Source organism: Streptomyces sp. NBC_01264 (assembly GCF_026340675.1).
Lineage (GTDB): Bacteria > Actinomycetota > Actinomycetes > Streptomycetales > Streptomycetaceae > Streptomyces.
The window spans coordinates 283,900-340,572 of the sequence record NZ_JAPEOX010000003.1; the positions used below are offsets into that span (position 1 = coordinate 283,900).

General features: G+C 70.6%; 53 protein-coding genes and 4 pseudogenes (1 of these 57 only partly in view). 20 read left to right on the forward strand and 37 right to left on the reverse strand.

Annotated elements, in window-relative coordinates:
• The 16 genes from aroB to OG435_RS45190 all read right to left on the reverse strand — a co-directional run.
• On the reverse strand, positions 1–341 hold the 5' end (the start) of the coding sequence (aroB, locus tag OG435_RS45115) for a 3-dehydroquinate synthase (RefSeq protein ID WP_266887044.1). It extends 766 nt beyond the left edge of the window; the window shows 341 of its 1,107 coding nt (coding positions 1–341); it begins with the start codon at positions 339–341; the stop codon falls past the left edge of the window.
• Positions 338–1,525, reverse strand: coding sequence for a chorismate synthase (aroC, locus tag OG435_RS45120; RefSeq protein WP_266887046.1), 1,188 nt, complete (start codon positions 1,523–1,525; stop codon positions 338–340). The genes aroB and aroC overlap by 4 nt, the downstream gene beginning before the upstream one ends.
• 144 nt (positions 1,526–1,669) lie before the next feature.
• Positions 1,670–2,794, reverse strand: a complete 1,125-nt coding sequence (locus OG435_RS45125) for a prephenate dehydrogenase (protein ID WP_430625860.1) — start codon at positions 2,792–2,794, stop codon at positions 1,670–1,672.
• Complete coding sequence (gene aroH / locus OG435_RS45130) at positions 2,794–3,171, reverse strand: chorismate mutase (RefSeq protein ID WP_266887050.1); 378 nt, start codon at positions 3,169–3,171, stop codon at positions 2,794–2,796. Before aroH ends, OG435_RS45125 begins: the two co-directional genes overlap by 1 nt.
• Before the next feature lie 60 nt (positions 3,172–3,231).
• Positions 3,232–4,623 (reverse strand): class II 3-deoxy-7-phosphoheptulonate synthase, encoded by a 1,392-nt coding sequence (locus tag OG435_RS45135; RefSeq protein WP_266887051.1) that lies wholly within the window; start codon positions 4,621–4,623, stop codon positions 3,232–3,234.
• Positions 4,624–4,781: 158 nt separating this feature from the next.
• Complete coding sequence (locus OG435_RS45140; RefSeq protein ID WP_266887052.1) at positions 4,782–6,050, reverse strand: multidrug effflux MFS transporter; 1,269 nt, start codon at positions 6,048–6,050, stop codon at positions 4,782–4,784.
• A 29-nt stretch (positions 6,051–6,079) separates the two neighbouring features.
• Entirely contained in the window at positions 6,080–6,724 is a 645-nt protein-coding gene (locus tag OG435_RS45145) for an NAD(P)-dependent oxidoreductase (RefSeq protein WP_266887054.1), read from the reverse strand.
• Between the two features lie 65 nt (positions 6,725–6,789).
• Positions 6,790–7,602 carry a class II aldolase/adducin family protein gene (locus tag OG435_RS45150; RefSeq protein WP_266887056.1) on the reverse strand — a complete coding sequence of 271 codons (813 nt, stop codon included), beginning with the start codon at positions 7,600–7,602 and terminating at the stop codon, positions 6,790–6,792.
• Between the two features lie 114 nt (positions 7,603–7,716).
• On the reverse strand, positions 7,717–9,261 hold the full coding sequence (locus OG435_RS45155; protein WP_266887058.1) for an FAD/NAD(P)-binding protein: 1,545 nt from the start codon (positions 9,259–9,261) through the stop codon (positions 7,717–7,719).
• Positions 9,262–9,434: 173 nt separating this feature from the next.
• A complete protein-coding gene (locus tag OG435_RS45160) occupies positions 9,435–10,478 on the reverse strand; it encodes a hypothetical protein (RefSeq protein WP_266887060.1) in 1,044 nt (347 codons plus the stop codon).
• A gap of 1 nt (position 10,479) precedes the next feature.
• Positions 10,480–10,977, reverse strand: coding sequence for a flavin reductase family protein (locus OG435_RS45165; protein ID WP_266887062.1), 498 nt, complete (start codon positions 10,975–10,977; stop codon positions 10,480–10,482).
• Positions 10,978–11,057: 80 nt separating this feature from the next.
• Positions 11,058–12,596 carry a 4-hydroxyphenylacetate 3-hydroxylase family protein gene (locus OG435_RS45170; protein ID WP_266887064.1) on the reverse strand — a complete coding sequence of 513 codons (1,539 nt, stop codon included), beginning with the start codon at positions 12,594–12,596 and terminating at the stop codon, positions 11,058–11,060.
• 337 nt (positions 12,597–12,933) lie between these two features.
• Positions 12,934–13,167 (reverse strand): LysR family transcriptional regulator, encoded by a 234-nt coding sequence (locus OG435_RS45175; protein ID WP_430625857.1) that lies wholly within the window; start codon positions 13,165–13,167, stop codon positions 12,934–12,936.
• Positions 13,168–13,408: 241 nt separating this feature from the next.
• Positions 13,409–13,792 carry a hypothetical protein gene (locus OG435_RS45180; RefSeq protein ID WP_266887068.1) on the reverse strand — a complete coding sequence of 128 codons (384 nt, stop codon included), beginning with the start codon at positions 13,790–13,792 and terminating at the stop codon, positions 13,409–13,411.
• Positions 13,789–15,408 carry a class I adenylate-forming enzyme family protein gene (locus OG435_RS45185; protein ID WP_266887070.1) on the reverse strand — a complete coding sequence of 540 codons (1,620 nt, stop codon included), beginning with the start codon at positions 15,406–15,408 and terminating at the stop codon, positions 13,789–13,791. Before OG435_RS45185 ends, OG435_RS45180 begins: the two co-directional genes overlap by 4 nt.
• Positions 15,409–15,640: 232 nt before the next feature.
• Positions 15,641–16,336 (reverse strand): ScbR family autoregulator-binding transcription factor, encoded by a 696-nt coding sequence (locus OG435_RS45190; RefSeq protein ID WP_266887072.1) that lies wholly within the window; start codon positions 16,334–16,336, stop codon positions 15,641–15,643.
• A 167-nt stretch (positions 16,337–16,503) separates the two neighbouring features.
• Between OG435_RS45190 and OG435_RS45195 the strand changes: the two genes are divergently transcribed.
• The 4 genes from OG435_RS45195 to OG435_RS45210 all read left to right on the forward strand — a co-directional run bounded on the left by OG435_RS45195 (position 16,504) and on the right by OG435_RS45210 (position 20,803).
• A complete protein-coding gene (locus tag OG435_RS45195; RefSeq protein ID WP_266887074.1) occupies positions 16,504–17,448 on the forward strand; it encodes a ScbA/BarX family gamma-butyrolactone biosynthesis protein in 945 nt (314 codons plus the stop codon).
• Between the two features lie 149 nt (positions 17,449–17,597).
• Complete coding sequence (locus tag OG435_RS45200; protein WP_266887076.1) at positions 17,598–18,860, forward strand: cytochrome P450 family protein; 1,263 nt, start codon at positions 17,598–17,600, stop codon at positions 18,858–18,860.
• Positions 18,861–18,917: 57 nt separating this feature from the next.
• The gene (locus OG435_RS45205) at positions 18,918–19,682 is read left to right on the forward strand and encodes an SDR family NAD(P)-dependent oxidoreductase (protein ID WP_266887078.1); all 765 of its coding nucleotides are present in this window, start codon (positions 18,918–18,920) and stop codon (positions 19,680–19,682) included.
• Between the two features lie 173 nt (positions 19,683–19,855).
• Complete coding sequence (locus OG435_RS45210) at positions 19,856–20,803, forward strand: NAD-dependent epimerase/dehydratase family protein (RefSeq protein WP_266887080.1); 948 nt, start codon at positions 19,856–19,858, stop codon at positions 20,801–20,803.
• Between the two features lie 24 nt (positions 20,804–20,827).
• Here the strand turns inward: OG435_RS45210 and OG435_RS45215 are convergent, their stop codons facing one another.
• Positions 20,828–21,910 (reverse strand): ABC transporter substrate-binding protein, encoded by a 1,083-nt coding sequence (locus OG435_RS45215; protein ID WP_266887155.1) that lies wholly within the window; start codon positions 21,908–21,910, stop codon positions 20,828–20,830.
• A gap of 568 nt (positions 21,911–22,478) precedes the next feature.
• Between OG435_RS45215 and OG435_RS45220 the strand changes: the two genes are divergently transcribed.
• The 4 genes and pseudogenes from OG435_RS45220 (at position 22,479) to OG435_RS45235 (ending at position 25,411) form a co-directional block, all read left to right on the forward strand.
• A complete protein-coding gene (locus OG435_RS45220; RefSeq protein WP_266887082.1) occupies positions 22,479–23,669 on the forward strand; it encodes an endonuclease/exonuclease/phosphatase family protein in 1,191 nt (396 codons plus the stop codon).
• A gap of 9 nt (positions 23,670–23,678) precedes the next feature.
• Positions 23,679–24,425: pseudogene (locus OG435_RS45225) on the forward strand (alpha/beta fold hydrolase); the annotation flags it as partial.
• A gap of 39 nt (positions 24,426–24,464) precedes the next feature.
• The gene (locus OG435_RS45230; RefSeq protein ID WP_266887157.1) at positions 24,465–24,887 is read left to right on the forward strand and encodes a GNAT family N-acetyltransferase; all 423 of its coding nucleotides are present in this window, start codon (positions 24,465–24,467) and stop codon (positions 24,885–24,887) included.
• Positions 24,884–25,411 carry a GNAT family N-acetyltransferase gene (locus tag OG435_RS45235; RefSeq protein ID WP_266887084.1) on the forward strand — a complete coding sequence of 176 codons (528 nt, stop codon included), beginning with the start codon at positions 24,884–24,886 and terminating at the stop codon, positions 25,409–25,411. The genes OG435_RS45230 and OG435_RS45235 overlap by 4 nt, the downstream gene beginning before the upstream one ends.
• A 32-nt stretch (positions 25,412–25,443) precedes the next feature.
• On the opposite strand, the gene OG435_RS45240 is transcribed toward OG435_RS45235, so the two are convergent.
• Together OG435_RS45240 and OG435_RS45245 are read right to left on the reverse strand one after the other, a co-directional pair.
• Positions 25,444–26,340, reverse strand: coding sequence for a DMT family transporter (locus tag OG435_RS45240; RefSeq protein ID WP_266887086.1), 897 nt, complete (start codon positions 26,338–26,340; stop codon positions 25,444–25,446).
• Between the two features lie 53 nt (positions 26,341–26,393).
• Positions 26,394–27,200 carry an alpha/beta fold hydrolase gene (locus OG435_RS45245; RefSeq protein WP_266887088.1) on the reverse strand — a complete coding sequence of 269 codons (807 nt, stop codon included), beginning with the start codon at positions 27,198–27,200 and terminating at the stop codon, positions 26,394–26,396.
• Between the two features lie 186 nt (positions 27,201–27,386).
• On the opposite strand from OG435_RS45245, the gene OG435_RS45250 reads away from it, so the two are divergent.
• Both OG435_RS45250 and OG435_RS45255 read left to right on the forward strand, forming a co-directional pair.
• A complete protein-coding gene (locus OG435_RS45250) occupies positions 27,387–27,803 on the forward strand; it encodes a MarR family transcriptional regulator (protein WP_266887159.1) in 417 nt (138 codons plus the stop codon).
• A 137-nt stretch (positions 27,804–27,940) separates the two neighbouring features.
• Positions 27,941–29,416: an NF041680 family putative transposase gene (locus OG435_RS45255; RefSeq protein WP_323188038.1), complete on the forward strand. Its 1,476-nt coding sequence runs from the start codon at positions 27,941–27,943 to the stop codon at positions 29,414–29,416.
• A gap of 21 nt (positions 29,417–29,437) precedes the next feature.
• Here OG435_RS45255 and OG435_RS45260 read toward each other — a convergent pair whose 3' ends face one another.
• From OG435_RS45260 to gdhA, 7 genes and pseudogenes are all read right to left on the reverse strand, one after another.
• A complete protein-coding gene (locus OG435_RS45260; protein ID WP_266881490.1) occupies positions 29,438–30,913 on the reverse strand; it encodes an NF041680 family putative transposase in 1,476 nt (491 codons plus the stop codon).
• A 335-nt stretch (positions 30,914–31,248) separates the two neighbouring features.
• A complete protein-coding gene (locus tag OG435_RS45265) occupies positions 31,249–31,740 on the reverse strand; it encodes a hypothetical protein (protein WP_266887089.1) in 492 nt (163 codons plus the stop codon).
• Between the two features lie 355 nt (positions 31,741–32,095).
• Positions 32,096–32,943, reverse strand: a pseudogene (locus OG435_RS45270) (IS5 family transposase).
• A gap of 30 nt (positions 32,944–32,973) precedes the next feature.
• Positions 32,974–33,402 carry a hypothetical protein gene (locus OG435_RS45275; protein ID WP_266887091.1) on the reverse strand — a complete coding sequence of 143 codons (429 nt, stop codon included), beginning with the start codon at positions 33,400–33,402 and terminating at the stop codon, positions 32,974–32,976.
• Between the two features lies 1 nt (position 33,403).
• Positions 33,404–34,405, reverse strand: a complete 1,002-nt coding sequence (locus OG435_RS45280; protein ID WP_266887093.1) for a DUF6192 family protein — start codon at positions 34,403–34,405, stop codon at positions 33,404–33,406.
• Between the two features lie 592 nt (positions 34,406–34,997).
• A complete protein-coding gene (locus OG435_RS45285) occupies positions 34,998–36,344 on the reverse strand; it encodes an AMP-binding protein (RefSeq protein ID WP_430625861.1) in 1,347 nt (448 codons plus the stop codon).
• Between the two features lie 233 nt (positions 36,345–36,577).
• Positions 36,578–37,942, reverse strand: coding sequence for an NADP-specific glutamate dehydrogenase (gdhA, locus tag OG435_RS45290; RefSeq protein WP_266887099.1), 1,365 nt, complete (start codon positions 37,940–37,942; stop codon positions 36,578–36,580).
• A gap of 242 nt (positions 37,943–38,184) precedes the next feature.
• Here gdhA and OG435_RS45295 point away from each other — a divergent pair, with 242 nt between their 5' ends.
• Positions 38,185–38,673, forward strand: coding sequence for a DUF1772 domain-containing protein (locus OG435_RS45295; protein ID WP_266887102.1), 489 nt, complete (start codon positions 38,185–38,187; stop codon positions 38,671–38,673).
• On the opposite strand, the gene OG435_RS45300 is transcribed toward OG435_RS45295, so the two are convergent.
• The 4 genes from OG435_RS45300 to OG435_RS45315 form a co-directional block, all read right to left on the reverse strand.
• Positions 38,670–39,245, reverse strand: a complete 576-nt coding sequence (locus OG435_RS45300; RefSeq protein ID WP_266887104.1) for an anthrone oxygenase family protein — start codon at positions 39,243–39,245, stop codon at positions 38,670–38,672. The genes OG435_RS45295 and OG435_RS45300 overlap by 4 nt on opposite strands.
• 160 nt (positions 39,246–39,405) lie before the next feature.
• Entirely contained in the window at positions 39,406–40,320 is a 915-nt protein-coding gene (locus OG435_RS45305) for an AraC family transcriptional regulator (protein ID WP_266887106.1), read from the reverse strand.
• A 106-nt stretch (positions 40,321–40,426) separates the two neighbouring features.
• Positions 40,427–41,272 carry an NAD(P)H-binding protein gene (locus OG435_RS45310; RefSeq protein WP_266887108.1) on the reverse strand — a complete coding sequence of 282 codons (846 nt, stop codon included), beginning with the start codon at positions 41,270–41,272 and terminating at the stop codon, positions 40,427–40,429.
• A gap of 136 nt (positions 41,273–41,408) precedes the next feature.
• Positions 41,409–41,609 (reverse strand): DUF4287 domain-containing protein, encoded by a 201-nt coding sequence (locus OG435_RS45315; RefSeq protein WP_266887110.1) that lies wholly within the window; start codon positions 41,607–41,609, stop codon positions 41,409–41,411.
• A 106-nt stretch (positions 41,610–41,715) separates the two neighbouring features.
• On the opposite strand from OG435_RS45315, the gene OG435_RS45320 reads away from it, so the two are divergent.
• The 3 genes from OG435_RS45320 to OG435_RS45330 all read left to right on the forward strand — a co-directional run bounded on the left by OG435_RS45320 (position 41,716) and on the right by OG435_RS45330 (position 43,293).
• The gene (locus OG435_RS45320; protein WP_266887112.1) at positions 41,716–42,561 is read left to right on the forward strand and encodes an alpha/beta fold hydrolase; all 846 of its coding nucleotides are present in this window, start codon (positions 41,716–41,718) and stop codon (positions 42,559–42,561) included.
• Positions 42,562–42,635: 74 nt separating this feature from the next.
• Entirely contained in the window at positions 42,636–42,875 is a 240-nt protein-coding gene (locus tag OG435_RS45325) for a hypothetical protein (protein ID WP_266887114.1), read from the forward strand.
• 280 nt (positions 42,876–43,155) lie between these two features.
• Positions 43,156–43,293: a hypothetical protein gene (locus tag OG435_RS45330; protein ID WP_266887116.1), complete on the forward strand. Its 138-nt coding sequence runs from the start codon at positions 43,156–43,158 to the stop codon at positions 43,291–43,293.
• On the opposite strand, the gene OG435_RS50865 is transcribed toward OG435_RS45330, so the two are convergent.
• Positions 43,285–44,363 (reverse strand): IS630 family transposase gene (locus tag OG435_RS50865; protein ID WP_430625547.1). Its coding sequence is split into 2 segments (ribosomal slippage): positions 43,285–43,862 and positions 43,862–44,363, totalling 1,080 coding nucleotides; the frame shifts between segments, so codons are not numbered across the junction. The two genes, OG435_RS45330 and OG435_RS50865, sit on opposite strands and share 9 nt — an antisense overlap.
• Positions 44,364–44,438: 75 nt before the next feature.
• On the opposite strand from OG435_RS50865, the pseudogene OG435_RS45345 reads away from it, so the two are divergent.
• Positions 44,439–45,527, forward strand: a pseudogene (locus OG435_RS45345) (IS110 family transposase); the annotation flags it as partial.
• Positions 45,528–45,699: 172 nt separating this feature from the next.
• On the forward strand, positions 45,700–46,248 hold the full coding sequence (locus tag OG435_RS45350) for a flavoprotein (RefSeq protein ID WP_266887118.1): 549 nt from the start codon (positions 45,700–45,702) through the stop codon (positions 46,246–46,248).
• A 15-nt stretch (positions 46,249–46,263) separates the two neighbouring features.
• On the opposite strand, the pseudogene OG435_RS45355 reads toward OG435_RS45350, so the two are convergent.
• From OG435_RS45355 to OG435_RS45370, 4 genes and pseudogenes are all read right to left on the reverse strand, one after another.
• A pseudogene (locus OG435_RS45355) lies at positions 46,264–47,096 on the reverse strand (IS5 family transposase).
• Positions 47,097–47,164: 68 nt separating this feature from the next.
• A complete protein-coding gene (locus OG435_RS45360; RefSeq protein WP_266887120.1) occupies positions 47,165–47,671 on the reverse strand; it encodes a DinB family protein in 507 nt (168 codons plus the stop codon).
• A gap of 306 nt (positions 47,672–47,977) precedes the next feature.
• Positions 47,978–48,904: an NAD-dependent epimerase/dehydratase family protein gene (locus OG435_RS45365; protein ID WP_266887123.1), complete on the reverse strand. Its 927-nt coding sequence runs from the start codon at positions 48,902–48,904 to the stop codon at positions 47,978–47,980.
• A 616-nt stretch (positions 48,905–49,520) separates the two neighbouring features.
• Positions 49,521–49,649, reverse strand: a complete 129-nt coding sequence (locus OG435_RS45370) for a hypothetical protein (RefSeq protein ID WP_266887125.1) — start codon at positions 49,647–49,649, stop codon at positions 49,521–49,523.
• 68 nt (positions 49,650–49,717) lie between these two features.
• Here OG435_RS45370 and OG435_RS45375 point away from each other — a divergent pair, with 68 nt between their 5' ends.
• From OG435_RS45375 to tpg, 4 genes are all read left to right on the forward strand, one after another.
• Positions 49,718–51,007, forward strand: a complete 1,290-nt coding sequence (locus OG435_RS45375; RefSeq protein ID WP_266887128.1) for a ParA family protein — start codon at positions 49,718–49,720, stop codon at positions 51,005–51,007.
• Complete coding sequence (locus OG435_RS45380) at positions 51,004–51,909, forward strand: ParB/RepB/Spo0J family partition protein (protein ID WP_266887130.1); 906 nt, start codon at positions 51,004–51,006, stop codon at positions 51,907–51,909. Before OG435_RS45375 ends, OG435_RS45380 begins: the two co-directional genes overlap by 4 nt.
• A gap of 123 nt (positions 51,910–52,032) precedes the next feature.
• Positions 52,033–54,438: a telomere-associated protein Tap gene (gene tap / locus OG435_RS45385; RefSeq protein ID WP_266887132.1), complete on the forward strand. Its 2,406-nt coding sequence runs from the start codon at positions 52,033–52,035 to the stop codon at positions 54,436–54,438.
• 9 nt (positions 54,439–54,447) lie between these two features.
• Entirely contained in the window at positions 54,448–55,002 is a 555-nt protein-coding gene (gene tpg, locus OG435_RS45390; protein WP_266887134.1) for a telomere-protecting terminal protein Tpg, read from the forward strand.
• Positions 55,003–55,473: 471 nt separating this feature from the next.
• On the opposite strand, the gene OG435_RS45395 is transcribed toward tpg, so the two are convergent.
• Both OG435_RS45395 and OG435_RS45400 read right to left on the reverse strand, forming a co-directional pair.
• Positions 55,474–55,947: a MarR family transcriptional regulator gene (locus tag OG435_RS45395; RefSeq protein WP_250744360.1), complete on the reverse strand. Its 474-nt coding sequence runs from the start codon at positions 55,945–55,947 to the stop codon at positions 55,474–55,476.
• Positions 55,944–56,582, reverse strand: coding sequence for a hypothetical protein (locus tag OG435_RS45400; RefSeq protein ID WP_239516702.1), 639 nt, complete (start codon positions 56,580–56,582; stop codon positions 55,944–55,946). Before OG435_RS45400 ends, OG435_RS45395 begins: the two co-directional genes overlap by 4 nt.
• Between the last annotated feature and the right edge of the window lie 91 nt (positions 56,583–56,673).

Genomic DNA, 56,673 nt, shown 5'->3' on the forward strand with positions numbered 1-56,673 from the left:
ACGGCGTCGGAGCGGGTGAACCCTGCGTCGGCGAGGGCCCGCCACAGACCGGTCACGACGGTCATGTCCTTGGCGGCTTCGCCCTCGGGCACCTCGAGGGAAAACACGATGCGTCCCTCATGGTCAAGCTCCCGGGCGATCCGCCGGGCGGTGGCCAGCAGGGTCCGGGAGTGGACCACGGCCACCCGCAGCGGCTCGGCACCCAGGACCCGACCGGTCTCGCCGGTCAGCCCGTGGCCCACGACGACCTCGTACGGCCGCTCCCCGCCGACCGGGATCCGGGTGCTCCCCGCCGACGTCGGCATGTTCAGCGTCTGCGTGTTCAGCGTCGGCGCGCTCATCGGACGGCCAGGTGCTCGAGGTAGCCCCGGTGGTTGCGGACGGTCTCGGCGAGGGAGTCCCCGCCGAACTTCTCCAGCGCGGCGTGCGCGAGGACCAGCGCCGTCATCGCCTCGGCCACGACGGCCGCGGCGGGCACCGCGCAGACGTCGGAGCGCTGGTGGTGGGCGACGGCGGGCTCGCCGGTGGCGACGTCGATGGTGGCCAGGGCCCGGGGCACGGTGGCGATGGGCTTCATGGCGGCCCGCACCCGCAGCGGTTCACCGGTGGTCATCCCGCCCTCGACCCCGCCGGAGCGGGCGGTGCGGCGGCGGACGGCCCCCTGCCCGTCCCGCTCGATCTCGTCGTGCGCGAGGGAGCCGGGGACCTTGGCGAGGCCGAAGCCGTCGCCGAACTCGACGCCCTTGATGGCCTGGATGCCCATGAGGGCGGCCGCGAGCCGGGAGTCGATGCGCCGGTCGCCGTGGACGTAGCTGCCCAGGCCCGGCGGAAGTCCGTACGCGAGCACCTCGACGACCCCGCCGAGGGTGTCGCCGTTCTCGTGGGCCCGGTCGACCTCGGCGACCATCGCGGCGGAGGCCTCCGGGTCCAGGCAGCGCACCGGGTCGGCGTCCACGCGCTCGGTGTCGTACGGCTCCGGCACCAGGCCCTCGGGGGCGGCGGCCGCGCCGAGGGAGACGACGTGGCTGACGATCGTGATCCCGTACGCCTGCTTGAGGAAGGCCCGGGCGACCTCGCCGACGGCGACGCGGGCCACGGTCTCGCGGGCGCTGGCCCGCTCCAGGACCGGGCGGGCGTCGTCGAATCCGTACTTCTGCATCCCGGCGAGGTCGGCGTGGCCGGGGCGGGGACGGGACAGCGGGGCGTTGCGCGCCCGGCCTGCCAGCACCTCCGGGTCCACGCCGTCGGCGGCCATCACCGTCTCCCACTTGGGCCATTCGGTGTTGCCGATCTGGATCGACACCGGCCCGCCCTGGGTGAGGCCGTGCCGGACGCCGCCGAGGAAGGTCACCTCGTCCTGCTCGAAGGCCATCCGGGCGCCCCGGCCGTGGCCGAGGCGGCGTCGGGCGAGGGAGCCGGCGACCGCCTTGGTGGAGATCTCCACACCGGCGGGCAGGCCTTCGAGGACGGCGGTGAGGGCGGGGCCGTGCGATTCGCCCGCGGTGAGCCATCGCAAAGTACTCAAGGGTGATCCTCTGTCATGCGGGGTGGTGGGCCGACGGGGTGGGCGGTCGGACCCGGCCGGTGGGGCGGCCGGGTCCCCGTGGAGGGGGAGGAGGGCGGAAGGGCCGTACGGGGATCCGCGGACGCGGGGTCGGACGACCCGGGTTCAGACCCCGACGGCCACCGGCGGAGCCTCGATCGGCCCCATCCGCTGGACCCGCCAGCCGGCGCCCATCAGGCCCTGGGCCATGGTGACCGCGGTCCCGCGGGCGACCATCAGCTCGACCAGGCCGCTCTCGTCGCCGGGCGAGTGGTCGATGGTCATGTCCTCGATGTTCACGCCGAGTTCGGCGGCGGTCGCGAGGAGCCGGGCGAGTTCGCCGGGCTGGTCCCCGATCAGGACGCGGACCGGAGCGCAGGCGGGCACCGGGTGCCCGTGCTTGCCGGGGATGCGGTCGCGGCCGCTGATGCCGCGGCCCAGCAGGTCGGCCAGGAGCGTGGTGCCCTGGGCGCGTTCGTCGGCGTCGTCGGTGGCGAGGCCCCGCAGGGCGGCCACGGTGACCTGGAGGTCCTCGGCGAGCTCGGTCAGCACGTCGGCGACCGCGGTGGCGTTGGACTCCAGGATGTCGCTCCACAGCCGGGGGTCGCCCCCGGCGATCCGGGTCACGTCGCGCAGCCCCTGCCCGGCCAGCCGGCAGGCGTCCTCCGGGAGGTGCTGGAGGCGGGCGGCCATCAGCGAGGCCACCACGTGCGGGGTGTGGGAGACGCGGGCCACGGCCCGGTCGTGGACGTCGCTGTCCATCACCACGGGCACCGCCCCGCACAGGGAGACCATCATGAGCGCCATGTTGAGCGCGTCGCGGCTGGTGTGGGCCGTGGGGGTCAGCACCCAGGAACGGCCCTCGAAGAGGGTGGCGCAGGCGGCGAGCGGGCCGGAGCGCTCCCGGCCGGCCATGGGGTGTCCGCCGATGAAGCTGACGGGGTCGGCGCCGGCGGCGAGCACCCCGATCTCCGGCTCGGTCTTGACGCTGGCGACGTCGGTGTACGAGCGGGCCAGGCCCAGCTTCTGCTGGGCGGCGAGGACGGCGCCGACCTGGGCCGGCGGGACGGCCAGTACGGCCAGGTCCACGGAGGTCTTGGGGGCGCCGACGGTGCCGGCGCCGAGCGAGGCGGCGGTGCGGGCGGCCGAATCGTTCTCGTCCATGAGGTGGACGGCCACCCCGCGACGGGACAGGGCCAGTGCGATGGAGGTTCCGATGAGGCCCGTCCCCACCACCGCGGCGGAGCGGATCATCTGGGATCCCCGGCGGTGGCGAGATCTCGGCGCAGGGCGGCCGCGCCGCCCAGGTAGACGTGCTTGATCTCGCGCTTGGACAGCTCCGTCTCGGCGTACGCGAGGATCCGCACGACCCGGGGCAGGGCCCCGGCGATGTCCAGTTCCTGCGCGCACATCATCGGCACGTCGGTCACGCCCAGTTCGCGGGCCGCGACCGCCGGGAACTCGCTGACCAGGTCGGGGGTCGCCGTGAAGAACAGACTGACCAGCTCCTCCTGGTCGAGCCCGTTGGCGGCGAGCATCTCCTGGAAGAGCGTTCGGACCCCGTCCAGCAGGTGGCCCCGCTCGTCGACTTCCAGCTGGATGGCACCGCGCAGGGCACGCACGGACATGGGCTTCTCCCTTTGCTTCAGGACGGTACGTCGATCGGTCGCTCGATCGGTCGCTCGGGATCAGGCGGCGGCCGGTACGGCTTCGCGGCGGGCCGCGCCGACCGTCGCGCGACCGCGGTACAGCTCGGCGACCCGGAAGGCCAGGTCGAGCGACTGCTTGCGGTTCAGGCGCGGGTCGCACGCGGACTCGTAGCGCTGTCCGAGGTCGGTGAGCCGGACCTCGGCGCCGCCCCCGACGCATTCGGTGACGTCGTCGCCGGTCAGCTCGATGTGGATGCCGCCGGGGTGGGTGCCGAGCGCGCGGTGGACCTCGAAGAAGCCGGTGACCTCGTCGAGCACGTCGTCGAAGTGCCGGGTCTTGTGGCCGCTGGGCGCCTCGAAGGTGTTGCCGTGCATCGGGTCGCAGATCCACGCGGGGCGGGCGCCCTCGGCGGTGACCTTGCCGATCAGCTCGGGGAGGATCTCGCGGATGTTGCGGGCGCCCATCCGGGTGATGAAGGTGAGGCGGCCGGGCTCGCGCTCCGGGTCCAGCTTGTCGATGAGGCGCAGGGCCTCGTCGCCGGTGGTCGTGGGGCCGAGCTTGACTCCGATGGGGTTCTGCACCATAGAGGCGAACTCGACGTGGGCGCCGTCCAGTTGACGGGTGCGCTCGCCGATCCAGATCATGTGGCCGGAGACGTCGTACAGTCGGCCGGTACGGGCGTCGACGCGGGTGAGCGCGGCCTCGTAGTCCAGGAGCAGGGCCTCGTGGCTGGCGAAGATCTCGGAGGAGTGGACGGCGGCCGGGTCGGCGCCGCAGGCGGCGAGGAAGGTCAGCGCATCGTCGATGTCCCCGGCGAGGCGCTCGTAGCGCTCACCGACCGGGGAGGCGGCGACGAAGTCGCGGTTCCACTCGTGGACCTGGCGCAGGTCGGCGTAACCGCCGGTGGTGAAGGCCCGTACGAGGTTCAGGGTGGCGGCCGAGGAGTGGTACATCCGCTTGAGCCGCTCCGGGTCCGGGGTGCGGGACTCGGGCGTGAAGGCGAGGCCGTTGACGGAGTCACCGCGGTAGACGGGCAGTTCGACACCGTCGCGGATCTCGGTGGGCTTCGAGCGGGGCTTGGAGTACTGCCCGGCGATCCGGCCGATCTTCACCACGGGCACGGAGCTCGCGTAGGTGAGGACGGCGGCCATCTGGAGCAGGGTCCGCACCTTGTCGCGGACCTGGTCGGAGCTGACGGCGTCGAAGGTCTCGGCGCAGTCCCCGCCCTGCAGGACGAAGGCCTCGCCCCGGGCGACGGCGGCGAGCCGGTCGCGCAGCCGGTCGCACTCACCGGCGAAGACCAAGGGCGGGTAGGAGGCGAGGTCGTCGAGCGCGGAGCGCAGGGCGACGGGATCGGGGTAGGACGGCTGCTGGGCGGCGGGCAGCAGCCGCCAGGAGTCGACGGCCGTGGCATGCGTGGCGAGGGTCATGGTGGCTGTGCCTCGATCGGTTTCGGTGGGAAAGGGAAGAGGTGTGGGCCTGTCGCCGCCCGGGATGGCGGCCCCGGGTGCCGGGGGTCCGTACGGTGGTGCGGCCGTACGGACCCCCGGTGGGCAAATCCGTTGCGGGAGCCTGTCTCGCCAGGGGCCTAGACGGGCTCGTGGACCCCGGAGGGAACGGCCTCGGGTGCCCGGCCTTCGGACGCCGCTTCCTCACCGGCGGCCTTGTGGCCCTTGGTGAGGCCGAAGAAGAGCAGACCGCCGACGCCGAGGACGGCGATGACGATGCCCATCGGGACCGCGCTGTCCTCACCGGCGAGGCCGACGAGCGGGACCACGGCCGCGCCGATCAGGTGCTGGGACAGACCGAGCAGCGCGGCGGCCGAGCCGGCCACGTCGCCGTGATCCTGGAGGGCCAGGGCGAAGGAGTTCGGCAGGACGAGGCCGACGCTGGAGACGACCAGGAAGAGCGCGACGAGCAGCGGGGCCAGACCGGCGTCGGTGAGGACGACGGCGAGCAGCCCGAGTCCGCCGACCGCGGAGACGGCCAGACCGGTGGCGAGCAGGGCGCGCGGCCCGGTCCTGTGCACGATGCGGCCGCTGACCTGCGCGGCGATGACCAGGCCGAGGGCGTTGACGCCGAAGACGACGCTGTAGGCCTGCGGGGACATCCCGTGGATGGACTGGAGCACGAAGGTCGAGCCGGAGATGTAGGCGAACATCGCGGCGAAGGCGAAGCCGCAGGCCAGGTTGTAGCCGACGAACACGCGGTCGCCGAGCAGCCGACGGAAGATCGGGCCGGTGGCCTTGAGGCCGCCGCGCACGCGCCGTTCGGCGGGGTGCGTCTCGGGCAGGGCGCCCGCAACACCGATGAGCATCAGGGCCCCGATGATCGCGAGGGCGATGAAGATGCCCTTCCACGAGGTGACGAGCATCAGCTGGCCGCCGAGGACGGGGGCCAGGATCGGCGCGATGCCGGTGATGAGCATCAGCATCGCGAAGAACCGGGCCGCGGCGGGCCCGGTGTGCCGGTCGCGCACGACCGCGGAGGCGATGACGATGCCGGTGGCGCCGCCGAGGCCCTGGAGGGCGCGCAGCCCGACCAGCGTCCAGATGTTGGGGGCGAAGGCGCACAGCAGGGCGGTGACCGCGAACAGCGCCAGCCCGGCGATGAGCGGACGGCGGCGGCCGAGCGCGTCGCTGACGGGTCCGGCGATGAGCTGGCCGATGCCGAGGCCGAGCAGGCAGGCGGTGAGGCTGAGCTGGGCCGCCGAGGCACTGGTGTTCAGGTCCTCGGCGATCTGCGGAAGGCCCGGCATGTAGGCGTCGTTGGCCAGGGGGCCGAGAGCGGTGAGTGCACCGAGGATGATCGCGAACCGGACGATGCCGGCGCTCTTCGGTGTGGCGGATGAAGTCATGTGTCTGATCCCCTCCGGGGGACGCGGAATCAGTAGGCGACGGTGATGCGGGCCTGGATCGCGTCGCCGCGCTCCAGTTCGTCCGCGAAGGCGACCGCGTAGTCGGCGATGCTGATCTGGCTCTTGCCTTCGGCGTCCACCAGGAGCTGCTCACCGCCGACGCGATAGGTCCCAGTGCGCTCACCGGGCTCGATCTGGGCGGCCGGGGAGATGAACGTCCAGTCCAGGGAGCCGGCCTGGCGGTAGAGGGCGAGCGCCTCGCTCTGGGCGAGGGCGTTCTGCTTCCACATGGCGGGGAAGTTCGGGTTGTCGATGACCTTGACGCCCGGGGAGACCTCCAGGCTGCCGGCGCCGCCGAGGACCACGACACGGCGTACGCCGCTGCGGGTCAGGCCCTCGATGAGCGCGTTGGCCGCACCGACGATGATCTTGTGGTCGTCGTCGACGCCGAGCTTGGGGCCCACCGCCGAGGCGACGGCGTCGTAGCCCGCGGACAGTTCGGCCACGGTGTCCGCGCTGGTGGCGTCACCGGCGATCACCTTCAGGCCCTCGTGGCCGTTGCCCGCGATCTCGCCGGTGCGGGTCACGCCGGTGACGGCGTGGCCGCGGGAGAGCAGTTCGCCGGCGATGGCGCTGCCGATGTGTCCACTGGCTCCGAAAAGCAGGATGTTCATGGTGGTGCCTCTTCTTCCTCGGTGATTCTTCGGGGGTGGTGCCGGACGAGGAGATGTCGCGCGGGCTAGTCCTCTTCGAGGAAGTCGGGCTGCTCGCGGATGATCTCGTCCCAGAGCAGCTGGAAGCTGAACCAGCCCAGCTGCTCGTTGCCGAAGCCGTCCCCGGCGGCGACGGCCTGCTCATGGGTGAAGCTCTTGGGCGTGCCCGCCGCCCGGGCGAGCAGCTGCACCTGGGCGCAGCTGTCGTAGGTGAAGAACCAGTGCACGGCCTCGTCGAGCGATCCGCCGACGGTGATCAGGCCGTGGTGGCGCAGCAGGATCGCGCGGTTGTCGCCGAGCTTCTCCGCGATGTCGCGGCCGAGTTCGGCGGAGACCGAGGGGCCCTCGTACTCCTCGTAGAGGACCTGGCGGTTGTAGAAGGCGGCGGACTCCTGGTCGATGGGGTCCAGCAGGCGCCCCAGGGCGCCGAGCGCGCGGGAGTGCGCGGTGTGGCCGTGGGCGGCCGCCGTGGCGCCCGGCTGCACCTCGTGGATGGCGGAGTGGATGACGAACGCACTGGGGTTGACCCGGTGCCTGCCCTCCACGACGTTGCCCGCCGAATCCACGCAGATGAGGTCGGCGACGCGGACCAGGTTGAAGGAGACGCCGAAGGGGTTCACCCAGAACCGGTCCTCGTGCTCCGGGTCGCGGACCGAGATGTGGCCCGAGATGCCCTCACCGAAGCCGTACTTGCCGAACAGCCGCAGCGCGGCGGCGAGCCGCTGCTTGCGGTGGCGGCGCGTCTCCTCGTGGGTGGCGAAGACCGGCTCGCTCGGGATCGGCAGGCCGGTGTGCGTGTCCGCCAGGTAGGCGGGCCGGTCGGTCTCGGTGACGCTCATGCTCGGGGGTCCTCATCTCCGGAATCTCCGGGTCGTCTTCCGGTGTCGGTACGGGTACGGGTACGGGTACGGGTACGGGTACGGGTGGCGGGTGGCGGGTACAAGGGGCGGCGGCTAGACCGTGAGCAGGACGTCCTCGTTCTCCTGGGTGGCGGCCGTGACGGTCTCGGCGTGCTGCAGGATCGCGCCGACGATGTCCTGGCTGCGGTCGACCAGGGAGGGGATCCCGAAGGTGAAGAAGAGCGAGCCGGCGGCGATGTTGCCGAGCCCGTACAGGCGCGGGTCGGGCCGGCCGTTGGTGGTCAGCTGGCTGGTCGGACGCGCTATGTGCAGGCCGCCGTGGGGGTGCCGGCTGGCGACGCGGCTGCGCATGAGCGAGGTGACCAGGGGCGCGGCGCTGGTGGGGATGCGCCCCTCGGAGGCGTTGACCGCGCTGATGACGCGGTCGGCCGTGAAGTCGTGTCCCTCGGCGGTGACGACGTCGAAGCCGGCCTCGGGGTTCGGGGTGATGTTCTGCAGGCCGGCGACGATCTCCAGCTTGTCCGCCTCGACGAGGTCGAGGAGGACTCCGGCGCTGCCGGGCGGCATGGGGCAGCACAGGCTCATGATCGTGCGGTAATGGGCGCGCAGCAGCTGGACCTTGTCCTGTTCGCGCAGCATCGGCCAGACGTCGGGGCCGGTCTCGGGGACGGCGCGCTGGAGGATGCGCAGGCCCATGTGGGGGGAGTCGACCTCGTCGATCTGCCGGCGCAGCCGGTCGACCGGGTCCTCCAGGTCGACCCGGATGATCTCCGAGACCACCGCGTCGAGGTCGGCGCCCACGTCGCGGAACTCGGCCCGCATGATGGTGGCGATGTCCTCGAGGGTGACCTCGGGGTGGATCGCGGCCAGCTCCTCCATCCGGTGCGGGGTGAAGTGCCGCAGCTCGAAGGGGACCGCCTTCTGCCGTACGCCGGGCAGGACGCCGCGCCGGGACAGCAGACTGATCCGGCCCTGGTGGCCCTGCGCGGCCAGCGACAGGATGATGTCGATCGCGGTCAGGCCGCTGCCGATGATCGCGACGTGTTCCCGCTCCCCGACGTCGGCCAGCTTGTTGACGATGGGGTACGGGTCCCCGACGAAGCCGGGGGTGTCGCCCAGACCGTAGACGTCCTTGGGGCTGTCGCCGCCGACGCACAGGATGGCGTAGTCGAAGGCGCGGGCCCGGCCGTTGCCGGTGCGCAGCAGGACCCGGTTGGCGGCGCGGCTCGCGGAGGTGACCCCCTCGCCGACGAGGTCGACCCGCCAGCCCTGGCGGCGCAGTTCGCCGAGCGCGGCGTAGGCCGTCTGCTCCAGGTACTCGCCGTAGACGGTGCGGGGGGCGAAGCGGCTCCCGGACCAGCGGTCGACTCCGGTGCGGACCCCTATGACCTTGTCCCGCGTCTCCAGCCAGTGCTCGAAGTGCTGGAGGTCGCCGGCGCGCACGGACATGTCGTCGGGGGTCGCGTTGACCTTGAGGGTCTCGGTGTCGACCTGGTAGGCGCGCCCGCGCCACAGGTGCGGCGACGGTTCGAAGACCGTGAGGCTGCCCGGTTCGCTTTGTGTTCGCGACAACGCGTCGATCAAGCAGACTGCAGCCGCGCCTCCTCCGACGACGCCGATCGAGAATCCACGGGACATGTGTCAGTCACCTATCAATTCGTGGAAGGCGCGGGGTCCTCGTGCGCCGGCCTTGCTGTCCGCGATCACGGTGGCCCTTTCCTCGCCTACTCCGGGGATTCAGTGGGAGCCGCCGGCCACCCCCGGTGCGGCGGGGGCGGAGCCGGTCGGCCAAGGGTTCGGGTCTTGGGGACTCAGGCGGCCGATTTCCTGAAGTTCTTCATCGAGACCGTGTAGTCCCCGCGATTGGCGCGGTAGTCGATGCAGTACTCCTGCGGGTACCAGCCGCCGAGCTGCCACTGCTGCGGCTGCTTTATGGGCCAGCAGCGGCTCGGGTTGACCCCGTTGGCTATGCCTTCGAACCAGGCCTTCGTGATCATCGGCTCGAGGAAGCTGATCTTGGCGTCGTAGGCGCCGTAGATGAAGGTCTGGGTGAAGGCGGTGGAGTGCCACTCGGGCGAGTTCATGTCGACCAGGTGGTTGCCCATGGCCGCCTCGGCCACGTTGTTGTTCACGTAGTCCGCCGGCAGGTACTGCGGGGGGATCGGCTCGATGGCCGTCGCGTAGTCGTCGCAGTTGATGGCCAGGCCGCAGGGGCCGCTGCGGATCGCGTCGCGCTCCGCCTTGGACTGCGTGTAGAAGTGGAAGTCGAAGTGCGGGGTGTCGTAGATGTGCTCCGGCCCGTGGCCCATCGGGTTGTAGTTCAGCAGGGCCCACTTGAGCGGCATCCCGGGCAGCGAGGTCAGCTGCGAGGGCAGCTCCAGCGGCCGCTCGTGGCCGCCGACGCACTCGGTGTGCTCGTTGACCGTGCCGTTGCCGTCCATGTCGTAGCAGTGGTGGCCGTCGGTCATGGTGGTCGGCAGGCCGGTCAGCGTGTTCTTGGGGAAGACGAAGCCGACGGTCTGCGGAGTGGCGCCGTTGATCTGCGCGTACGTGCGCACGGTGCCGTTGCCGAGCGGGCTCGGGGCTCCGTACGAGGCACAGGGCCCCGGGTAGGACAGCGTCTCGGTGAGCAGCACCTGCGAGGCCCACTGCGCGACCTTGACGGTGCGCTCGCGGTTCGGGGCGTCCCGCGTCACCAGGCAGACGCTCACCGGGCCGGACGTGCGCGCCGCGGACTGCGCGGTGGAGTCCGTGGCCTGGGCCGGGTCGCCCGGGAGGATCAGCAGGGTCAGGGCCGATATGGCCAGGGCCGCTCCGAGGAGCACCCGCCAGCTCAGCAGGTTCTTCGCGCGCACGTCACACCTGTTCCAGTTCGAATCTGTGGAACCCGCCCTGAAGGAAGATCAGGGGGGTCTGGGTCTCGCGGGCACCCATGGCGACGACTTCGCCGATGACCATCACGTGGTCGCCGGCCACCACGTGGTCGCGCAGGCTGCACTCCATCCAGGCGGCCGCGTCGAACAGGAGCGTCCCGGTGGCCTCGCCCGGCGCTCCCGCCACCTCGGTCAGCGCCTGGTCGCGCTCGGGCCGCCGGCGGGCGAACGCGCGGGCGGTGGACTCGCCCTCGGCGCCGAGGATCGAGATCCCGACGACGCCGGTGCGCAGCAGCTCGGCGAAGAACTCCGAGTCGTGACGGAAGCTCAGGGACACCAGCGGCGGTTCGAGGGAGACGGAGGTGAGCGAGTTGACGGTGATCGCGTTGTGGGTGCGTACGCCGTCCTGGTCGGTGTAGGTGCTGACGACGCAGACCCCGGTGGCGAAGGAACGCATCACATCGCGCAGGTCGTGCTTCATGGCCGGGCCTCTCTGCTGGGCGCGGACGGGTGCGCGCGGCGCCTGGGCCGCGGGCACCCGTCCGTACGCGGGCTTGACGGTCAGTTCTCCTGGGCCCAGCGGCCGCGGGTCCAGCCGTCGAGGTCGTAGTCGTCCATGGCCCTCTGGACGAGGTCGCCGTAGTTGTCGAGCAGACCGGCGCCGCGCGACCAGTTCAGGGTGTCGAGGCGCACCTGGTCGGGACCGCCCGCGTAGTTGAGCTCGTACAGCTCGTGGCGGGCGCCGAACTCGGTGCCGATCGCGTCCCAGGCCAGCTTGAAGAGCTTGGTGCGCTCCTCGGCGGTGGCGCCGGTGCCGCGGTAGTAGCGGTCGAGCAGCGGGCGCAGCTCGGGGTTCTGCAGGTCCTTGGCGCTGGAGGGGGTCATCAGCAGCGCGCCCGCGAGGTGCTCCTCGAAGAAGCGGTGCGTGCGCTCCCAGCTGAGCGGGGCGAGCGCCCGGTAGCCAGCCGAGTAGTCCATGCGCGGCAGGACGGTGCCGGCCGGGCCGGCCTCCGGGTCCAGGGCCATGGCGCTGGTGACGGCCCAGGTCTGGTGGCGCCAGGCGAGCAGTTCACCGAGGCCGGCCTGGACGCCGCGGAAGCCGTCCGTGCCGTTGATGCGGGTGCCCTTGTCGAGGATGCCCGCCATGAACTCCAGCTTGACCGACATGCGGATCGCGCCCTGGAAGAAGCCGCGGGAGAGCAGGCCGGAGCGGGGGAAGTACTGGTGGATCTTCTCGGTGTCCCGGTAGATCAGGACGTTCTCCCACGGGATGAACGCCTTGTCGAAGACCAGCACCGCGTCGTTCTCGTCGAACCGGCTGGAGAGCGGGTTGTCGAACGGGCTGGTGGCCTTGCCCTCGTAGGAGGTGCGGCAGACGACCTTCATACCGGGGGTGTTCAGCGGGGCCATGAAGGCCAGGGCCATGTCCTCGGCCTTGCCCTTTTCGAGGTTGGCCAGGTGGATCTGGCCGACGAAGGCGACGTTGCTCAGCGCCGACGCGGTGGCCATGAGCTTGGCGCCCTCGACGACGATGCCGTCCTCGCGCTCCTCGACGACCTTCAGGTAGACGTCGCGGATCTCGTGCGCCGACTTGTTGCGGTCGACGGGCGGGTTGACGATCGCGTGGCTGATCGACAGGCCCTGACGGGCGTACTTCTCGTACCAGGCCCGGGCGTTGTCGCCGAAGGGCTCGTAGAAGTCGTGGGTGACGGCCAGGCCGGCCATGAACGACGCCTTGTAGTCGGGCGTGCGGTTCATGAAGCCGTAGCTCAGGCGGGCCCAGTGCTCGATGGCGTCACGGGCCTTCATGAGGTCCTCGGGCGAGTGCGCCGGGGTGAAGAAGCGGTGGACGCGGTACCCCGTGTACCGGTCGACCGTCGTCATCAGGTCCTTGGTGTCGGGGTGGTGGAGCGCGTCGTAGAGGTGCGCGGTCGACCTCGCGGCGTTGGCGAAGGCCGGGTGCGTCGTCACGTCCTTGACGAGCTCACCGTCCACGAAGACCTGGCGGCCGTCACGCAGGCTCTCCAGGTAGGAGTCGCCCGTCATGAGGTCGTTCGGAGCCTCGTCGGCCGACTGATCCGTTATCGGGACCTGACCCATTTTGGTGTCCTCTCCAGGGGTAATACACGCGACCGCTGCCGGACGCACAGTTCGATTGCCCCGAGCGTAGGCTCGGCCGTCGATCCGCTCTTGCTGGGCCGCGCACGGACAATTGCCCATCTACGCCAACCCTGGCGCCAACACGTTCGAGGAGATACGTCAACTACGGTCCGAAGAAACCTTGTTGACTTCAGGGAGATCGGACCGCGCTTCTCGATATTACGGAATGCCGAATTCCGGATGCTCCGAAATAACTTCGGCCCGGCATTGATCCAGAAAATTCGGATACACGGCCGGGCCGAATGAAAAGGAATTGCAAAAGATGTCCGACGGCTGGTCAGGCCGCGGGGCGGGTGTGGCCGGCGGACGCCGCGTCGATACAGGCGGCCTCGGCTATCAGAATGATCTTCTCCACGTGCGGCAGCAGCCGCATGCCCGCCTCGGTGAGCTGGACCCGGCCGCCGGCCCGATGGAACAGCTCGGCCCCGATGTAGTCCTCGAGGTTCTTGATGTGGGCGGTGACGCTGGGCTGCGAGTAGTGGAGGTTGCGAGCGGCGCGAGTGAAGCTCATCTCGGCGGCTACTTCACGGAACGAGCGTAACTGCTGGAACTGCACGGCAGGGGCTCCCTTCTGCGAGACTCAGAGCCTCGGAGGCTAGGAACATACCACGGTGCAGGTATGACGGCATCACGAGAATGCACACTTCACGTTCCCGCACGACTGCGGACATACCTGTGGCCATGCCCGCAGGGAGGGCATGGCCACAGGTCAGCCGCTGCTTCGTGGTTGACAGCGGGTTGGGCGGAGTGGACTAGTCGGACATCTCCATCGGCGAGAGGAGGTCCCGGGCGATCTGCGGGAGCAGACGGTCGATCAGGAGCCCCGTGCGCGCGGATCCGTCGGCCGCGCGCGGGATCGCGTCGACGGCCACCGCGTGCGAGAGCACCCACGGCATGCGCCGCTCGCAGGCGGCCAGCGCGGCCTGGCGCCCGCCGGCCTCCTGGTCCTCCTCCAGGAGCGGTACGAAGGCCACCACCAGCGTCTCCCCCACCTCGGGGAGCCGGGTGCGCATCACCGCGATGTCCTGGACGCAGGGCAGGTCGAGGAGTTCGAGTTCGAGTGCGAAGAAGGCCGTCTCGAAGTCCTCCACCAGCACCTCGTCGTACGGCTGCTCGTCGAAGGAGGGCAGGTTCACGCGGACATCTCCTGTTGCATCGACTGCTCAAGCTGCAGGTTCAGAGTGATGATGGGCAGCACCGCGTCGAGCAGGTCCCCGGTGCGGATCCGGCCCGTCGGGCTGTACGGGATGGTGTCGACCGCGATGACGTGCGCGGGCAGCGACGGGACCCGGCGGGCGCAGGCCGCGCTGAGCGCCTGGTACCCGGTGGCCTCGCGGCCGACCGCCACGGCGATGAAGGGGACCACGATCGCGTCACCCAGCACCGCGCTGCTGACCCGCATCACGGCGGTGTCGCGCAGGCAGGGCAGGTTGAGCAGGTCCGACTCCAGCCGGAACAGCTCGGTGTCGACGGCCGAATCGCGGACCACGACGGGCACTTCGGTGACCCGCCCGGTGACCAGCAGCCGGCCCGTCTCGTCCACGTACCCGGACTCGTCGGTGACCAGGAAGCGCTCCACGCCCCAGCCGAGGTCCAGCTCGGCGACCCGGGTCTCGCCGTCCAGGTAGCCGTCCATGACCTGGTGGCCCGCGAAGGCGAGGCGCCCGCTCTCGCCCTGCCGCACCGGCTGCCCGTCCTCGCCGAGGACGGCGACGGTGGTGCCGAGCGTGGTGTGGCCCGAGCGCGGCGGCGAGACCAGCAGCTCCTCGGGTCCCATGACGGCGGTCAGCCCGGTCTCCGCGCTGCCGAGCGCGGTGTGCAGGACCGGGCCGAGCCGCTCCCAGGCCGTGTTGACGGTCCAGCGGCCCAGGTGGGCGCCGGGGGTGAGGAGGAACCTCAGATGGCGGGTGCGCGGCGAGGGCTCGGTGGTCTCCGGCAGTCCGAGCACTCCGTGCAGGGCTGAGGGGGTGATCACTCCGGTGCTGACCCGCTCGGCGACGAGCAGCGCGGTCAGGGTCTCGGGGCCGGCCCCGTCCGCGAGGACGACGGTGGCGCCGATGCCGAGCATCGTGCGGGCCAGGGCCAGGGCGAGGGCCGTGGGCTCGGTCGGCGGGGCGCAGGCCAGGTGCACGTCGTCCCGGTTGAGCCCGAACTCGTCCACGAGGTCGACCAGGTGGCGGCCCTCGGAGGGGGTGCGGCGCACGGCGAGGCGGGAGGGGCCCTCGCCGCGCGCGCTGACCGCGAAGGACTCGTAGGGCCGGGGCGCCGGCAGGGTGCGCAGGGGTTCGGCCGAGGTCAGCAGGTCGAAGTTGAGCGCCTCGTGCTTGCCGGGGGCGGCCGGGGCGCCGGGAGCCGTGATCCCGTCCAGGAGCACGTGCACGGCCTTCGGGCCGCTGGGCCACACGAGCTGGTCCAGCGTGGCCCGGTGCTCCGAGGTCACGAAGACCACGGACGGCTCCAGCCAGGAGAGCAGCTGGCCCAGATCGTCCGTGCCGCTCTGCGGGTCGAGACCCGTGCAGGAGACGCCGAGGGTGGCGCAGGCGCTCATCGCGACGGTGAGCTGCCAGCTGTTCCCGGCGAGGAAGACCGCCCGGACCGCGCCCTCCTGCGGCAGGTGCTCGGTGAGCCCGGCCGCCGTCCGCTCCACGGTCTCGGCGAACTGGCCCCAGGTCAGCCGCACCTGGCCGTCGACCAAGGCATCCCGCGTCACGCCGCCCGCCGCGTGCCGGCGGATGTCATCGAGCTTGATCATGTGGGTCTCCGTGGTCGGTCAAGAGCCTCGTATGTGGCTCGGGGCCGCGCTCATGGAAACAAACGTGCATGAAGGTAGGCAACCGCTCATCGGAAGATCTGATGTCGCCGGCCGGAGCGCCGAACCGGTTGCGGAAACACCTCCGCCGGGCGTCGACGACGCCCGGCGGAGGGGAGCGGGGGAAACGGGCCGTCCGCGGGACGCCCGGCCGCGGGGGTACGCCGCGGGGGTACTAGGCCTGGAGCTCGGCCGACTCGACGAGTTCGGCCTCGGCCCGCTCCCGCAGGTGCTTCTCCAGGTCGGCCATGACCCGCTCGGCGCGACCGGGAGCCATGTCGAGTTCGGCCAGCACGGTCGGCAGGGCGATGATCGGCATGATGTGCCGGAGCAGCACGGACACCCGTACTTCCAGGTCCTCCCAGTCGGCCATCACCTCCGAGAGCACCTGCACTCCGGTGAAGGCGCCGACGAACAGGTTGGCGACCGCGTCCAGGTCCACGTGCGCGTGGAGTTCACCGCACGCCCGGGCCTCTCCCAGGGCGAACCGGTTGTGATCGATCCAGTCCTGGTAGGGGCGCAGGCGGTGCTCGTGGTGACTGCCGCGCTCCAGGGAGAGCCTCAGACTGCCCTGCACGATCGGATCGCTGCGGATCTGGACGGCGAAGAGCATGCCCTTGTCGATCAGCTCCTGCAGCCGCGTGCTGCGCGGTACGAGCGGGAAGCCGACCGTGTCGATCTGACTGGCCAGCACGGCCTGGGCCAGCTCTTCCTTGCCTTTGAAGTAGTAGTAGAAGGCGCCCTTGGTCAGCCCGAGCCGCTGGTAGACGTCCGCGATCGTGGCCCCGTTGAAGCCCTTCTCTGCGAACACGGCGCCGGCGGCCTCGACGATGAGTTGCCGGGTGCGCCGAGAAGTCTCCCTCTGAGACACCCTCGCTCCTTCCACGCTGCTGGTGGCCAACTGATGCACCTCCTCGGGGGTATGAGCATGTCACCGAAAACAGCCGTTGCAAATTATACCAGGCAGCACGTATCTTGCGGCGAGCCGAGACCTACCACGAGTGGCTCGAATCTGCCTCGAAGTCCGGAGGGGAATTCATGTTAATCACGTCTTTTGCGAGCGAAACCACCCAAAGACCGTCGGTCGGGGTCTCAGATGCAAGGCCTCCGGCCGTACCCAACTGGCTCGTGCACCGTCCCGACACCTCCGAGGTGTTCCTGTCCGCCTGGAAACGCACCGCTCCCGACCGATTCGACGTCACCGTGCGTTGGCCTGAAAACCACCCGTTCCATACCGGGCTCCACGGTTTCCGCTCGCCCGCCGTCATCGCGGAGGCCATCCGCCAGACGGGCATCCTGCTCTCGCACGCCGAGTACAACGTCCCCCTCGGGCACCAGTTCCTAATGTCCGACATCCAGTACCGGATCGATCCGGAGCTCCTGACAGCGGACGACGACTCCCCGATCCACATCGACGTCACCTGCACGAACGTCAACCGCCGCGGCACCCGCTTCTCCGGCATGGTGTGCCACATGGACGTGATCCAGAGCGGCCGGGTCATCGCCACCGGCGACGGCAGCATGACGTGCACCTCTCCCGGCGCCTACCGCCGGATGCGCGGTGAGTACGCGGACGCCCGCCCGGTCCTGCCCGTGCCCGAACCGGTGCACCCCTCCCTCGTCCTGCGCACCGATCCGAGCCATGTCCTGCTGGCTCCCACCATGGATCCCCGGTGCTGGACCCTTCGGCCGTACACCACGAACACCACGCTGTTCGCGCACAAGAACGATCACGTACCCGGCATGGTCCTCCTCGAAGCGACCCACCAGGCAGCGTTCGCCGTCGCCGGCGCCACCCGGCTGTACCCCGTCGCGCTCAGCCTCACCTTCGAGCGGTATGTGGAGTTCCACTCCCCCTGCCTGATCCAGGCGCAGCCGATGGTCCGGACCCGTGACAACACCCTCTCCCTGAGCGTGACAGGCCATCAGAGCGGCCAGCGGGTCTTCGACGCCCACCTGGAAGCAATTCCCGTTTCCTCCTGATCACCTCAGTTTCGAACCAAATGGGCACCGGTTCCCTGCGATCCGCTGGCCGAGTCACCCCTGCGCAAAGTGGCGGGAAGGTCGTAGGCGTGTCAGCCTGTGACGTCATCCGACTCACCGTCACCAGCAGTTGTAGGAGGGATACTCCTGTGAGCAGGCAGTGCCCGTTCGTCATCGATCCGCTCGGCCAGGACATTCACGGAGAGATCAAGGACATACGCTCCCTTGGCCGGGCCGTGCGGATCGTGCTCCCCGGTGGAGTGGAGGCGTGGTCCGTCACGGACTACGCACTCGTGAAACGCCTGCTCACCGATCCCCGGGTATCGAAGGACGCCTACCGGCACTGGCCGGCGTGGATCGACGGAGAAGTCGACCAGGAGTGGCCGCTGGCCATCTGGGTCTCGGTGCAGAACATGGTCACCGCCTACGGCGAGGAGCACGCGCGCCTGCGCAAGCCGGTGGCGGGGGAGTTCACCATGCGCCGCGTGGCAGCCCTGCGGCCCCGGGTCGAGGAAATAGCCGCAGGACTGCTGGACCGCCTGGAAGAGGCCCCGCGGGAGGAGCCCGTGGACCTCCGCAAGGAATTCGCCCACGTACTGCCGCACGCCGTGGTCTGCGAGCTGTTCGGAATTCCACATTCCGCACGCGACCCGCTGCAGAAGATCATTGACGCGTTCTTCGCCACCTCGATCACCCCCGAGGACGCGATGGCGAATGGCACGGCCATGTACGAGATCCTCAACGAAGTCGTGGCGCACAAGAGAAAAAATCCCGCCGACGACCTCACATCGGGCCTCATCTCCGCACGAGACTCGGGCACCGCAGACATGAGCGAGAAGGAACTCCTCGACAATCTCATCCTCCTCTTCACCGCCGGCTACGAGACGACGGTGAACCTCATAGACAACGCGGTCGTCTCCCTCCTCACGCACCCCGACCAGCTCGCGCTCGTACGGGACGGCAAGGCCTCGTGGGAGGACGTGATCGACGAATCCCTGCGCGTGGACCCGCCCGGCGCGCACAGCATCCTGCGCTACGCCGTCGAGACGATCGAGATCGACGACGACGTACGCATCCCGCAGGGCGACGCGATCGTCATCTGCTTCGCCGGAGCGGGCCGCGACCCCCTCCACCACGGCGCCGGGGCGGACCTCTTCGACATCACCCGCGACACCCGGGCCGATCACGTGTCGTTCGGGTACGGAGCCCACCACTGTCTCGGTGTGAACCTGGCCCGGATGGAGGTCGCCATCGCCCTGTCGGCGCTCTTCGAGCGGTTCCCCGACATAGCCCTGGCCGTGCCGGCCGATGAACTCCGGCCGAAGTTCTCGTTCGTCTCCAACGGCCACCGCACGGTTCCCGTGATCCTGGGCGGGCCCGGCCCCCGCAACGCGGCGATTTTCAGCCAATAGCGCCGGGGCGCCCCTCCCCGAAGGATCCATCGGACCCCGGCAGACGAAAGAGTCACCATGACGGAAAAGACCGGCCTCCTGGACGGCAGGCGCGCCCTGATCACCGGCGCGAGCAGCGGCATCGGGGCGGCCGCAGCCCGGGTGTTCTGCGAGCACGGGGCCTCGGTGCTCCTCACCGCCCGGCGCGAGGAGGAACTGGCCGCGCTCACCCGCGAGCTGACGGACCAGGGTTTCACCGCCTCCTACGCGGTCGCCGACGTGTCCCGCGCCGAAGAGGTCGAGGCGGCCGTGGCCACGGCCGTGCGGCTCTTCGGCGGCCTGGACGCCGCCTTCAACAACGCCGGGCTCGGTACCGTGCCCGCACCTCTGCACCTCACCGAGGACGCGGAGTTCGAGGCCGTCATGGCCACCAACGTCCGCGGCACGTGGAACTGCATGAAGTACGAGATCGCCGCGATGCTGCCGGGCGGCGGGGCCATCGTGAACAACAGCAGCGTCGCGGGTCTGGTCGGCACCCCGGCGGCCGCCGCGTACATCGCGGCGAAGCACGCCGTCATCGGGCTGACGAAGGCCGCGGCCGAGTACGCCGCCCAGGGCGTCCGGGTCAATGCCGTCGCGCCCGGCACGACCCGCAGCGAGATGATGGCCCAGTGGTTCGATCTGAACCCGGGCCTGGAGGAGCAACTCCACACCAGGGCCCCGCTGCCGCGTACGGCGGACCCGCGCGAGATCGCCCAGGCGGCCGCGTGGCTGCTCAGCGACCAGGCGTCCTTCGTGGTCGGCGCGACCGTCCCGGTGGACGGCGGCTGGACCGCCCGCTGACCGCCCGCTGCCCCCTCCGCACGACGCCGGCCGGTCGCGACCGGCCGTGCAACCGGAACACAGGGGGAGTCGGCGGAACTCGGCGGAACTCGTCGGCAACGAACAGGCGAAGAGCTGTACGGCCACTTCCGAGCGCCCGGCATGGCCACCCACGCGCCGATAAAATCGCCCCTATGCAGACATCTGGAAGACCCAGGGTAATTGTCCTCACCGGAGCCACCGGTTTCGTCGGCTCGGCCGCACTGGACGCCCTGGCCCGCCATCCCGGAATCCTGGTACGGGCCCTCGCCCGCATCCCCAGTGCGGAGCGCGAAGGCGTGGAGTGGGTACGTGCGGACCTGGGCGACCCCGGCTCCCTGAAAGGGACCTGCGAGGGCGCGGCCGCGCTGGTGAACCTGGCCTCGTACATCGGGCAGGACGAGGAGCGCTGCCACACGGTCAACGTCCTGGGCGGCGCGGCACTCCTCGCGGAGGCCGTGCGGGCGGGGGTGGACCGGATCGTCCACCTGTCCACGGCCGCGGTCTACGGGAACCTCCCGCACCGCGGGATCGAGGTCGACGAGGTGACCCCGGATCCGGCGTCCGCCGCGAGCCGCACCCGCCTGGCGGCGGAGGCCCCGGTGCTGGCCGCCGGCGGTACCGTCCTGCGGCCGGGTCTGGTGCTGGGCGCCGGTGACCGCTGGGTGGTCCCGGCCCTGGCCGAACTGATCGACCGGGTCCCGGCCAGCTGGGACGGCGGCCGCGCCCTGCTGTCCGTGGTCGACGTCGGCGAACTCGCCCGCCTGATCGACTCCCTGGCCACGGCCCCGGGCCCCGCCCCGCGCGGGGTCCACCACGCGAGCCACCCCGCCGCGGTGACCAGCGCCGGCCTCATGTCGGCGCTCGCCGCCGAAGGAATCCTGCCGGAGGCGCGGGAGGACTGGCCGTGGGACCGCTGCGTGGAACAACTCCACGCGCACCCGGGCCAGGTGACGGAGCGGCAGTTCTCCCTGCTGGCCCGCGACTACTACCAGCGCGCCGACACCATCTGGCAGCTCACCGGCCTGTGCCCCACACCCACGCCCCTCTCCCTGCTCCCCTCCGCGGCCCCCTGGTACCGCGCCTTCCTGTCCCGCCCCTGAAGGACGCGAGGCCGGCCACCCGGATCAGCGAGCGCCCCCACCCTCACCACGAACGATCCGAAATCGACCGGTGAGGTCCGCGGGATCCCGGTCGACCACGCGGACAGGTGCCCAGACCCACTGCCAGACACCGATCCCCGGGCTCCGGGAGAACCGGATCGGCCCACGGGTGCCCTCGACCTCCACCCGCGGCCAGGCCGCGGCGATGGCCGCCCGGTCCGTGCCGTACGAACGCAGCACCTCGGCAAGGACGGTGACGCTGTCCCAGCCCTCGAACGCCACGAACGAGGGCTCCTCACCCAGCCGCTCGCGGAGCTCCTTCTCCACCCGCTCCCCGAGCGGCCCGAGCCGCTCGGGGAGATAGCGCAGGAACGGGATCCCTGCGCCGTCCCCGCCCAGCTCCCCGGCCCATCCGGCGAACTCCGGTTGTCCGGCCGGAGCCCCGATCAGGACCTCCCCGAGCCGCCGGTCGCCCCGGACGGCCCGGACGATCGCCGCCGCCGGCTCCGGATACCCGACCAGCAGCAGAAGCGCCGTGGCCCCCTCCTCGACAAGCACGTCGCACAGTCCCTCGACCCCCTCAACCGTGCTCCCCTGCACGTCGATCTCCACGACGCTGCCCCCGTGAGCGGCGAACCGCTCCCGCAGGATGCGCGTCCCGGAAGCCCAGTAGACACTCGGCTGGATCGCCACCGCGATCCGGCTGTGGCCCGCCCCGAGCAGGGAGTCCGCGTACGTCCGCCAGCCGTGGGACTGGGCCGGAGCCAGCCGCGCGACCCACTGCGTGGGCTCCTCGGTGAGCGCGTCGAGCACCGCGGAGGAACACAGATACGGCATCCCGACGGCATCGGCCCGGACGGCGGCGGCCCGGGCGACGACACTGTGGTACTCCCCCACCACGGCGGCCACCCCCAGACCCGCCAGCTCCTCCACGGCCGCCGCGGCCCGCTCCGGATCGGCCGCGGTGTCCCGAACCACAAGCTCCAACGCCCGCCCGCCGATCCCTCCCCCTTCGTTGACCTCGCGCACGGCCAACTCGAGCCCCGCGAGCAACTGCCGCCCGGCATCGACCCACCCCGGCGGCGTCAACGGCACAAGAGCCCCCAGCCGCACGACCGGCCCCTGGGCCGACCCCCCTGACGACGCCGACGCCGAGGCATTCACAGTGTCCCGCTCCTCTACTCCCACACCACCAGGCCCAACCCCACCCGGCAACCACTTGATCATCCGCCCCATTGCACCCACCCCCACCCCCAAACACAACCGCTTACATCCCACCCCCAGCCTCAACGTGCTCGAGCGTTTCGTCGAAACCCGGGCAGCCTCCCGACACACCGCACCCCGTGGGCGTACCCGACCTGCTCGGGCACGTGTACGTCGTGACCGATCGGCTTCCAAGCACGCCCTACGCGCCGGCCCCGGGTACGGCCACGATTTCTCGTACGAGCCAGGCAAACCCCAGCAAGATCGCTCTCACCCGGGATCTCCTGTACGCCAACTACTCGTACCCGGAAGGGCCGGAGTAGGGGCAACGGCCCCACAGGGCCCCGCGCAGACCCGTCCCGGCCCAGCCCCACCTCCCCCAAACCCACACCCCGCGGGAACCACGCCCCCGCCCCCGACGTCGTCGTACCAGCCGCACCACACCCCCAATCGGAACAGGCAGAAACGGCCCATGACCCAGACGAACTCGGGCCCAACCGCCGGCCCAACCCCTGACCCAACCCCCAGCCCGACCCCCGATCCGACCCCCGACCCAACGGCCGATCCGACCCCCGAACCCGCCCACAGGGTCCCCGCCACCCCTACCCCCCGCCTCCTCTCCCGCCGGCCACCCCTCTGCCGCCGGCCACTCCTCCCCCGCCACGTCCCCTGGCCCGCGGCCCTCAGAACACCCGTCCCAGCACTCCCCGCGCCCCCCGTACTCCCGGTACTCCCCCTACTCCTCGCCGTACTCCTGACCCGCCCCTCCCTCGTCCCCAACACCCCCGGCCACCTCGGCAGCTTCCTGGAGACGTTCCTGCCCTGGCTCGGCCTGGCCGTCCCGCTCCTCCTCGCCCTGGCCCTACGACGCCGCTCCGCCGCCACCGCCCTGGCCCTCCTGCTCCCCACCGCCGCCTGGCTGGGCCAGTTCGGGAACCTCCTTCCCCACACCCCCACGGCCGCCGCCGACACCACCACCGCCTCCCACCCCACCCTCACCGCCGTCCAGCACAACATCAGCGACGAGAACCCGACCCCCTCCCGAACGGCCAGTGCCCTCGCCTCCCCGCACCCCACCCTCATCGCCGTCGAGGAGCTCACCCCCGCCGCCGTCACCGCCTTCACCACAACCCTCGCCGCCGGCTATCCCCACCACGCCACCCACGGCACGGTCGGCCTCTGGTCGGCGTACCCGCTTACCGACGTCCGCCCCGTGGACATCAGGCCTTCGGCCCTCGCCGGCGATCCGCACTGGAACCGCGCCCTGCGCGCCACTGCCGCCACCCCCGACGGGCCCGTCGCCGTCTACGTCGTCCACCTGCCCTCCCTGCGCCTCGGTACCTCCGGCTTCGGCTCCGCCCGCCGCGACGAGAGCGCCGTGCTCCTCGCCGCCGTCCTCGCCGCCGAACCCATCGACCGCGTCGTCCTGCTGGGGGACTTCAACGGCACCGCCGACGACCGCGGCTTGGCCCCCGTCCGCACCGCCCTGGCGGTGAAGGCGGCAACACCCGCCCCCGGCTTCGCCTTCACCTGGCCCGCGGCCTTCCCCCTGGCCCGGATCGACCAGATCCTGGTCCGCTCGGGCACCGTCACCCGCGTCCGTACGCTCCCCGCCACCTCCAGTGATCACCTGCCCCTCAGCGCCGACATCCGGTTCGATTAACGTACGTTCATGACCGACTTCGTACTGGTGGCAGGCGCCTGGCTCGGAGCGGCGGCCTGGGACGACGTGGCTGCCGAACTCCGCACCCCTCCCCGCACCGCTCCCGGCACCCCACCCCGCGGCCCGGGCGGTGACCACGAGGTCCACGCACTGACCCTGTCCGGCCTCGCGGAGAAGCAGGGCGTCCCGGCCGGCCAGCAGACACACGTCACGGACATAGTCGACGCCATCGACGAGCTCGGCTTGCGCGATGTGGTCCTCGTGGGCCACGGCTACTCCGGCATCCCGGTCGGCCAGGCCGCCGAACGGATCGGCGGCCGCCTGAACCGGGTTGTGTTCGTCGACGCCGACCTCCCCGCCCACAACGCGCCCTTCGTCTCCCGCCGGCCGGACGGCCGGTCCGCCGCCGCCGTAGAGGCCGCCCTCGCCGCGAACGACGGCTTCTGGCCGCCCCCACAGGCCGCCGACTACGCGAACCAGGGCCTCACCGAAGAGCACATCACCCGTATCCTCGCCAACTCCACCCCTCACCCGGGCGCCACGCTCACCGAGCCGGCCGTACTGACCCACCCGCTCGCCGAGCTCCCCGCCACCTACGTCACTTGCCTGCTGGGCGGCACCGAACCCCACCCCGACGTGGCGAAGCTCCTGTCCACCGGCCCGGACTGGCAGTCGGTCACCCTGGATACGGGCCACTGGCCGATGTTCTCCGCCCCGTCCACGCTGGCCGGCGTACTCCTCGATGCCGCCGCCCAGGACACCCCACCGCAGGCTCCCGGCCTCCGCATCCACCCGATGGACGCCGCCTCCGAAGCCGACCTGCTCGACTGGCAGCACGTCCACAACGCGATCATCCCGACGGACCTCCTCTCCCTGGACGACATACGCGAGCGCTCCACCCGCCACGTCCTGCACCTCGCCCACCTCGGCGACACCCTCATCGGATGTACGACAGTCCGCCCTCCCGTCGCCGGCTCCACGACCGCCACCGTGATCGCACGCGTCCTCCCTCCATACCGGGGACGGGGTTTCGGCCGAGAGCTGTACACCTACGCACTCGCCCAGGCACGGGCCCTCGGCGCCGAGGTGATCGAGACGGTGGTCCTCGCGTCCAACCCGGAGGGTCTGAGCTTCGCTCGCCGGGCGGGCTTCATCGAGTTCGACCGCTACGTCCTCCCCGGCGACACCGTGCCCTTCGTAGACCTGCGCCTCGCGTGAGCGGCCACTGGGTCCGCCTCGAGCTCACGGTCCGCACCTTCCACTCCGCCCGGTTCACGCCGTACGTCGACCGGTGCCGCGCCGCGGGCTTCAGCTTCACGACCCTCGCCCGGCTCGGCGACGCCGAGGACGAACGCCGCAGCCTCTACGAGCTGAACAAGGAATGCTCGGCCGGCATCCCCGAACAAGGCGTGTTCCACTCCTACGACGCCTACACCCGCCTGCGCTTCGCAGTGCCCTCCTACGACCCGGCCGGCATCATCGTCGCCCGGGACCAGGACGGCACCTGGGTCGGCATGGCGGCGACCTCCCTCCATCTCTCCGACGGCTTCGCCTTCAACGAAATGACCGGTGTCCGAGGCCGCGGCATCTCCCTCGCCATGAAGACCCTCGGGATCGCCTTCGCCGACGAGCACGGAGCCCCCGTCATCCGCACGATCCACCACCCCGCGAACACCTCGGCCATCGCCATGAACCGCACCCTCGGCTACATGGACGCGAACTGGCACCAGGAGACGCCCTGACCCGGCCCCTACGGGCCCTACGCCTGCGGCCCCTACGCCTGCGGACTCCGGCGCTTCCGCGAGACGGCGACCCCGGCCAGGCAGACCGCGCCACCGAGCAGAGTCAGCGCGGCCGGGACCTCGTCGAGGGCGATCCAGGCGATGAGCACCACCACGGCGGGCACCGCGTACGTGGTCGCGCCCATCTTCCCCGCGGTGGTCCGTGACAGCGCGTACGACCAGGTGGTGAAGGCGAGTGCGGTCGGGAAGAGCCCCAGGTAGAGCATGTTGAGGACGGCGCCGAGCGGAGCCCCGGGAAGCTGGTCGACGAGCTGCCCGACGAAGGGCAGGGTGACGGCCGTGCCGACGAAGCAGCCGTACGTGGTCACCTGGATCGGGCTCGCATATGCCAGCGCCGGCTTCTGCGCGACCACCCCGGCCCCGTACGTGAGCGCGGCGACCAGGCAGAGCAGGACGCCTCCCACCGACGCGGACCCGCCGTTGGAGGTGGACAGTCCGACCAGCACCGCCCCGGCGAACGAGACCGCCATGCCCGCCAACAGCAATGGCGGGAACCCCTCCTTCAGCAGCCAGCCGCTGAGCAGGGCGATCACGATCGGGCCGATGTTGACGATCATGGCCGCGGTGCCGGCGTCGACGAGCTGCTCGCCCCAGTTCAGCGTCACCATGTAGAGCCCGAACCAGAGCACCCCGGAGATCAGGATCCCGGGCCACGCCTGCTTCGGCGGCGGTGGCACCCGCTTGACGACCAGCACCAGCCCGAGCGCGACCGACGCGGTCAGCAGACGGCCGAACGCAAGCGCTCCGGGCCCGAAGTGCGCGGCCGCCGAGCGGATGGAAACGAACGCGGAGGCCCACAGCACGACGGTCACTCCGGCGGCCAGCAGGGCCCGCCGATCGGTCCTGACCAGATCAGACGTCTCTTCCATGCGAGCAAGCTACCTGCCCCAGCCGAAAGGCCCCTTGCCCTTTTCCCGAGCGCCTACGCTCCGGCCGGAGCCAGCAGACCCCGCAGCCGCTCCGCATAGCCGCGGGGGTGCGTGGTGTTGCCGTTGTGGCCGCCCGGGAAGACCCGTATCTCCGTGTCCAGGAGGGCCGCGAGTTCCATCGCGCATCGATGGTCGAAGACGGTGGAGGGGGTGATGGCTCCCAGCGCCGGGATGATGCGCGTCGGGGTCCGCGTGAGGGCGTCCACGTCGAGGGTGTCCTCGACGATCGCCGTGAAGTCGTGCTCGATGAAGTAGCCGAAGTTGGCAAGCCTGCGCTCGTCCAGGGGCTGCGGGGTCAAGCCCGGCTCGGCGTCGCGCCGCGTGAGGTCTATCCCGAGGACCCGCGCCATCTCCGGAAAGACTGCTCCGAGCCCGCCCGTGCGATAGATCCCCTGCAGTTCCTCCAGCTCCGCTTCGTGCCGGGCCCTCTCCCCCTCGGGCAACAGTCGCGGAGCCACCGGCTCGTGCGCGATGAGGGTGCTCACCTGCTCCGGGTGCCGAACGGCAAGGTGCAGGCCGATGACGGCCCCCAGACTGCAGCCGAGCATCAGCACCGGCTCGTCGGTGACGGCCGCCAGCAGCCGGTGTACGTCTTCGGCGTGCTCGGCGAGCGACGTGGTCCGGCCGGGCTCCTCCGGCCGGCTGCGCGACAGTCCACGACGGTCGTAAGTCAGCACGGTGAAGGAATCCGTGAGGTGCGGGACGAGATCCACAGTGCGGTCCGCGTCCCCCTCCCCGCTCTGCGCGATGAGCAGCATCGGGCCGGATCCCTGCAGTTGGTGGTGGAGTACAGCACTCATGGCAACTCCTTGCTCGCGGCTCCGGACCCCCAGTCCGTCACTCTCTGCAATCACCGTAACCCATCGAATCAGATACATCAATAGAGATGGATCAAAACAGATGCATCTTCTTCGATGGTTCGCCGGGTTCCGATGTACCGTGCTCCCGTGGACGGAATCGAACTCTTCCTGCTCGGCCGCGCCTTGATGAAGCTCGGCGAGGAGGCCCTGCCCGAGCCCCCCGGCGGCCCCGGACAGTACGCCGGCGGCACCCGCTCCGTCGTGATCGTGGCCGGCGACATCGCCGCGCACCCCGACACCACGGTCGGCGAGACGGCCCAGCGCACGGGCCTCCCGCAGAGCCAGGTCTCCGGCGCCGTCGCCCGCCTGCGCGAGGCCGGCTCCGTACAGACCGCGCCCGACCCCGCCGACCGGCGCCGCACGCTGGTCCGCCAGGCCCCCGGAACCTCCGCGCGTGTGGCCGCCGTACGCGCCGCCGGAGCCTCCAAGGTCGAGGACGCCCTCGCCCGCGCTCTCGGTGAGGCCGAGGCCGAGCAACTCCCGGAGCTGACGCGGGCCTTGGAGGTCCTGGCCCGCCACCTGGTGCCCCGCGACACCCGCTGAGCTTGAGTTTTATCCTCGAGGGTCGAATCGTTCTTCGAACTCGACCACTCGTGGTGGTAACTCCCGTACGGCAGGGCGGCCTTCGTCTGATCCTGTGCTCCGTCACAGAGGCACGAAATCAGCCGAAGGCCGTAGGGGTGAGTCTGCTGTATCACGATGTCCAGCGGGAGCCGTTCGGGGTGTTGTCACGCTTCCGGACGGAGTTGTACGCGTCGATGACGGCCCGTGGCGACGCACTGTTCGAGTTGACCGACGCGGTGCTGTGTGCGGACGGTCCGGTGAAGACGCTGGTCGGTCTGGCACTTGCGCCGGAGCACCGGCGTGGCCATGGAGCCCTGTATGCCGGGCTGAATCATGGGCGACTGGATGTGGGCCGGCTACGGAGGGCCCTGGTCTCTGTCCCGCTGCCGAAGGCGGCCGACGGCCGTCTGGTCCTGGCCGTCGATGTCTCGCCGTGGTTGCGGCCGGATGCGGACACCGCCCCTGAGCGGTGCTTTTGCCATACCTACGGGTACGGCGACAACAAGCATCTGATGATCCCGGGCTGGCCCTACCAGATCGTGGCCGCTCTGGAGACGGGCCGGACCTCGTGGACCGCCGTGCTGGACGCGATCCGGATCGAGCCGGGCGCCGACGTCGCCGCGGTTACCACCGCCCAGATCAGAGAGGTCGTCGATCGCCTCGTCGAAGCGGGCCAGTGGCGGGAGGGCGATCCCGACATCATGATCGTGGTCGACGCGGGCTATGACGCTCCGCGCCTGGCCCACCTGCTGGCCGACCTGCCCCTCGAGATCCTGGGCCGGACGCGATCGGACCGGGTGATGCGCCGGCCGGCGCCCTCCCGCGAGGAATTCCACCGGGACCACCCCGCCGGCGGACGCCCGCCCAGGCACGGAGGCGAGTTCGTCTTCGGCCGGCCGGACACCTGGGGCGGCGAGCAGGCGGTCACCGTCACCGACACCCGCCGCTACGGGAAAGCGACCGCGCAAGCGTGGGACCGGCTCCATCCTCGGCTGACCCGCCGGGCGGCCTGGATCGACCATTCTGCCGAGCTGCCCGTCATCGAGGGCACCGTCATCCGCCTGAAGGTCGGGCACCTGCCCTCGGGCGGAGACCCGAAGCCGGTGTGGCTGTGGTGGTCCAGGACCGGCGCCACCGCGGCTGACGTCGACCGCTGCTGGCAGGCCTTCCTGCGAAGGTTCGACGTCGAGCACACATTCCGCTTCTGGAAGCAGACCCTGGGCTGGACCCGCCCCAAGCTCCGCAGCCCCGAGGCCGCAGACCGGTGGACATGGCTCCTGGCTGCCGCCCACACCCAGCTCAATCTCGCCCGGCCGCTCGCACAGGACCTCCGGCATCCCTGGGAGAAGCCGACCCCACCCGAACGACTCACCCCCGCCCGGGTCCGACGCGGGTTCAGGAACATCCGAACCGCCACTGGTTCACCAGCCGGTGCACCCAAACCCGCCCGCCCCGGCCCCGGACGGCCACCCGGATCGAAGAACCGGCACCCCGCAGCACGCCACAACGTGGGAAGAGTCCTCGTCACAGGCCAGCCCTACCAGCGACCCGCCCACCACAAGGTCGGCACCAAACCCCGCCGAACAGGATAAAACTCAAGCTGAGCTTGTCGTTTATCCAGTTCGGCGGGGTTTGGTCCCGATTTTGTGGTGGGCGGGTCGGGTGTAGGGCTCGCCGGTGGCGAGGACGCGTCCGACGTCGTAGCGGGTGGCGGGACGCTGGTTCTTCGAGCCGGGAGGTCGGCCGGGGCCCGGGCGGGTCGGTTTTGGTGCACGGGCTGGTGTGCCGGTCCGCGCGTGCAGGTTCCTGAACCCTCTGCGGACGCGGGCCGGTGTCAGCCTGTTCGGTTCCGCTGGCTTCTCCCACGGCCGGCGGAGGTCGGCGGCCAGCGGGCGGGCAAGGCGGAGCCGGGCATGTGCGGCCAGGATGATCCAGGTCCAGCGGTCTGCCGCGTCCGAGCTGCGGAGCCGGGGCTTGGTCCAGCCGAGGGTCTGTTTGAACAGGCGGAAGGTGTGCTCGAGGTCGAATCGTCGGAGGAAGGACTGCCAGCAGCGGTCGACGTCCGCGGTGGTGGCGCCGGTGCCCGACCACCACAGCCAGACCGGCTTGTTGACCCCGCCGCTGGGCAGTTTCTCCACGGTCAGGCGGATGACGGTCCCCTCGATCACGGGCAGTTCAGCCCCGTGGGCGAGCCAGGCGGCCCGCCGGGTCAGCCTGGGGTGCAGCCGGTCCCACGCCCGCGCGGTCGCATTCCCGTAGAGGCGGGTGTCCGTGGCCGTCACGACATGCTCAGAGCCCCAGGTCTCGGGCTGGCCGAAGACGAACTCGCCGCCGTGCCTCGGTGGGCGTCCGCCGGCGGGATGCTGCCTGTGGAACTCCTCGCGGGTGGGAGCCGGCCGGCACATCACCCGGTCCGAACGCATCCGTCCCAGGATCTCGACGGGCAGGCCGGCCAGCAGGTGAGCGATGCGCGGAGCGTCGTATCCGGCGTCCAGCACGACCAGGATGTTCGGGTCGCCTGGCTTCCACTGGCCCGCTGCAACGAGTCGCTCGAGGACCTCGCGAATCTGGAACGTGGTCACCGCTGCCACGTCAGCGCCGGGCCGGAGACGGACCGCATCGAGCACTGCCGTCCACGAGGTGCGGCCGCTCTCCAGCGCGGCCACTACCGAGTACGGCCAGCCGGGCACCATCTGGTGTTTGCCCACGCCACGGCCGAAAGTGTGGCAGAAGGCCCGGTCAGCGCAGGTATTGGCGTCCGGCCTCAGCCACGGCGAGACGTCCACCGCCAGGACCAGCCTGCCGTCCGCCGCCCTCGGCAGTGGCATCCCGGCCAGGGCCCGGCGCAGCCGGGCGACATCGATCCGGCCCTGGTTGAGACCGCCGTACAAACCACCGTGACCACGGCGGTGTTCAGGCGCGAGCGCGAGATCTACGAGCGTCCGCACCGGTCCGTCCGTGCACAGCAACGCGTCGCACAACTCGAACAAGGCATCGCCCCGCACGGTCAGACACGCGTACAACTCCGACCGGAAGTGTGACACTTCCGCGAACGCGTCCCGCAGGACGTCCTGCTCCATCAGACTCATGACCACGGCCTTCGCGCTGATCCGCTCTGTGACGGAGCCCAGGATCAAGCGAAGGCCGCCTTCGCGTCCGCTGAACTGCGAAAACGCCGACCAAGTGCGAGTCGCGTTCGACATCGGACCATAAACGACAAGCTGAGTGCCTGATTGGATACTCGGAAGCCCAGGTCAAAGGGGCGTTGTAACGCGTGGGGCAGAATGGGCGTTTTGCCGAGAGGGTCGATGATCACGGTGGCGCCCGTGTCTCTCCCGGCCGATTCAGCTAGGGACGGCGCGAACTTGGCCGAGTGGCCAGGCTCGACACCGGAAACCGTTGGCGGGCCGTGGGGCGGTGTTCGTCAGCAGGTGATGTTCAGCGTGTAGATGCCGCCGGTGGGGGCACCGTTCACGACGTGCACCTCGCCGCGGGCGTTGCGGAACTCGTCGGTGCCGCCGGTGATGGCGTTCTTGATGCCGACGGGGGGCTGGTCGTTGGGGAAGGTCTGCATCGAGGAGAAGGCGATCTGTCCTCGTCCCTCGAGCTTGAAGATGCCGCCGCCGACGGTGGTCTTGTCGTTCGGGTCCTGCTGAATCTTCGTGAAGGTCATGCCGAGGGTTCCGGCGGGCTCACCGTTCTCGAGGAGGTCGCCGGTGATGACCGTGAGGTCGCCGATACCCGCTCCGGGGGTTCCGTTGTCGACCTGGGTGATCTCTCCGTTGGTGGTGGTCAGGTGGATGGTCTGGGAGCAGCCCTTGTGCGGGGTCGCAGTGCCAGGTGCGGCAGCGGCGGTACCGGTCAGGAGCAGAATGCCGGCCGTCGCGGTCGCCATCGCGGTCAAGGAGATGCGCATGTCTTTACGTCCTTCGTACGGGAAGCGGCTCCGGACTCGGTGCTTGAGGGAGGGGAATCACTCCCGTCCCCCCCTGCCGAGACCGTGCCCGTGCCGAGGGATCACGTTTGCACCCTGGCCCAGTTCCGAGCGTCGTGCCCCGCCAGGAACGGAGCCGCTGTCACCCGCTCGGCGCCGCTGGGCCAGCCGTGCCCGCCGGGGCACCCAGGGGGGTTGGTCAACCGGTGGCTATTCGGCTCGCAGGCGAGCCACCGAGCCTCCGCGTGGGCCACTGCCGTTCCACCGGGTGTCTCGCGTACGGGATAGCCGAGCGGGTACCCGCCCCTGGGGCACACTGATGACGTTAGAGGCTGTATCAGCCCTTCTTGGACCACTTTGCCTGAAGCCCTTTGCGGGTGAGCCTGCGGGTCATGAGGGTGATGAGTGCCCAGGTCAGGTGGGCTTCGGAGTGTTGCGGCAGCCTCTCGTAGTCCCGGACGTTGCGCCGCGCTTTCATGATCCAGCCCAGGGTTCGTTCGACCTTCCACCGGCGGGGCAGGACGACGAAGCCTTTCGCGTTGCGCGGCCGGGAGACGGTCTTGAGGGTGATCTTGAGGAAGTCGTCGGCCCAAGTGATGAGCTGGCCGGCGTAGGCGGAGTCGGCCCAGACCTGGGTGATCTGGGGTTGCATGAGGCGCAGGCGCCACAGGAGTTCGCGGGCGGCGTCGCGGTCGGTCATGTCGGCGGGCGTCACCGTGATCATCACGGGCAGGCCGAGGGTGTCCACCGCAATATGTCTCTTCCGTCCGTTGATCTTCTTCGCCGCGTCGTAGCCGCGGGTCGCCTTCGAGACAGTGTCGGCGCCCTTGACGGACTGCGAGTCCACGATCAGCGTGACCGGCCAGGGACATCGCCCCTGGCCGGTACGGATCTGGCGGCGAAGCTGGTCACGGATGAAGCCCACGATCCCGGCCCGCGCCCAGCGTGCGAAGTGGTAATAGACCGTCTGAAAGGGCCCGGATAGTCGGCGGGCAGGGCTCGCCATTTGATCCCGTTGTCGACGATGTACCGGATCGCGTCGACTATCTCCCTGCGGTGCCACTTCTCCGGCCGCCCGCCAGCCTTGGTCATGCAGGCCGGGAGGGGCAGGAGCGGTTCGATCAGCGCCCATTCCGCGACGGTGGTGTCGGAGGGATAACGGCGCCGACGGGAGTTCAAGGCCATCACGGCCTCCCCTCGGCAGGCCTGTCGGGGTCATTTGGTGAGTTGGGCGAGGGTGGCGCGGACGCCGGTGAGCTGGGCGGATGCGAGCTGGGCCCATTCGTCTTCGGGGTAGCGGGCCAGGTGCGGATCGAGCGTGCCGGTGATCATCCGGGTCAGGCGGCCGAGGATCTGCCGGAACTGCTGTTTCTCGTACTCGATCCAGTCGGCGGGCTCGTCGGAGAAGAGGTAGCCATCCTTGCGGCGCCAGATGATCGGAGTGAGGTGCTCGGCGGCGCCGACGTCCCGCAGGTGGCGGACTCCGCGGGCGACCTGGGACGGGGTGAGGCGGGTGGCGGCGACGAGCTGCCTGGTCTGCAGGCCGGCGGGCCTGGCCTCCATCAGGGCGACGCGGACCAGGTCGCCGTAATGGGTGCTGAGCGGGGCGGCCGCGCCGCGTATGCGGCGGCGGGCGGGCAGCACCTCACTCGCCCTTCAGGAGCTGGGCGAGCTGCTCATCCAGGGTGAAGCGGCCCGTTTCGAGTGCTGCCTCCAGCCAGTCGGCCGCGCCGCGGACCTTGGATATCCCGCGCAGGATCGTTGTGCGTTCGTCGTCGGTGAACTCCTGGCCGCGCATCCGCGGGACCAGCCGGCCCAGGGTGGCGACGTAGCTGTGGCAGGAGCCGACGAGGTCGAGGTACTCGATGGTGTGCTCGATCCTGCGGACCGCAGGCATGCGCTCCCGGACCTTGTCCCGGGCCTGTTCGGAGTTGTCGAACTGGGCGCGGTTGACGGTGAAGCGGGTGTCGTCGTCCCGCATTGCCTCCCGCGCGACCCGGGGGCGCTGGAGGAGCCTGGAGGTCACGCGGGTGGCGACCTCGTCGTCCCGGGTCAGCTCCTGCACCACCCGCACCCGCTCCGCCGCCGGCAGCAAGGCCGCGGTCTCCGGCCGGCTCAGGAGGCTGGCCGTGACGGCCACCGCCACCTCATCGTCACGGGTCAGGTCACGGACCGCCCGGACCTTCTCCTCGACCGTCACCGGCCGGTCCACCTGCTGCCCCACCAGCCGCTTCGCGCCATCGGTGGTCCACTGCTTGCGATTCCGGCGCGGATTGAACGGGGCGTCCTCGATGGCCACCCACCGCTCCGCCTCGTCCGGAATCGACGCCAGGATCTTGTGGACCGTGAATGACACACCGGCCCTGCGCTTGCCCGCCGGCCAGCGCGAGGCCACCCACCGCCAGTCCTCGACCGTCGACAGCGCCACCCCTATGTCGTCGGCGAACATCTGCAACGACTCCTCGACCGTGAACAGATCCTCGCCGCCCTTGGCCACCGACCCCCCGACCGGCCGCATCGGCTCGATCTCCAACGCCCGGTCACCGAGACCGAACTGGGCCTTCGCCACCTGCTCGACCAGGTCCCTCGCCTCGGCCACGAGCTCCTCGTAGCGCGACCGCGAAACGTTCCCCACCCGCTCCGACATGCTGCCTCCACCCCTCGTGGTTCCCGGGCAGGCCAGTCACTCGACAGCGACCACTCAGATAGCACATCAGCCCAGGTCATCACCAGGATGGACGTGTGTGTTCCAGCGGCGGCAGGCGCGAACCGGGGGCGCGCGAGGCGCGACCGGACCGGCTGGTCGACCCCGTACCGAACAAGCGGGACACCTGAGGCACCCGCGGCGTTCGGCTATTCCGTCACCGTGACGGAATCCCGCGACGTCCGCTCTCGCCAGGCACGCGTCCGGCACCGCGACGAACAGAACACCGCCGAGCGGCGAAACTCGACCCCCACCGTCCATCCACGACCACACACCGGACAGACCGTTTCCTCACCGCGCTGCATGACCATGACCCGTCGGCGGGCGTGATTCAGGGCTCGCCACCGCCGTGACCTGCAACGACCCGAACAGAACAGTGCTGCCGCCGACTTCGTCGACGGCAGCAACACCCCACACTCCCGGCAATACCTACGGATCACCTCGCCAACGGCCATGACCTCAGCATCCCGACTGACGGACCACCCGACCAGGGATCTCAGACGGGCACTGACTCACCAGGACTCACGTCGTACCGTCAGAAGTCGCCCAGCAACAGCAGCTTCTTCTGCGGCTTGCCCATCGCGTTGCGCGGAATCGCCGCCACGAACCGCACCTCGCGCGGCCGCTTGTGCACCGACAGGTGGGCGGCGACGAAGTCCGTCAGTTCCGGACCGGTGACGCCGTCGGCCACCACGAAGGCCACGATCCGCTGCCCGAGATCGGCGTCCGGCAGCCCCACCACCGCCGCTTCGCTCACCTTGGGGTGGTCCAGCAGCGCGTTCTCGATCTCTCCGGCGCCGATCCGGTAACCGCCCGACTTGATCATGTCGATGGAGGCCCGGCCCACGATCCGGTGGACCCCGTCGGCCTCGTCGACGGCCGCGATGTCGCCCGTACGGAACCACCCGTCCTCCGTGTACGCGGCGGCCGTGGCCTCGGGCCGGCCCAGGTACCCGGAGAACAGCGTCGGCCCGGTGAGCTGGAGCTCGCCGATCTCCGCGCCCGCCTCCGCCACGATCCGCGTACGGATCCCCCGGAGCGGAGTGCCGACCGTCCCGGGCCGCACCTCCCCGCCCGCGCGCCCGCTCACGGTGATCAGCGTCTCGGTCATGCCGTACCGCTCCACGGGCCGCAGCCCGGTCAGCCGCTCCAGGTCCCGGAAGACCGGCGCGGGCAGTGCGGCACTGCCGGAGACGAGCAACCGGGCCCCGCCCAGTGCGGCGGCGGAGGCCGGCACCCCCGCGATACGGGACCACACGGTCGGCACCCCGAAGTACAGGCTGCCCCCGGCCTCCGCGTACGCCTCCGGAGTGGGCCGCCCGGTGTGCACGAGACGGCTGCCGGTACGCAGGGCTCCGAGCACCCCGAGGACGAGACCGTGCACATGGAACAGCGGCAGCCCGTGCACGAGGGTGTCCTCGGCGCTCCACTGCCAGGCCTCGGCGAGGGCATCGAGATCGGCGGCCACCGCCTCGGAGGTGAGCACGACCCCCTTGGGCGGGCCGGTGGTCCCGGAGGTATAGAGAATCAGCGCCGGCCTCCCGGCCCCGGCCACCACCCCGTCCCCCTGCCCACCGTCGCCACGCCGTGCGAAGTCCACGTCGACGAGTACCGCGCCGGAGTCCCGCAGGATGTGCTCCCGCTCGGCCGGCCCCGCGTCGGGCGGCAGCGGTACGAAGGGCACCCCGGCCAGCAGCCCGCCGACGACGGCGGCGACGGTCTCCAGCGAGGCCGTCGCGGTCACCGCGAAGGCGGGCGCGCCGGCGACATCGGCAGCCACGGCACGGGCCGCGCCGAGCAGATCCTCATAGGAGGCGTTCCGCCCGGCCACCCGAAGGGCATCGCCCCGGTCCCCGAACACCCCGGTGAGCGCGGTCAGCACAGATCCCCCCACGAAGTCCGATCCATCAACGGCCCACCCTACGACCGCCCCCGACCCGGCCCGACCCAGCCCCGCCGGCGTTCGAGGCGCGAGGTCCGGGGCAGAGCCCCGGGAGCGGTCCGGGCGCAGCCCGGGGAACGGAGGAAGGGCGGGTAGGGAACACTTCCGCGCAGCGCGACCCAAACCGCGCAGCGCCCCCAACCCAGCCCATCCCCCATCCGCGCGTCAACGCGTCAGATCAGCCCCTGCGCCAGCATCGCGTCCGCCACCCGCTCGAACCCCGCGATGTTCGCCCCGACCACATAGTCCCCGGCGGAGCCGTACCGCTCGGCGGTCGCGTACGACACCGCGTGGATGTCCCGCATGATCCCCGCCAGCTCCGACTCGACCCGCTCCGCGCTCCACGCCACGCGCCCCGCGTTCTGCGCCATCTCCAGCGCGCTGACCGCGACCCCGCCCGCGTTCGCCGCCTTGCCCGGCCCGAAGGACACCCCGGCCGCCTGCAGCAGGTGAACCGCTTCCGGCGTGGTCGGCATGTTCGCGCCCTCCGACACCGCCCTGACCCCGTTCGCGATCAGTGTCCGCGCGTCATCGGCGGTCAGCTCGTTCTGCGTGGCCGACGGGAAGGCGACCTCCGCCGCCACGTCCCACACGCGCCCGCCCGGCACGAACCGCGCCGACGGGCCGCGACGCTGCGCGTACTCGCTCACGCGCCCGCGCTCGACCTCCTTGATCTGCTTCAGCAGCGCGAGGTCGATGCCCTTCTCGTCGATCACGTAGCCCTGCGAGTCGGACGCCGTCAGCGGGTTCGCACCGAGCTGCTGCAGCTTCTCGATCGTGTACAGGGCCACGTTGCCCGAGCCGGAGACGACGGCCGTCAGCCCGTCGAGCGACAGGCCCTTGACCGCCAGCATCTCGGCGGCGAACAGCACGCTGCCGTAGCCCGTGGCCTCGGGACGGATCAGCGATCCGCCCCAGCCCTGGCCCTTGCCGGTCAGGACGCCGGCCTCCCAGCGGTTGGTGATGCGCCGGTACTGGCCGAAGAGGTACCCGATCTCGCGGCCGCCGACGCCGATGTCGCCCGCGGGGACATCCGTGTGCTCGCCGATGTGACGGTAGAGCTCGGTCATGAAGGACTGGCAGAAGCGCATGACCTCCGCGTCCGACCGCCCGTGGGGGGCGAAGTCGCTGCCGCCCTTGCCGCCGCCGATGCCGAGGCCCGTCAGCGCGTTCTTGAAGATCTGCTCGAAGCCGAGGAACTTCACCACACCGATGTCCACCGACGGGTGAAAGCGCAGGCCGCCCTTGTACGGGCCGAGCGCGCTGTTGAACTCCACGCGGTAGCCACGGTTGACGTGGACGCGGCCACGGTCGTCCTGCCACGGCACCCGGAAGATGATCTGCCGCTCCGGCTCGGTGAGCCGCTCCAGCAGGGCCACGGCCGGCTCCGCGTACTCGGGACGTGCCGCGAACACGGGGGCCAGGCTGTCCAGGACCTCCCGTACGGCCTGGTGGAACTCGGGCTGGGCGGGGTTGCGGCGCTCGATGTCGGCGCGCAGCGCGTCCAGCCTGCCCTGCGGGTCCTTGGGGTCCGTCACGGTCTGTTCCTCCAGGTCTCGATGTGGGGACCGGCCCCGAGATGCGGCTCAAAGCTCCGGACCAGACTTCCGCATGGCGGAAGTCATCATCCGAAATCAGTCTCCAGCCGGAGGGTACCCCGCCCGCCGACCACGACCACGAGCCTTTCCGGCCTGCTCTCATCGGCACCCACTCCACCATGGCCGACTCGATCTTCGCTCCACCATGGACAGAACGACGGGGTAGGACATAGACAGGCCTTATGGACATCGCACGGGTCGCCGCCCTCGTCGCCGCGACGCTCACCACCGGCCTGATGGCGGGCCTCTTCTTCGCCTTCGACGTCGCGGTGATGCCGGCTCTGAAGCGCTCCGACGACCGGACCCTCGTCTCCGTCATGCAGCGCGTGAACACCTCGATCATCAACGGCTGGTTCCTGCTGGGCTTCCTGGGCGCGCTCCTGTTCACCGCCCTCGCACTGGCCCTGCACCTGCCCGCCGGCGAGCACGCTCCGGTCCCCGCGCTGGCGGGCGCCCTCGTTCTCTACGTGCTCGCCGTCGCGGTCACCGGCCGGGTGAACATCCCGCTCAACAACGCCCTGGAGGCGGCCGGCCCCGCCGAACGGATCGCGGATCCGGCCGCCGTGCGCACCGCGTTCGAGAAGAAGTGGGTACCCGCCAACCGCTGGCGTACCGCCCTGTGCACGGCGGCCCTGGCCTGCCAGTCCTGGGCTCTCCTGGTGGCCGCCTAGCCCCTCAGCGCCCGGCCCTGGCCACCCCCGGACGCCCCGGGCGCCCCGGTCGCCGCCGACGCACCCGCGGCCCGCCCGTACAGGACGAGCGCCCGCGCCAGGGCGGTCAGCGCCGCCGTGCAGAGCAGGGTGCGCACGATGTTCGCCGTCTCCCAGGTGCCCTTGAACTTCTCCACGACCGAGAAGTCGGTCAGCTTCGCAGCATCTCCCAGGTCAGCGAGTTCATTGTTGAGCGGAATGTTGACGACGAAGGTGACGACGAGGACGACGAGGTACGCCGCCGCGGCCAGCGAGGCCCACAACGCGACCGCGCGGCGCCCCGCCCTCGCCTCGACGAACGCCGCGGCGAAGGCGGCGAGCAGCGCGACGACGAACACCGTCCCGAAGAGCGGATTGCCGTCGATGACGGCGTTGAAGCTCTGCATCGCCGTGACGTACGTACGGTCGTCGGTCTTCGCCAGTCCCGGCATCACCGAGACGTCGAAGGCGAAGAAGAGCCCCGCCATCAGGCCGACCAGTACGGTCGACAGGACGAGCAGTGCGGTGGAGAGTCTGGTGCCGTTGGATCCCATCAGCTGTGCCCCCCGTATGCATGGATGTACGTGTACGCGTGTACGCCGCATTCCGAACCCGGGAGGCTCCCACCGCCTCCCGACGGCTGTCGATCGTGCCATCACCCGTGCCGTCCGGCCAGTGAATCCACCTCCGCACCCACTGAATCTCCGCACCCCTCTAACCCGCGGCCGCCGCCCCCGCCCGGTACTCCCGCGGGCTGATCCCCCGTACCCGCTTGAAGGCCGTCGAGAGCGCGAACGCCGAGCTGTAGCCGACCTGGTGGGCGGCCGAGGCGAGCGTCGTGGAAGGGTCGCGCAACAGGTCCGCCGCCAGCGCCAGCCTCCACCCCGTGAGGTAGGACATCGGTGGCTCGCCGACCAGTTCGGTGAAGCGGCGGGCCAACGCGGCCCGCGAGACGCCGACTTTGCGTGCCAGCGACTCCACGGTCCAGCCGTGGGCGGGGTTCTCGTGCAGCAGCCGCAGTGCCGGTCCGGTGACCGGGTCGTTCTCCGCGCCACCCCGGTCCGCGAGCCAGCCGCGTACGACGCCGATCAGCAGCAGGTCCAGGATCCGGTTCAGGACGAGCTCCTGGGCCGGTTCCGTACGGGAGATCTCCACGCCCAGCAGCCCGACCAGCGCGGGGTCCACCGGACCGGCCAGCACCCGCGGAAGCGCATTGAGCAGGCGGCTGCCGATCTCGCCCGGATGCTGGTAGGTGCCGCTCAGCATCACCGCCGACCCTTCCGCCGCCCCCCAGGTCCGTACCCCGAGGGCCATGGAGTCCGACACGTCCTCACCGCTGTCGACCCTGCTGCACCGCTGGTCCGGACCCACCCTGATCTGCAGGGGCGTGTCCTGGACATCGGCGATGGTGTACGGAACCGGCCCCCGCACCAGAGCCGCCTCACCCGGCGTGACGAGCACCGGCTCGCCGTCGTCGGGCATCAGCCAGGCCGATCCGTGCACCATCGTCATCACCGACAGCGGGGCCCGGTCCTCGATCCGGACCGACCAGGGCGGGTTGAACACGCACTTGATGAGGAAGGCCGATTGGGCCTTGGGGCCTTCGAGCAGAGCCGTCAGCGTATCCATCGGCCCATTCTCCCCACCGGTTCCCGGCCCGCCCACTCCCAACCCACCCGTCCCCCGGCCGCCGCCCACTCCCAACCCACTCACTCCCCGCCCGCCCGCCCACTCCCTACACGTCCCAGACCCCGCGGGCCGCCGCCTCCCGAGCGAAGTCCGAGAAGTCCCGCGGCTTGCGGCCCAGCACTTCCTCGACCCCGTCCACGAGGTGCGCGTTGCGCCCGTCCAGGATCAGCGTGAAGAGATCCGCGAACTCCTCCGGCAGCCCGTTCTCCCGCAGCACCGCCCGGTAGTACCCGTCCGAGACCGGTACGTACGAGATCTCGCGCCCGGTCGCCTTCGACAGCTCGGCCGCGACATCGGAGAAGCTGAGCAGCCGCGGGCCGGAGAGCTCGTAGGTACGCCCGATGTGCCGGTCGTCCCCGGTCAGCGCGGCGACCACCACGTCGGCGATGTCCTCCGCGTCGACGAACGGCTCGACGGCGTCGGCCGTCGGCAGGGCGATCTCACCGGCAAGCACCGGCTCCAGGAAGAAGCTCTCGTCGAAGTTCTGGTTGAACCAGGCCGCGCGCACCACCGTCCAGTCGGCCCCGGACTCCTTCAGCGCTTCCTCGCTCCGCTGCGCCGCCTCCTCGCCGCGCCCCGAGAGCAGCACCAGCCGGCGTACCCCGGCGGCCACCGCCGCCCGGGCGAAGGCTCCGACGTGCTCGGCGGCGCCGGGGAAACCGAGATCGGGGTAGTACGTGACGTACGCCCGGTCCACGCCCTCCAGGACCGGTCCCCAGCTCGCGGGCTCGTTCCAGTCGAAGGCCGGATCACCGGAGCGCGACCCGATGCGGACCGGGCGGCCCAGGGCGGTGAGCTTCTCGGCCACACGCCGACCCGTCTTGCCCGTGCCGCCGATGACCAGCGTGCGGAGGTCGATGTCGTTCTGCGTCTGCTGCGTCGTCTTCGTCATGGGGACCACTCAACTCCCCCGGCCTGAGACGGAACATCGCCGAGAAGCTCAACCACATACGCCTGCGTCCACGCCCGTGCCCACCCGGCCCCGAGCAGCCCCGCTCCTCCTCGGCACTACTCGGCACTACTCGGCACTACTCGGCGAGCGTGTGCTTCACGAGCGCGTTGGCGTGTCCGTGCCCGAGCCCGTGCTCGGTCTTGAGCCAGCCGACGAGCTCCATGTGCTTGGTCAGCGGCGAGGCACGGATGAGCTCCTGCCACTCCGCGATCGGACGGCCGTACTTCTTCTCGATGGAAGGGAAGTAACTGGCGGGGCCCTTCACCGGCTCGGTCATGACGATCCTCTTCCTTCTGGTGCACACGATGCGACGTACGAGGGGTAGACCGGGACCGCCACGAAAACTCATCGGCCCCACCCCATAAATATCGGATGCTCTTCACATGATGTGGACCGAACGCGCCGTCGCCCGGGCCGGCGTCCGCCTGATCTGCCGTGACTGGAACTCCCCCCACCCCACCTCCGCACCCCCCGTCGTCCTCCTCCACGGCCTCGCGGGCCACGCGGGCGAATGGGACGCCGCCGCCGCGCACCTGGCCGCGCACCACCGCGTGGTGGCGGTGGACCAGCGCGGTCACGGAGCCAGCGAGCGCCGCCCCGCGGACGTCTCCCGCGCCGCGTACGTGGCGGACGTGCGCGCCGTCTGCGAGCAGCTCGGCCTGCACCGCCCGGTGCTGGTGGGCCAGTCGCTCGGCGGACACACCGCGATGCTCACGGCCGCCGCGCACCCGGATCTCGTACGGGGCCTCGTGCTGGTCGAGGCAGGCCCCGCCCGGGCCGACCCGGGCACCCCGGAGGAGATCGGCGGCTGGCTGGACTCCTGGCCGCTCCCGTTCCCCACCCTCGCCGGGGCGCGCACCTTCCTCACCGGTCAGGGGCTGAACGGCGAGGCCTGGGCGGCCGGCCTGGAGCAGCGCGCGGACGGCTGGTACCCGCGCTTCGAGCGCTCGGTGATGGTCGGGGCCATCGCCGAGAACAGCACCCGCGACTGGTGGCCCGAGTGGCGCGCGGTCCGGTGCCCGACCCTGCTGGTCATCGGGGAGAAGGGCATCATCCCGCCCGAGGAGTCCGTCCGGATGCTCGACTCGACCGCCCCGTCCACCGTGACGACGGCGGTCTCCGTCCCGGGCTCAGGCCACGACGTCCACCTGGACCGGCCCGCCGTCGTGCACTCCCTGCTGTCCGCATTCCTCACGAAGCTCCAGCCGGAGTCCTGGCCGCATTCCTAGCCGGGGTCCCAGGCGGAGTTCCGGCAACCGGGTGGCCGTAGTGACCCCCGTCCGACCACGTCGTTCACCAGGACATGATCAAGCGCATCGTCACCACGGCCCTCCTCGCCGGTACCGCCGCCCTCACCATCGCCGCTCCCGCCATGGCAGCCGAGCCTCCGCTCGCCGACGCCGTCACCAGCACCGTCGCAGACGTCCCCCAGGACATCACGGGCCTGGTGCCCGGCCAGGCCGGCGACGACCTGACCGATTTCTCGGGCGCGTTCAACGCGTTCACCGCGGGCAACGCCCAGCAGACCGTCTCCAACGGCTGACCCACACGCTCACCCCCCCGTTATCTTTTTCGCGGTCCTGCAATGGGGCCGCTGGCCTCCGGGCCCGGTATGACTGTGTCCCCTCTGTCGAAGTGATGGCCTGGGGGGTGGTGTCGCCGGGGCCGTGGGGTGCCGTCGGAGATGCTGATGAGAGACCCGGCCACCGCCCGGTCCGGCGCAATGCCGGGCAGAGACGTGGGCGGCAGGTCTGCATAACGTGGATGCGCGAGCACGGTGCCAACGCCGAGGCCGGCCAGGTCAACCACCCGGGAGGGGTGCGATGTTAGACACCGGTGATGTGGGCGTCTTCCTGGGTATGGACGTCGGCAAGACAGCTCACCACGGCCACGGTCTGACGCCGGCGGGCAAGAAGGTCTTCGACAAACCGATGCCTACTGACTTCGGCTTTTCAGGGTGAGGGTGGTGCGTCGAGGGTCAGGCCGGTGCCGGCTATGAAGCCGTCGAGGGTGTGGGGCCGGTATTGAAGGCGTTTGAGGCGGTTGCGGACGAGGGCTTCGAGGCGGTCGAGGGCCATGACGGCGAGGTTGGCGAGGCTGCGTTTGACGTGGGCCCATACCCACTCGACTGGGTTGAGTTCGGGTGAGTAGGCGGGCAACAGGAACACGGTCAGCCATTCACGCTCGGCGACGAAGTCGCGCATCCTGCGGGAGACGTGGGTGTTCAGCCGGTCCCAGACCAGCACGATCGGTGCCCTGACCAGCTGGTGGACTCCGTCGACGAGCGCGATGAAGTCCCGCTCGCTCATGCTGCGACGTGTTCCCTTGCCCGCGGGATGGGTCCGTAGGCGGTGACACAGCCGGGTCCTCGAGCCTGGCCGCATCGCGATCAGCCCGGCCACCGACAGCCGTCCCGACCGCCGGCCGCTGATGGTGACGACCGGAGTCACTCCTCGCCGGCCCCAGGTACGCCCCCGGGGCGGCCTGCGGGTGAACCCGGCTTCGTCTTCGAAGCAGACGTAGCCCCCGCAGGCCGCCCTCGCCCTTTTACCTCCGGCCAGGTCGCCTCCCGCCACATACTCACGGCCTGCTCATCGCGTTCGGCGACCCGCCGGGCGGGGACCTGCGGGCTGAAGCCGAGCCGGTGCATCAACCGGGTAGCGCCCGAGACGCTGTAGGTGACGTGGAACTTCCGGCCGATCAGCGTGGCCACCCTCGACGCGGTCCACACCTGGTCCTCCACCCAGCCATGAGCGGCCGGGCCCTGCTCCAGATACGCGGCCAGCTTCTCCAGACACCGCGGGGACAGACGGCACCGTGGACCGCTCGGACCGCGGGAGGCCAGAGCCTGAACACCACCATCCCGCCACAACTGATGCCATTGATAAGCCGACTTCACGCTCACCCGAAGCCGCCGTGCGACCTCCGACGGATTGATCTTCTGCTCGAACAGCTCAGCCGCCTGCATACGAACCGTCTCCCGGCGCCGACGTCCCGCAGGAGTCAGCCCGCCCCCATCCGCATATTTCACACACCACGGATACAGCCACCCACCCAGACCCATCAGGGACTTCGCAAACATTCACCCCAAAGAGCTGAAGTCAGTAACAGCGAACCGAGACTGCGGGCCGTCTTCGACAAGCTGATCGCGAAGTTCGGCACGGTGCTGGTGATCGTGGACCAGCCCGCATCGATCGGGGCTCTGCCGCTGACCGTCGCCCGGGACGCGGGCTGCGAAGTCGCCTACCTGCCCGGCCTCGCGATGCGGCGGATCGCTGATCTGTATCCGGGCGAGGCGAAAACGGACGCGAAGGACGCGGCGGTGATCGCGGACGCGGCCAGGACGATGCCCCATGTCCTGCGTTCGCTGGAGCTGACCGACGAGGTCACTGCCGAGCTCACGGTGCTGACCGGCTTCGACCAGGACCTCGCCGCCGAAGCCACCCGCACCAGCAACCGGATACGCGGCCTGCTCACCCAGTTCCACCCCTCGCTGGAACGCGTACTCGGACCCCGGCTGGACCACCGGGCCGTCACCTGGCTCCTCGAACGCTACGGATCCCCGGCCGCTCTGCGGAAAGCCGGCCGCCGCAGGCTCGTCGAACTCATCCGCCCGAAGGCCCCGCGGATGGCCGTCCGGCTGATCGACGAGGTCTTCGACGCTCTCGACGAACAGACCGTCGTGGTCCCGGGAACCGGGACTCTCGACATCGTGATCCCGTCCCTGGCCGCTTCCCTCGCGGCGGTTCACGACCAGCGCCGGGCCTTGGAAGCGCAGATCAGCAGCCTGCTGGAGGCTCACCCTCTTCACCAGGTCCTGACCTCGATGCCGGGAGTCGGCGTCAGGACCGCTGCCGTCCTGCTGGTCACCGTCGGCGACGGCACCAGTTTCCCCAGCGCCGCCCACCTCGCCTCCTACGCCGGGCTCGCGCCGACGACGAAGTCGTCCGGGACCTCGATCCACGGCGAACACGCACCCAGAGGCGGAAACCGGCAGCTCAAACGCGCCATGTTCCTCTCCGCCTTCGCCTGCATGAACGCCGACCCGGCCTCCCGCACCTACTACGACAGACAAAGAGCCCGCGGGAAAACCCACACCCAGGCCCTCCTCCGCCTCGCCCGCCAACGCATCAGCGTCCTGTTCGCCATGCTCCGCGACGGCACCTTCTACGAGTCCAGAACCCCCGCCGCATGACCACCCCAAACAGCCCCATACCCGGCACCACGTCCTTGACGAAGGACATAGAGACACCCCCCCGGACCGAACCGGTCCCGGGGGTTCGTCGCGTCCGGCCCCCTCGGCTACACCACCGCAACCGCCGCGACCTGAGTCAACCTCAGGCCGAGCGATATGATCACATTGCGGCATGACCACGACGAGGACCCTCTACCTGCTCTGCTCCGCCGCCCCGCCCGTCTTCGACGTGGCCCATGTCATCGAGGACGCCCAGTCCCGGGGCTGGGACGTCTGCCTCGGCCTCACCCCCACCGCCGCGCACTGGTTGTCCAACAGCCTCGACGGTCTCGCCGCGCTCACCGGCCACCCCGTCCGCTGGCAGTACAAACTGCCCGGCGAGCCCGACGTCTGGCCGACGGCCGACGCCCTGCTCTTCGCCCCGGCCACGTTCAACTCCGTCAACGCTTGGGCCCTCGGCCTGACGGACCGGTTCGTCGTCGGGGTCGCCGCCGAGGCCATCGGCAAGGGCACCCCCGTCGTCACCATGCCGTGCGCGAACGCAGCCCTCGCCGCCCACCCGCAGTTCGACCAGTCGCTGGCCGTCCTGCGCGGCGCCGGTGCCTCGGTCCTGTTCGGCGAAGGCGGATTCGTCCCCGGACCGGCCGGCCCCGACGCCCCCGCGCACTTCCCCTGGGCCGCTGCCCTGGACGCGGTGAACCGCACGACGGCGACGGGCTAGGGCGTGTCCGCAATGTCAGTTGGGGAGCCATAGCCGTAGGCAGGCAAGGGTGACCAGGGCTTTGTAGTGGCGGGCTCGTTTGTCGTAGCGGGTGGCGAGGGCCTTGTTCTGCTTGAGCCGGTTGAAGCAGCGTTCGACGACGTTGCGGCGCCGGTAGACCGCACGGTCGAAACGGCACAGGCTCTCGCCGCGCCGCATACGCCCGCTGATCTGGTCGACGCGCTCGGGGATCGTGCAGGCGATGCCGCGTCGCCGCAGGTAGGAGCGGATCTTGCGGGACGAGTAGCCCTTGTCGCCGACCACCCGCTCCGGCCGGGTGCGGGGCCGGCCGGGCCCGCACCGTTTGATGCGGATGCGGGCCATGACCGGCTCGAACTGCGTGCAGTCGTTCACGTTCCCGCCGGTGATCGTGAACGCGAGAGGCCGGCCCTGCCCGTCGCAGGAGAGGTGGATTTTCGTGCTCAGTCCGCCGCGGGAGCGTCCGAGTGCTTCGCCGGTCCAGGGCCCCCTTTTCGGGCCCCGGCTGCGTGCTGGTGAGCTCGCACGATCGTCGAGTCGACGCAGACGATCGTCCAGTCGACCTCGCCGATCGCATCCGCGTGCTGCTGGACGTGGGCCAGGAGCCGGTCCCAGGTTCCGTCGGCTGACCAGCGGCGGAACCGTTCATAGACCGTCTTCCACGGCCCATACCGTTCCGGCAGATCCCGCCAGGCCGCACCCGTGGACAGCTTCCACAGGATCCCGTTGAGGACCTGACGCCGGTCTCGCACCGGACGACCCATCCGGGGCGGAGCCAGCAACGGCCCGATGACATCCCAGGCCTGATCAGTCAGTTCATGACGTCGCACCACGAACGGAGTAACGACCGATCGACATTGCGGACACGCCCTAGGCCACCGGGGCGCCGGCTACTCCCCTACTCCCCGGTGGTCCCGTCGATCGCCTCGCGCAGCAGGTCCGCGTGCCCGTTGTGCCGGGCGTACTCCTCGATCATGTGGGCCAGTATGTAGTGCAGGGAGTAGGCCTGGTCCCCGTAAGAGCCGGTCACGCCCAGGGACTCGGCCGCGTCCACGATCGCCCGCGAGCGCGCACAGGTGTCCTCCCAGACCTTGAACGACCCGGCGACATCGGCGTCGTCCACGTCGAACTCGGCCCACTCCCCGGCCTCGTTCTTCCCGAAGTACCCGCGCACGTCCTCGCCGCCCACGACATTGCGGAACCAGCCGCGCTCGACCTCCGCGAGATGCCGTACCAGCCCGAGCAGGCTCAGCCCCGACGGGGCCACCGCCCTGCGCCGCAGCTGCTCGTCCGACAGCCCGGCGCACTTCATCATCAGGGTGTCCCGCTGCCACTGGAGAACGCTGGTCAAGGTCGCCCGTTCGTCGCCCACCAGCACGGGCCGGGTCCGCTGCTCATCGATCATCGGATGATGATCACAGCCCTACGGCGCCCCCGCACGGCGATTTCACATCCCGGACGCCCCGGACGCGGTGGCCCCTCACCAGTTCCCCAACCCACCGGCCCCGCCGCCTCCTCCGGATTCACTTGCAGCGAGGGCTTGGCCGGCATCCCCAGCAGCCAGCGCGCCACATGATCCGCCCCGTACGGCGACCGCCGGGTCACCTCGCCCCGTTGCCCCGGCGCGGTAGCGAACCGCGCCCGCCGGGCCCGTACATGGACCGTGTCCGCTGCGCGGTCCGTCGTACGGTCCCCTCCGCGCGATCCCAACTCAGCCGCACGTCCCCGGCATCGACAACGCTGCCGCAAGCGCACCCGCCCCGACCACGCTGCTCGCGTACACGGGGCCCCAGCCAAGCTCACGCCGAGCCTTGGCGTTCGCCAGCCGCAGATCCGTCCCCATGATGGTGTGCGCGAGCGGTGCCGGCTTCAGAACCCACAGAGGTACGGTCATCGGCGCGGGCGCCCCGAACGCCGCGGCCACCGCCCGCATGTGCGCGTCCCACCCCAGCGGTTCGTCGTCGACGATGTTGTACGCCTGCCCGGGCCGCCCCGACTCCACGCCGGCAACGACCGCCTTCGCCGCGTCGGCCACGTCGACCCAACTCAGCGCCCGCCCCTTGGCCGCCACCACGGGCAGGGCGCGCTTGCGCAGCATCGGCACCACGTGGACATCAGTGACACCGGCCCCGTAGAAGAGCCCGAAGCGCAGGCTCACCCCCTCGATCCCGTCAGCGGTGAAGGCCAGCTCCTCCTTGGTCCGCATCGCGCCCACGTGCCGCTCCAGCCAGACGTTCGCCCCCTGCGGCCCGAAGCCGTCGTCCTCACCGAGCACGGCCCCGCCGTGGTCCCCGTACCCGTAGCCGAACATCATCGACTCCACGACGAACCGCCGCGCCCCGGTCTCCCGCGTGGCGGCCAGCAGATTGACGGTCCCCTCGGTGCGCAGCGCATTGGTCCCCGCCATGTCCTGGTGCCGGGCCAGGCTCTTCCCCGACAACGCCGTTGCCGCGTGCACCACCACGTCGAAGCCGAGCCCGTTCACGGCGCGCAGCAGGCCCTCACGATCGAGCAGGTCGGCCCGCACGTCCATCCCCGCGCCCCGCCCAAGACCGGCGACCTCATGCCCGGCCGCACGCAGAGCCCGTACCGCCCTCTGCCCCAGAACCCCGCTCGCACCCGCCAGTAGAACCTTCATGTCCGTCTCCTTCTTCGCCCGCACTTCACGGTGTCGTCCATAGGACAGACGAGCGCCCCGGAAGGTGGGACAGGACGCAAAGTGATCTGTCCCACAAGGAACGAAAAGGGGCCCGCCCGAGCCCGAGCCTCGGCGGCACCCCCACCGCCCGCACCCCTCACCGTTGACGCCGTTAATACCCGGCGCCCACCCCAAGCCCCCCACACGGCTCCAGCATTAACGCCGTTAACGCCCGCCCCCACCACCGCCCCACACCGCCCCGACGTTAACGCCGTTAATGCCCGGCCCCACCCCAAACCCCTGTACCGCTCCAGCGTTAACGCCGTTAATGCCGCCCCCACCACCAAGCCGTACGCCCGCACGCCCCTCCAGCGTTAACGCCGTTAATGCTCCCGGCAGCCAACCCGCGAGACCCGCCCCCCCCCTGAGCGTTAACGCCGTTAATGCCCCCGCCCAACACGGCACGGCCAGCACCGTCGAGGCCTCCACCCTCCGGCGTTAACGCCGTTAATACCTCGCGCCCCCACCCGGGCACCTCCCCACCACCAGACCACGAAGCCCCACACCGCGCCCCGGCGTTAACGCCGTTAATGCCTAGGCACGCCCATCCACCCGCTCAGCCCAGCAACCTCAGCCCGTCGAGGACCAGCGCCGGAACCTGCCCGCCGGCCTCCACCACGGAGACCAACGCGCCCCCGGGCCAACGCCCCACCTCCTCCCAGGAGGCGATTCTCAGCCGATCCACACCACTTCGTTAGCAAAACTCAAGCGTGGTGCCCACGAACACCCCTGAACGTTAGTAAAGTCCCTCGCATGACTTCACCCTCGTCACCGAACGACCGTGAGAAGGTCGTCTCCAAACTCCCTCCGTGGCTGCGCCAGGAGCTCAAGATCCGCACCGCCCAACTGCGGGTGGACATCCAGGACGCCGTCCACCAGGGCATCGCCCACTGGAGCGCGCTCGCCTCCTCCCCCTCCCCCGTCGACACCTCCGGCGCCGAATCCTTCTCGACCTGGCTGCCCGCCGGCCAGTGGGAGTCCTTCCGCACCGGCTCCAAGGACCGCGGCGTCTCCCTCATCCAGGGACTGGCCCAAGCCGTCTCCCTGTGGCTGGAGATGAACCCGGCCCCCACCGTGAAGCGACCCTCGGTCGTGCGCCGCATCGTGGTGTGCAACCAGAAGGGCGGTGTCGGCAAGACGGCCATCACCGCCGGCACCGCCGAAGCCCTCGCGGAGGACCCCGACACCCTCCACCCGGTCCGCGTAGCCCGCCAACTGGCCCGGCTCTCGGCCGCCGAGGACGGCGACCAGTCGGCCCAGGACGCCTTCGCGTCCACCGGATCCACCGCGTCCGCCCCGCCCGTAGACCTGGAAGACCTGCCCGGACTCGGTATGCGCGTCCTGCTCGTCGACTTCGACCCCCAGGGCCACCTCACCAAGCAGCTCGGCCGGCAGCCGCTTCCCATCGGCGGAGACAGCCTCACCTGCCACATGGCGGGCGAGGCCAAGGGACCCCTCGCCGACCTGATCGTCTCCATCCCGGACGAGCACTTCGGCGACCGCCTCCACATCCTCCCGGCCTGCACGGACGCGTTCCTCCTCGACGTCCGCCTCTCCACGGTCCGAGCCCGCGAGGCCGCGCTCGAGCGGGCCCTCGCACCCGTCGAGGCCGACTACGACGTCATCCTCATCGACTGCCCGCCGAGCCTCGGCCTCAGCATGGACGCCGCCATCTACTACGGCCGCCGCCGCGACGCCGAACAGCCGGGCGCCTCCGGCGCGCTGATCGTGGTCCAGGCGGAGGACTCCTCGGCGGACGCCTACGACCTCCTCACCTCCCAGATCAACGACCTCCGCGACGACCTCAGCCTCGACATCGACTACCTCGGCCTGGTCGTCAACCTCTACGACGGCCGCCGCGGCTACATCGCGACCAGCTCCCTCCAGGCCTGGATGGACATAAAGGATCCGCGGGTCGTGGCGATCGTCCCCGACCTCAAGGAACAGCGCGAAGCGGTCCGCGTGAAGCAACCGCTGTTCGTCTACGCGCCCAAGGGCGAGCAAGCCGTCGCCCTGCGCGCCCTCGCAAGGGAGATCTCATGAGCAAGGCCGACAAACTCGGAGTCTCGAGCTCCTTCGCCCGCGCCCAGCCCGTCGGCGTCAGTTCCCGCCGCGCGGCGATCGCCGAAGCCACCGGCGCCCCCACCTCCGGCGTGGTCCCGCCCTCGGAGGTCCCGATCGAGGCCCTCGCCCACAACCCGTTCAACCTCCGCGAGGACCTCACGGAGCTCGAAGAGCTGGCCGCGTCCCTCACCGTCCGGGGTCAGCTCCAGCCCCTGGCGGTCGCCACCCGCATGGCCTTCATGGAGGCCCACCCCGGCAACGCCGATGGCCTGGGCCGCGCCCCGTACGTCGTCATCGACGGCAACCGGCGCCTGGCGGCGGCCCAGCGCGCTGGCCTTCGCACCATGCAGATCCACGTCAACGACTCCCTCGCCTCCTCGGCGGCGGACATCCTAGAGTCGGCGCTCATCGCCAACGTCCACCGCGTCGACGTGGCCCCCATGGACCAGGCCCGCGCCCTGCAGGAACTCGTCGAGGTGCACGGCTCCCAGGCCCAGGTCGCCAAGCGCCTCGGCAAGACGCCGGCCTGGGTCTCCCAGCGCCTGACCCTGCTCAACCTCACCCCGGAGCTCCAGGACAAGGTGGAGACCGGCGAACTCAAGGTGGAACCGGCCCGCCGCATCGGCCGCCTCCCCCAGGAGGACCAGGCGACCGCGGCGGAGGAAGCCGTTAACGCCGTTAACCCCCCGCGCCAACGCACCCGCCCGGCCCCGTCCCTGGCCCCGGGCCCCACCCCCGAGCCCCACCCCTCCCCCGCCACGTCCCCCCGCCGCATCACCATCGCGGCGGACTCCCCGGACACGATCGCGGACGCCCTCACCGCTCACCTCACCCCGGACGACCTGAGGGCGGTGACAGAACTCCTCCTGACCCGCATCTAACCCACCCGACACGAAGGGGGCGTTGGCCCGGCCGCCGGACCACCATCGCCCCCACGTGTGTTTCACGTGTGTTTCACGTGCGTTCCATGGTGCGGTTCGCATAAGCTGCACCTGGAGGTGCCCATGCCCAACGCGCACGAAAACGAACAGACCTCGCTCTTCGCCGCGGTCGATGCCCTGCTGGAAGAGGCCGCAGCACAAGACGCCCTCCCGCACCCGGACGAGCGCAAGCGCCTCCGCGAGGCCGCGGGCCTGAGCCAGGACCAGATCGCCCAGGCCCTGGCCGTCCGCCGCGAAACGGTCACCTCCTGGGAGACCGGCCGCACGGCCCCGCGCCCTCCCAAGCGCGCCGCCTACGCCCGCCTCCTCAACGGCCTGGCAGACCTCCACGGCATTAACGCCGTTAACGCCCCCGCCCCTCAGCCCGCGCCCCCTCACACCACCAGCGGGCCCATTAACGCCGTTAACACCCCGCAACCCGCCGCCGCACCTCAGCCTGCGGCAGAGCAGGTCGCCGTACCGAAGGCCGCCGCAGCACAGCCCGCGTCCCCCCAACCCGCCACCGCCCAGGCCCGCGCCGAAGGCGCCGGACCCACCCCCACCGCACCCGTTAACGGCGTTAACGCCGTTAACTCCACCCCCCACACCGTGGACGCCGGCCCCGAGGCCGCACCACACCCTGGGCCTGGGGCGGAGCCCCAGTTTCGGGAAGGGGCGGGTAGGGGAGCAGCCCCGCAGGGCCCCCCAACCCACCCGCACGCCGCATCCCCCACCCCTCACCCCCAGCCGACCGCCCCCCGAACGACCCCCCGCACAGGTGCAGCCGCCCCCACCCCCGCCCCGGAGGGCAACGGCCCCCTAGCCGTACTCGACGGCACAGGAAAGGCCCACGCCGCCCACGGCACAGTCCTCACACCCCCCACCACCCCCACCCTCCCCGCCCTCGTCGAATGGGCCCTCTCCCCCGCCGCCGACCTCCGCTCCCCCCGCCTCCACCGCAACGGCAAGGACGGCGACCCCCTCCTCGTCCTCACCCCCGCCGCTACCGAGGCACTCGGACTCCCCCTCGTCCTGGAAGACCGCCGCGGCCTACGCCTCCCCGACGACCACCCGGTCATCAAGCAGCTCACCAAAGCAAAATGGCAGCTGACCCGCCGCGGCTTCGGCCCCTGGCCCCGCATCTACCGCCCCGCCACCCCCACCACCGGCCGCCAGTGCGTCCAGTTCGCGATCCTCCCCTGGGGCGCCCTCGACCCCCGCGCCTGGGGCGAGCACACCGCCGACCTCCCCGCACCGGAACTCGCCGAGCTCCTCACCTCCTACGCGACCCGCGTCCTCACCCCCCGCGGCTCCACGGCCGTCTCGGGCCTGGAGCTGATGACGGCGCTGCGCCCGCCCACCCGCGCCGCTCGCGACGAGTCCACGAACACCTGGGTCTCCGCCCCGGTCCCCGGCTCCCTCACCCGCCCCGTCGACCCCGCTCCCCCGGAGGCCCCCGACGAGCACCCGGTCGTCGCGGCCCTCTACCCCCGCTCCCACCAGCGCACCCCGGACCAGGTTCTCGACGAGGAGGCGTACGACTGGATCCGCGACCCCCAGCTCCTCACCGACGCCGAGTGCACCCGCACCCACGCCGTCGGCATCGACGTGAACATGGCCTTCGCCGCGGCAGCCAACCGGCTCCTCGTCGGCACCGGCCCCGCGGTCCACACCGACGGCCCCCGCTTCGACCCGAAGCTCCCCGGCTCCTGGCTCGTGGACCTCTCCGCCCAGGCCACCGCCATGGACCCCCGCCTCCCCAGCCCCTTCACCCCGCACGGCCGCCCGCCCATCGGCCCCGCCTGGTACGCCACTCCGACCCTCGCCTACGCCCAGGAGCTCGGCCTCACCGTCCGGCCCACCGAGGCCTGGCTCCGCCCGGAGCACGGCCCGTACCTCGACTCCTGGTACACCCGCCTGCGCGACGCCTACATGGCGACGATGGCCGAACTCGGCGTCCACGCGTCCCTCACGGACTCCGCCTTCCTTCAGGCGATGGCGGAGTACAAGGGCGACCCCGATCACCCCCTCCCCCAGACCGCGGTCCTCTCCGCGATCAAGTCCACCGTCAAGGGCGGCATCGGCAAGCTCCGCGAACGCCCGCAGGGCGCCGGCTACCGCCCCGGCGAGAGCTGGCCCGCCCTCGAACGCCCCACCTGGCGCCCCGACATCCGAGCCGCCGTCATCTCCACGGCCCGCGTCAACATGCACCGCAAGATGCAAAAGCTCGCAACGTCAGCAGACCTCTACCCCATTGCGGTCCTCTCCGACTGCGCGGTCTACCTCTCCGACGGCCCCAGCCCCCTCGACTTCCTCCCCCGCACCCCCGAAGGCAAGCCCCTGCCCGGCGGCTTCCGCCTCGGCGTCAACCCCGGCATGGTCAAGCACGAGGGCACCCAACCCCTCCTCTGGGCCGTTCAGCTGCTCGACGAACGACACAACCCCGCCCGCCACATCAAGGGCCACGACGCCGCGGCCGACGGAGAGTAAGAGCCACCCATGTCCGAGATCAGCGACAGCCTCGACCGCGCCGACGAGCAGAACTTCACCCGCCCCATCCCCAAATCGGCGGGCGCCCAGATCCGCTACCTCGTCAAACAGCTCAAATCGACCAAGGCCGTGGCGGACCTCCTCGCCATCTCCCGGCGCACCGTCGAGCGGTACGTGAAGGACCAGATCAAGCGGCCCAAGCCGGAACTCGCCGCCCGCCTGGAGCGCGAGGTCCGCCGCCGCTGGCAGCCCCTCGTCCGCAAGCGCGCCCGCGACAAGGCCGCGAAGCAGACCGGACTGGTCATCGAGACCCGCGCCCGCTTCGGCTTCAGCGCCGCCCCCGGCACCACCGACGACGGCCGGATGCGACGCATCACCCAGCACCTCCCCCCGGAGTACGCCTCCCGCCTCTTCAGCGCCTACGAGGCCGGAGCCACCGAAGCCCAGCTCCGCAGCATCACCGCCGAAGGGCTCCAGGAGATCTACTTCAAGGACAACGGCGCCCGCGCCCAGGGCCTCCTCGTCGAGTTCACCGACATCGACTACGTGGAGCTCAACTTCTAGAAGCCCGGACAACGCCCTTCCCCAGCCAGGTCCGAGCACGACGAATTGGCACAACACTTCGAAGAGCTACACCCACACCCCGAGGCCGTGGCCCACCGCATGCTCGGCTCACTCGCCGAAGCCGAGCACCCCGACCAGAAGGCCGGCTGACCGACTCGGTGGGCCCCGCGACAACGCCATGGCCGACGCCCACTCCGCCGTCCCCGGAGCCGCTCTGGTCACCCGTCAGGCGGCCACGTTCGCGCGGTTCACCCAGAGCGCGCAGCCCGCACTCGTCAACGGCGGCGCAGGCGTAGTGGCCGGATTGGACGTCCACTTCCCAACCCGCCCCAGGACGGGACGCCGCCCCTCACACCCCCGGCCCCCTGCAAGCCCCCCTGAGCCCCTCAAACACGACAAAGGGCCCCGGAGTACTCCGGGGCCCCCACAAGCCCCTGAGCACCCCTCAGAAGCCCTACAAACACCACTTACTCAGCCAACCGCGTGCAGCGCCCTACGCCGCTTCGATTCAGCCGCCTTCTTCGCGACGGCCTGAGCCGCCCGCTTCTTGCGCTGTTCGGCGAGCTGGTCCTGATACGCCGCCACCGCCCGGTGATAGCTGGCCACATAACCCCGCGCGTCCAGCCTCTCCTCCGCGTCCATCTCGTTCACGGCCGCGACCGCATCCTCGAACGAGGTGTACCCGGCGAGCATCGGGTTGATCTGATAGACCCCGTTACGGATCTTCCTGACCAACTTCGCCAGCTCCAGGCTCCGCAGCGCGGCGTTCACGCTCGGCCGGCTCAGATCCAGCATCCCGCCGACCGTCGCCTGGTCGATGAGGATCCGCCCGCCCGGCTCACTGAGCGAACGGAGCTTCAGCAGCACCCGGTACGCCGCCGGAGGCAGGTCGAGGTCGGAGAGCAGCCCGTCGGCATTGACCGCGGCGAATCGCAAGGTGCTCACTGAGCCGTCCCTTCTCCCGTGCGCTTCGTCCGGCTCACCCGACGCGCAGCGCGCTCTCTTGCCCGTTCGGCCCGCAGTTCCGCGATGGCCTGCCTCATGTGGTCCAGCGAGGGGAAGCGCACCAAGTCCGGCAGGCTCGTATCGCTACGAATCTGCGAGATGGTCCCGTGTTGCTCCACCTTCACGAACTCACCCGTCATCTCGGTACCCGGGATGAACTCCGCCACCCGGTAACTGTAGGGCGGGTTGAACTGATACACACCCCGCCGCACCTTGAAGACGATCCCATGAGACATCACCGTGTGCAGAGCTTCCGACGTCTTCGTCCGGCTGACATCCAGGATGGTAGCCATCTCCTCCTGGGTAAGTGGAATCCGCCCCCCCGCCCGCTGGCAGGCGATGAGCAGCAGGATCAGCCGCAGAGGCAGCGCTTCGCGGAAGTACTGGGCGATCACGAGGAAGAACTCGAGGCTGTCCATCGAGAACGCATTCGGCTGATTCTCGGTCCCGTAGAACTCCAGCGGCTTGCGCTCGCCGTCCAAGGTCAGCTTCCGCGTGGGGTACCGCTTCGCGAGGCTGTCCAGATCCTTGACCGGAGCCAGGGGCTGACTCCACGCAGAGATCGCATCGTCCACCGGCAGATCAGGACGCGGGGTCCCTACCGGATTGCCCCGGCGGCGCTGTGGCTCTGATGACACGAGGCTGCTCTCCACTCCGTTGATCTGC

Excerpts from the sequence above, each read along its gene's own strand:
- OG435_RS45220 (WP_266887082.1), top strand. The coding sequence starts at position 22,479 with ATGACCCAGACGAACTCGGGCCCAACCGCCGGCCCAACCCCTGACCCA.
- OG435_RS45195 (WP_266887074.1), top strand. The coding sequence starts at position 16,504 with ATGTTAATCACGTCTTTTGCGAGCGAAACCACCCAAAGACCGTCGGTC.
- OG435_RS45375 (WP_266887128.1), top strand. The coding sequence starts at position 49,718 with ATGACTTCACCCTCGTCACCGAACGACCGTGAGAAGGTCGTCTCCAAA.
- OG435_RS45305 (WP_266887106.1), bottom strand. The coding sequence starts at position 40,320 with ATGGATACGCTGACGGCTCTGCTCGAAGGCCCCAAGGCCCAATCGGCC.
- OG435_RS45325 (WP_266887114.1), top strand. The coding sequence starts at position 42,636 with ATGATCAAGCGCATCGTCACCACGGCCCTCCTCGCCGGTACCGCCGCC.
- OG435_RS45330 (WP_266887116.1), top strand. The coding sequence starts at position 43,156 with ATGTTAGACACCGGTGATGTGGGCGTCTTCCTGGGTATGGACGTCGGC.
- OG435_RS45380 (WP_266887130.1), top strand. The coding sequence starts at position 51,004 with ATGAGCAAGGCCGACAAACTCGGAGTCTCGAGCTCCTTCGCCCGCGCC.
- OG435_RS45155 (WP_266887058.1), bottom strand. The coding sequence starts at position 9,261 with ATGTCCCGTGGATTCTCGATCGGCGTCGTCGGAGGAGGCGCGGCTGCA.
- OG435_RS45140 (WP_266887052.1), bottom strand. The coding sequence starts at position 6,050 with ATGACTTCATCCGCCACACCGAAGAGCGCCGGCATCGTCCGGTTCGCG.
- OG435_RS45250 (WP_266887159.1), top strand. The coding sequence starts at position 27,387 with ATGAAGCTCGGCGAGGAGGCCCTGCCCGAGCCCCCCGGCGGCCCCGGA.
- OG435_RS45260 (WP_266881490.1), bottom strand. The coding sequence starts at position 30,913 with ATGAGTCTGATGGAGCAGGACGTCCTGCGGGACGCGTTCGCGGAAGTG.
- OG435_RS45300 (WP_266887104.1), bottom strand. The coding sequence starts at position 39,245 with ATGGGATCCAACGGCACCAGACTCTCCACCGCACTGCTCGTCCTGTCG.
- OG435_RS45360 (WP_266887120.1), bottom strand. The coding sequence starts at position 47,671 with ATGATCGATGAGCAGCGGACCCGGCCCGTGCTGGTGGGCGACGAACGG.
- OG435_RS45315 (WP_266887110.1), bottom strand. The coding sequence starts at position 41,609 with ATGACCGAGCCGGTGAAGGGCCCCGCCAGTTACTTCCCTTCCATCGAG.
- OG435_RS45175 (WP_430625857.1), bottom strand. The coding sequence starts at position 13,167 with ATGAGCTTCACTCGCGCCGCTCGCAACCTCCACTACTCGCAGCCCAGC.
- OG435_RS45365 (WP_266887123.1), bottom strand. The coding sequence starts at position 48,904 with ATGAAGGTTCTACTGGCGGGTGCGAGCGGGGTTCTGGGGCAGAGGGCG.
- OG435_RS45185 (WP_266887070.1), bottom strand. The coding sequence starts at position 15,408 with ATGATCAAGCTCGATGACATCCGCCGGCACGCGGCGGGCGGCGTGACG.
- OG435_RS45320 (WP_266887112.1), top strand. The coding sequence starts at position 41,716 with ATGATGTGGACCGAACGCGCCGTCGCCCGGGCCGGCGTCCGCCTGATC.
- OG435_RS45135 (WP_266887051.1), bottom strand. The coding sequence starts at position 4,623 with ATGACCCTCGCCACGCATGCCACGGCCGTCGACTCCTGGCGGCTGCTG.
- OG435_RS45265 (WP_266887089.1), bottom strand. The coding sequence starts at position 31,740 with ATGCGCATCTCCTTGACCGCGATGGCGACCGCGACGGCCGGCATTCTG.
- OG435_RS45240 (WP_266887086.1), bottom strand. The coding sequence starts at position 26,340 with ATGGAAGAGACGTCTGATCTGGTCAGGACCGATCGGCGGGCCCTGCTG.
- OG435_RS45205 (WP_266887078.1), top strand. The coding sequence starts at position 18,918 with ATGACGGAAAAGACCGGCCTCCTGGACGGCAGGCGCGCCCTGATCACC.
- OG435_RS45170 (WP_266887064.1), bottom strand. The coding sequence starts at position 12,596 with ATGGGTCAGGTCCCGATAACGGATCAGTCGGCCGACGAGGCTCCGAAC.
- OG435_RS45245 (WP_266887088.1), bottom strand. The coding sequence starts at position 27,200 with ATGAGTGCTGTACTCCACCACCAACTGCAGGGATCCGGCCCGATGCTG.
- tap (WP_266887132.1), top strand. The coding sequence starts at position 52,033 with ATGCCCAACGCGCACGAAAACGAACAGACCTCGCTCTTCGCCGCGGTC.
- OG435_RS45230 (WP_266887157.1), top strand. The coding sequence starts at position 24,465 with ATGGACGCCGCCTCCGAAGCCGACCTGCTCGACTGGCAGCACGTCCAC.
- tpg (WP_266887134.1), top strand. The coding sequence starts at position 54,448 with ATGTCCGAGATCAGCGACAGCCTCGACCGCGCCGACGAGCAGAACTTC.
- OG435_RS45295 (WP_266887102.1), top strand. The coding sequence starts at position 38,185 with ATGGACATCGCACGGGTCGCCGCCCTCGTCGCCGCGACGCTCACCACC.
- OG435_RS45280 (WP_266887093.1), bottom strand. The coding sequence starts at position 34,405 with ATGTCGGAGCGGGTGGGGAACGTTTCGCGGTCGCGCTACGAGGAGCTC.
- OG435_RS45145 (WP_266887054.1), bottom strand. The coding sequence starts at position 6,724 with ATGAACATCCTGCTTTTCGGAGCCAGTGGACACATCGGCAGCGCCATC.
- aroH (WP_266887050.1), bottom strand. The coding sequence starts at position 3,171 with ATGTCCGTGCGTGCCCTGCGCGGTGCCATCCAGCTGGAAGTCGACGAG.
- OG435_RS45150 (WP_266887056.1), bottom strand. The coding sequence starts at position 7,602 with ATGAGCGTCACCGAGACCGACCGGCCCGCCTACCTGGCGGACACGCAC.
- OG435_RS45165 (WP_266887062.1), bottom strand. The coding sequence starts at position 10,977 with ATGAAGCACGACCTGCGCGATGTGATGCGTTCCTTCGCCACCGGGGTC.
- OG435_RS45350 (WP_266887118.1), top strand. The coding sequence starts at position 45,700 with ATGACCACGACGAGGACCCTCTACCTGCTCTGCTCCGCCGCCCCGCCC.
- OG435_RS45310 (WP_266887108.1), bottom strand. The coding sequence starts at position 41,272 with ATGACGAAGACGACGCAGCAGACGCAGAACGACATCGACCTCCGCACG.
- OG435_RS45210 (WP_266887080.1), top strand. The coding sequence starts at position 19,856 with ATGCAGACATCTGGAAGACCCAGGGTAATTGTCCTCACCGGAGCCACC.